The organism is Streptomyces sp. NPDC051217 (assembly GCF_044455465.1).
In the GTDB taxonomy this organism is placed as follows: Bacteria; Actinomycetota; Actinomycetes; order Streptomycetales; family Streptomycetaceae; genus Streptomyces.
The window spans coordinates 1-55,589 of record NZ_JBITEV010000006.1; the positions used below are offsets into that span (position 1 = coordinate 1).

Genomic DNA, 55,589 nt, shown 5'->3' on the forward strand with positions numbered 1-55,589 from the left:
TCCTCCACACCTACAACCACCACCGCTGCCACACCGCACTGGGCGGACACCCGCCCATCAGCCGTGTGAACAACCCTGCGAGTCAATACACCTAGTCGGTGATGAAGTTCCGCAGTCCGGGAACGGTGAGTGTGCCGCCGAACTGGCCCGCCTGAAGAACCTCGACGTCCGTGAAGAACGCGAACGGGACATTGAGCGGAGGCGGCGTGTCGGGGCTGAACACGATCGGGATCAGACCGAACAGGTTGCCCTTCAACTGCTCCGTGTACATGGTGACTTGACCGTCACGGATGGTCGACGTGGAACTCTCCCTGCTCGCCACGTGCGCCGTGCGGCCCTCCGGGTAGACGACCTTCTGGTGCAGGTCCTTGATGTCCACCTCCGAGGCGGTGAACTTCAGGGCCTTCTTGATCTTTCCGCTGCCCGTCTTCACCTCGACGATGCCGTGGTAGTCCAGACCCCGCAGCGTGAGCTTGGTGCTCTCCAGCTTCCACGGGTCGTCCGGCAACAGCGGAATGCCGGGCTCCAGTTCGGCGGCGGCCAGCGCCTCCGGGTCGGCCTCCGGGCAGGGGAAGCGCGGCTTGCCGTCGGCGCCCTCGGGGATGTCGTCGTCCTTGCGGGCTTCGAGCCCCTTCGCGGCGTCGTCCAGTTCCTCGACCTCCGCCCCGGCCTTGTCCGCGGCGTCCCTGATGGCGTCCTCGGTACGGTCGGCGGCGCTGTCGTCGCCTGCCTTGTCCGACTCCGCGTCCGGCGTGTCGCTGTCGGACTCGTCCGTCCCGGCGTCGGCGTCCGCGTCGGAGTCCGTCTCGGAGTCCGTCGGCTTCTCGGGCGACGGGTCGGCAGGCTTGTCCGTCTCCTCCTCCGGTACGCCGAGAAGGTCACCCAGCGCGTCCCCCAGACCCAGTGGGTCCAGCGGTTCCTTGGACTGGGACGCGCTCGGCTCCGGCGCGGGCTCCCTGGGCGTGGCGGGCTCGTCCGCGTCGGACGCGGGCGGCGTCTCGCCGGGCGAGGGCTCGGGACCGTCGTCGTCCCCGTCACCGCCCGCGGGCGGCTCCGGCCCGTCCGTGGAATCCCCTGACGGATCCCCGGACGCGTCGTCCGACGGCTTCCCGGACGGCTTCTCCGAGGGCGAAGCCGACTCCTCCGGCGGCTCGTCGGAGCGCGTGACGCACGGTCCCGGCGCGAACGGGATGTCCTTGTCGCCGTCGGCGAGCGCGAGCCGGGGCGTGAGCCCCATCCCGACGAACACCGCCGTCGGCATCGCGGCCAGGGCGAACGCCTTGCCGGCCGGGATCTGGAGCTTCGTCAGCAGCGACTTCCTGGGGGCGGCGTGGCGCGGGCCGCTTCTCTCGCGGGCCTGCCCGCCTCCGGCCGTCTCCGACCGCGTGTCCTCACCCCGCACTGTTCCTCCCGCCGTTGGCATGAGCAGTCGCATCCGTCAGATTCGGGCCCCCGTCATGCGGGCCGGGGAGAAAAGGGTCGTCCCCACCCCCGTCCGGGGCCCCCTGGTCGACGGGACCGCCCTCGGGCTTGAACGTCTGCCGCCGTACGGCCGCGTGCTTGGCCGGCCGGCCGTCGGCTTGATCGGCGGCGTGCTCCTCGTCCGGGTCCGCCGACCCGCCCGGCGCCCACGATATGGAGAGACCTCCGCCGATGAGGGCGAGCGTCGCGCCCATCATGAATCCGCCGATGTTGGACACGGGGATCGAGACGAGTCCCAGCAGGATCGTGGCCACGCCGGCGAAGACGCGCACGATGCTCTGGAACCACATCGTCAGACCCAGCGTGGCGAGCAGGACGCCGATGATCAGCGAGCCCGCGCCCGCCGTGGTGGCCATCGTCAGTGTGAGATGGCCCAACTTCAGTTCGGCGTAAGGGAAGTAGGCGATCGGCACTCCGCTGAGGAGTGTCAGAAGCCCCGCCCAGAAAGGCCGAGTACCCCGCCAGGCGCGGAAACGCAGCCGCCAGTACGTGAATCGGCCGCGGGGTTCCGAAGACTCGGCGCTCATGGAAAACAGCTCCCTGGTACCGGTGTTGCTGTGAGAGATTTGGGGAGTGGGCGGACGCGACCGCGTCAGACGGGGCGCGCCCGCCCGAGGGGCGGAGTGCTCAAGACCCGGTGAGGGTCTAGTAGCACTCCTTGACGCCCTTGTGCAGCTTCAGGCTCAGACCACTGAGCTCGAAGGTGCCGGCCGTGGTCGCCCACGCCGTCTGCTTCACATCCGTCAGCGTCGCCTCTTCCGCGCGCTGTGCGAAACCGAACCGGTTGACCTTCTTCTCGGTCCCCGGCTGGATCCTCGTGTCGCCGGCCGCCACACCGATGTCGATGTTCTTGAACTTGGCGTCGGCGTCGAGCTGGGCGACGTCCAGATACAGGTTGGTCGCCTTGACCGGCTTCGCGGACTCCCGGCCGGCGCGCAGCTCAAGGCTGACACTGCCGAAGATCGGGACGTCCGGAGTGACCACCGACTGGCACATGTTGCTGATCGTGGCCGAGCTGAAGCCGGAAACGGCCACCGGATGGGCGGTCTTGTTGCCCTTGAGATCGGTGCCGTCGGCGATGCTGCCGTACTGAACGAAGTCCTGGCCGACCAACTGGTCGGCCGAGACCTTGAAACTCTGCCCCGACACACTGAACGACGCGGCGAGCGCGCCCTGTGCGAGAGCGACACCTATCGCGGCCGTCGCGGCCACGCTCGGCACCATGACGACGGCGAACCGCTTCCATCTGGTCCCGCCACGTGCTTGGGACTCCATCACTTTCCTCCTTCTCGGACGTACATCTCCGGATCGGGCCTCGGCCCGTCCTGGGATGGGAGAAGTGCTACGTCCTCGGGAAGGAGAGCGTCCGTGCGTTCACGCGGACCGGGCCGCGTCAGAATCACCGACGATCACCCCCGAGCGACAACCACTGGACCACGCCTGGCGCGTGGCCGCCGGACAGGCCCCGCCGGTCGGCGGGAACCCCCCTGTCCGTGGGTCGGCGCCACTGCTCCGCCGGCCCGCCCGGTGGGGATCCAACATGCGGTGGCCACGGCCGGATCGCCGCGCCGGTGCGCTATTGGACCGAGCGTGGACGATCGTGGTGTATTCGCGCTCGGGACACAAGGGGGTTCGTTACTGGCTGGTAATGGGTGACTGTCCGAGGGGCAACGGGGTGCCGTCGAGCGGGCACGCAGGGTGCCTCGAACCGCCCCGACAGAACTCGCGAATACCGCCAATAACCGGACAGAACAAGCCGGTTGATTTACTCGCAGTAACAGCGACCCCGCTTTGCCAAGTTTTGGCAAAGCGGGGTCGTCGGTGCCGTCGGGTCGGCAAATCGTTATGAGTGGCCCCGGAACACCGTACGGAGCCGGTGGGACGTCAGAAAAGAACCCTGGCGAGTGCCGACCTGGCCGCGGTCACCCGGGGATCGTCCGAGCCGATCACTTCGAAGAGTTCGAGCAGCCGCAGCCGCGCCATGTCCCGGTCCTCCCCGGCCATGCGCCGTACGGCTTCGACCAACCGGCCGAAGGAGTCCTCCACATGACCGCCGACCAGGTCGAGGTCGGCGGCGGCGATCTGCGCGATGACGTCGTCGGGCCGCTCCGCCGCGTCCTTGCGCACCTGCTGGGGGTCCAACCCCCCGACCCGGGCGAGCAGTTCGGCCTGGGCGAGACCGAGCTTCGCCTCCGTGTTGCCGGGGTCGTCCGCGAGCACGTTGCGGTACGCCTGCGCGGCGCCGCCGAAGTCGTTGGCGTCCAGCGCGCGTACGGCGGCTTCGAGCAGTGCGTCGTACGGACCGACCTGCTCCACCGGCTCGGCCTCCTCGTCCGCCGCGCCGGCCTCCCCGTCGACGGTGAGGCCGGTGAGCCCGAAGCGCTGCTCGGCGACCTGGATCAGCTGGTCCAGCGTCTCGCGGATCTGGATCTCCGGGGCCGCGCCCTGGAAGAGGGGCAGTGCCTGACCGGCCACCACGGCGAAGACCGCCGGGATGCCCTGGATCTGGAACTGCTGCATCAACATCTGGTTCGCGTCGACGTCGACCTTGGCCAGAACGAACCGGCCGTTGTACTCACGGGCCAGCCGCTCCAGCACGGGGCTGAGCTGCTTGCACGGCTCGCACCACTCGGCCCAGAAGTCGATGACGACCGGGACCTCGGCGGAGCGCTGGAGGACATCGCGCTCGAAGCCCGCCTCGTCGACGTCGATCACAAGACTGGAGGGGGGTACGGCACCGGTGTCGCCCCGACGGGCCGCCTCGGCGCGGGCCTGCTCGGCCTTGGCCTTGGCCTCACCGGCCGCCTTCACCGCGGCGAGATCGACGACGCCGCTCATGGACATGTTCCTAGGCTGCATGAGTACATCCTCCCCTCTCCGCGCGCGCAAGTGAAAAGCAATCGGACAGTTTGTACCGCCCACACAGAACCGCGCCCGCCCCCGGACCCCCCGCGGGCTGCGGGGCGCACGGGCGGACACGGTGGTCATGCCTCGTCGGACCCCGCGCATGACCTGAACACGTACGGGGCAAGTCCCCCGTGGGGGACATGGGTTCGTACGGGGTCCCCACCCCGTACCAGTGGTCGTCGCTCAAGAACCGCCCTTGAAGAAACGGTCTTTCGCTACGGGTCGTAGCGTAACCGCAAGCTCCCCCGTCCGTGTGAGATTCATCCGGTGAACTGACTCACAGCGGATTCCCTACCGGCGGGTATGGTCGCGGGCATGCTGAGCCGCCGCCATGTGAATCCCACCCGCTCCGGCCGTCCCCGCAGCGCCGCGGCCGACACCGCGATCCTGCTGGCGACGCGGGCGGCGCTGGTGGAGCTGGGCTGGTCCAAGCTGTCGATGGGGGACGTCGCCGCGCGCGCCGGCGTCGCCAAGACCACGCTGTACCGGCGGTGGGCGAGCAAGAACGAGTTGGTGGTCGACGCGGTCGCCGTCATCTTCGACGAGATCGAGATCCACGACCGGGGCAGCCTCACGGCCGACATCGAGGGCGTCGTGCTCCAGTTCGCCGCTCTGCTGGAGCGGCCGGAGACCAAGACGGCGCTGATGGCGGTGGTCGCCGAGTCGACGCGGGACGACGCGCTGCGGGACCGGATCCGTACGGCGATCGTCGACCGGCAGAAGGGTCTTGTACTCAAGGGCCGTGAACGGGCGCAGGCACGGGGCGAGTTGGCGTACGAGAGCGACCCCGGGACGGCCGCCCGCAACGCCGACCTGATCTTCGACGTGATCGCGGGCGCGGTGGTGCACCGGACGCTGGTGAGCGCGGAGCCGGTGGACGAGGACTGGGCGCGGGGCTTCACGCTGCTGCTGGTGGGCGGGCTCGCCGCGATCCAGGGCTCATGAGTCCCTGAGCCACCGGGGGGCCTGATCCACCGGCCCCGAGCCCCTTGACCTCAAGTGGGCTTGGGATTCCAGCGTCGTGGCCGTACCGATCCCGAAGCTCCCGCGCCACGGAGGACGCCGCCATGACCGTATCGGAGTACACCCCCGAGGAACTGGCCACCCAGCCCATCGGCTACTGGAGCGGCGCGACGATGCGCCGTGTCGTCGGCAGCATCCGCGCGGAGCTGGCCACCGAGGACCTGACACAGCCGCACTGGTGGACGCTCAACCACGTCGCGGGCGCGCCCGGGGCCTGGGGCCTGGGGCCGGCTCACCGACCAGCTCGCGCCCTTCGACGACCAGGACAGCGACTTCGACGCCGTGTACGGCGATCTGATCGCCCGCGGCCGGCTGGCCGAGGAGTCGGGCACGTTCGTCCTCACCGAGGCGGGCGAGGCCGGCCGGCTCCGTGCCAAGGAGCGGCTGACGAAGGTCGACGAGCGGGTGCACCGGGGCATCACGCCGGAGGAGTACGCGGCGGCCCTGAACGTCCTGCGCCGCATGATCGACAACCTGGGCGGCGACAGCGACCTGCCGCGCACGAGCGCGCGGGCCGGCGGCTGAGACGTACGGCGTCCCCGGGGCCGCGGGGTCAGAAGCCGGGCGGCTCCGTGTACGTGCCCCACTCGTCCCGCAGCACGCCGCAGATCTCGCCCAGCGTCGCCTCCGCACGGACAGCCTGGAGCATGGGGCCGATCATGTTCGACCCGTCGCGCGCGGAGACCAGCATCGCGTCCAGCGCCGTACGGACACGGGCGTCGTCGCGGGCGGCCTTGCGGTCCGCCAGCTCCACCACCTGGTCGCGCTCGACCTCGTGGCTGACGCGCAGGATCTCCAGGTCGCCGGTGACCGAGCCGTGATGGACGTTGACGCCGACGACCCGCTTCTCGCCCTTCTCCAGGGCGCGCTGGTACTGGAAGGCGGACTCCGCGATCTCGCCGGTGAACCAGCCGTCCTCGATGCCGCGCAGAATGCCGGACGTCATGGGGCCGATGGGGTGCTGCCCGTCGGGGTGCGCCCGCAGGCCGCGCTCCTTGATCTGCTCGAAGATCTTCTCCGCGTCGGCCTCGATACGGTCGGTGAGCTGCTCGACGTACCAGGAACCGCCCAGCGGGTCGGCGACGTTGGCGACGCCGGTCTCCTCCATCAGCACCTGCTGGGTACGGAGCGCGATCTCGGCGGCCTGCTCGCTGGGCAGCGCCAGGGTCTCGTCCAGGGCGTTGGTGTGCAGCGAGTTCGTGCCGCCGAGGACCGCGGAGAGGGCCTCGACCGCGGTCCGTACGACGTTGTTGTACGGCTGCTGCGCGGTGAGCGAGACACCCGCCGTCTGGGTGTGGAAGCGCAGCCACTGGGCCTTGTCCGTCTTCGCGCCGTACATCTCCTTCATCCAGCGCGCCCAGATCCGGCGCGCGGCCCGGAACTTGGCGATCTCCTCGAAGAAGTCGAGATGCGCGTCGAAGAAGAAGGAGAGGCCGGGGGCGAACACGTCGACGTCCATGCCGCGCGAGAGGCCCAGTTCCACGTAGCCGAAGCCGTCGGCGAGGGTGTACGCGAGCTCCTGCGCGGCCGTGGCCCCGGCCTCGCGGATGTGGTAGCCGGAGACGGAGAGCGGCTTGTACGCGGGGATGGACGCCGCGCAGTGCTCCATCAGGTCGCCGATCAGCCGCAGATGGGGCTCGGGCTGGAAGAGCCACTCCTTCTGCGCGATGTACTCCTTGAAGATGTCGGTCTGGAGCGTGCCGTTCAGTACGGCGGGGTCGATGCCCTGACGCTCGGCGGCGACGAGATACATGCAGAAGACCGGGACGGCGGGGCCGCTGATGGTCATGGACGTCGTGACGTCGCCGAGCGGGAGGTCGCCGAAGAGGACCTCCATGTCGGCGGCGGAGTCGATCGCGACGCCGCAGTGGCCGACCTCGCCGAGGGCGCGCGGGTCGTCGGAGTCGCGGCCCATGAGGGTCGGCATGTCGAAGGCCACGGAGAGGCCGCCGCCGCCGTTGGCGAGGATGGTCTTGTAGCGCTCGTTCGTCTGGCGCGCGTTGCCGAAGCCCGCGAACTGGCGGATCGTCCACGTACGGCCCCGGTAGCCGGTCGCGTGCAGGCCGCGGGTGAAGGGGTACTCACCCGGCCAGCCGATCCGCTCGAAGCCCTCGTACGTGTCACCCGGACGCGGCCCGTAGACCGGCTCGACGGGGTCGCCGGAGAGCGTATGGAAGTCCGCGTCCCGCTTGCGGGCCTTGTCGTAACGGGCCTGCCAGCGCTGGCGGCCTTCCTCGATGGCTGCGGTGTCGGCGTGCGCGTGAGCGTCCATACCTTGAATTTACTAGGACGTCCTAGTAAATGTCGAACGCACACCGCCACGAGTTTTCCTCGCGGCGGTGGAGGAGCCGGGGCGCCCTAGGCTTCGACGGGGGCGGTCTCGTCGCGCGCGATCAGCGGCTGGACCTCTTTGGTGATCTTCGGTTCCACGAAGAAGGAGGCCACCGGGACGCAGCCGGCGGCCAGCACCCACAGGAGCTTGCCGAAGGGCCACTTCGCCTTGGAGCCCAGGTCGAAGGCGAAGACGACGTAGACGATGAAGAGCACACCGTGGATCTGGGAGATCACCATGGTGTCGCCGGTGTCGAAGCCGTATTTCATGACGATGGCGACGGTGAAGACCAGCAGCCAGACGGCGGTGATGTACGCCATGACCCGGTAGCGGGTCAGGATGCTCTGTTTCATGACCCCGAGCGTAACGACCCGAATAATCCCTTCCGACGGCGGGGCCCGGGGGCGTCGCAGGGCCGGTCCGGCGGGCGGACGGCTCAGCTCTCGTCGAAGTCCTGGGCGGAGACGCGCAGCGGGCGCAGCATCGCGAAGATCTCGGCGCACTCCTCCGCGTCGTACGCCCCGAGGCCGAAGTCCATCGCCATCAGATCGCGGGTCGCGGCCTCGACGACCTCGCGGCCCTTGTCGGTGATGGAGGCGAGGGTGCCGCGGCCGTCGTTGGGGTTGGGGCGCTTGTCGACCAGGCGGGACCTGACCAGACGGTCGATCGTGTTCGTGACGGACGTCGGGTGGACCATCAGCCGCTCGCCGATCTTTGACATGGTCAGCTCACCGGCCTTGGAGAAGGTGAGCAGCACCAGCGCCTCGTACCGGGCGAAGGTCAGTCCGTACGGCTTGACCACCGCGTCGACCTGAGCGAGCAGGATCTGGTGGGCCCGCATGATCGAGGTGATCGCGCCCATCGACGGCACGGGCCCCCAGCGCTGCTGCCAGAGCTCGTCGGCTCGGGCGATGGGATCGAAGGCGAGGCTGAGCGGCTTGGACACGCCGACGACCTTACCCAGTGGTCATATGGCGGTCTGCCCCTACTCCCGGATTGCCCGGGGTCGGTTCGGCGGAGCTCGCGGTGTCGTAGCGCCACAGAGCGTGACCGTTATGTCACGATTGCCCGGTCCTGTGCTTCTCCGGTCGTTCAAGGGGGCTGGATGTCCAGCCGCACCACGCGCCTCGTCTCCATCGCCACCGCCGCCACCGCCGTATTCGCACTCGCCGGCTGCTCCTCCGGCTCCGACGCCCCCGAGCGGGACAGGACGGGGGCCGCGGCCGTACGGGGCGAGGCCGCCCCGACCGCCGGTTCCCCGTTCTGGGTCGACCCGCGGAGCGACGCCGCGCGCCAGGTCGAACAGTGGCAGGCACAGGGCCGTACCGAGGACGCCAAGACCCTCAAGCGGATCTCCGAACGCCCCGTGGCCGACTGGCCCGCCGGTGACGACCCCGCGCCCGAGATCCGCAAGGCCGTGAAGGGCGCCGCCGGAAAGCGCACGGTGGTCCTCGTCGCGTACAACATCCCGCACCGCGACTGCGGCCTGTACTCCGCCGGCGGCGCCCGCGACAGCCAGGGCTACCTCGACTGGATCGACTCCTTCGCCGACGCCATCGGCGACGCGCGCGCCCTGGTGATCCTGGAGCCGGACGCCGTCTCCCACCTGGTGGACGGCTGCACCCCCGCCGAGCACCACGGGGAGCGCAACCAGCTTCTCTCGGAGGCGATCGACCGGCTGAAGCAGCAGCCGGCCACCAAGGTCTATCTGGACGCGGGCAACCCGGCCTGGATCAAGGAGCCGTCGAAGATCGCCGAGCCGCTGCGCACGGCCGGGGTCGCCAGGGCGGACGGCTTCTCGCTCAACGTCTCCAACTTCCAGACGGACGAGGCGGTCAAGGACTTCGGCACCAAGCTCTCCGGACTGCTCGACGGCGCCCACTTCACCGTCGACACCAGCCGCAACGGCGCCGGCCCCCTCACGGATGAGCGGGACGAGGCCTGGTGCAATCCGCCGGGCAGATCGCTCGGTACGCCGCCGACCACCGAGACCGGTGACGCCCTGGTCGACGCGTTTCTGTGGATCAAACGGCCCGGCGATTCGGACGGTCCCTGCCGGGGCGGCCCGGCGGCCGGCACCTGGTGGCCGGACTACGCACTCGGACTCGCCCGCCGCGCGCGTGGCTAGGGCGTGTTTCAGAAGTGGCGTCGTTGGCCCGAAGGGCGGGGCCCGCGGCGTCTGGTGCGTGCGATCGCATGGCGGAGGATCATCCTCGTACTGGACGTACGTGGATGACTGAGGACAACGCGGCGAGCGCGCGTGCCAGGCGTCGCGCCGCTACTCACCGGACACGCCCCAGGGACTCAGGAATCGCCTTTCACCTGGATCCACTTCGCCTCCGACGACACCCCCGCCGTGTCCGTGACGATCAGCATGTACCAGCCCGGCGGCACCAGCGTCGGGTCCGACGGCACGTCCACCGTCAGCGAGCCGCCCCGCTTGGTCATCCCGAGTTCGATGGAGCGCTGCTCCACGTCCGTGCTGTGCGTCACGGCGCTCGGCCGCATCAGCCGCGCCTTCGCGATCCGCTCCGGATGCTCCATACGGAAGGTGGCCCGCCCGTTCTGGTCGAGCTCCGCCGGTCCCTCCCCCAGCACCGGCCGCCGCTTCGCGCGCTCGCCTTCCAAGGAGGGCGGCGTGTAGATCTCCACCCGCTGCTCGAACGTGCCGAGTTTCGTGTTGTCCGCGTCGTCGAAGAGCGGGTCGGAGCCGAAGGTCGCCACCCGCCCGTCGGGCAGCAGCAGCGCCTCGGAGTGGTAGTTGCGGCCCACCGTCGGGTCGGCCGCCTTCGTGAAGGTGTTGGTCTTCGGGTCGTAGAACTGCGCCTTGAGGATGTCGCTTGCGCTCCGCCCCCGGTAGTCGGACGAGCCGCCGCTGGTGAAGACCGTGTCGTCCGGCATGATCACGCTGCTCAGGTAGCGCGTCCCCTGCGGCAGATCCGGCCCGGCCCGGAAGGCCGGACTGTCCTCGTCGAGGTCCACGATCGCCGTACGGCCCGTGGCCTTGGACGACTCGCCGACCCCGCCCCCACCGAGGACCATGACCTTCTGGTCCTGCGCGGGCGGCAGCACCAGTGAGGCCGAGGTCTCCGTCTGGTCCAGCTGGCTGAGCCCGTCGACCTTCGTGAAGATGTTCTTCCGCAGGTCCCACAGTCCGGGCTGACGGCCCGCCGTGGCGGGGCCGTACCCCGCGTTCGACCCCGAGTAGAAGATCTTGCCGCCCTTGGTGAGGAAGAGCGCGGGATAGGTCGGGAAGTAGCGCGTCGGGCCCTTGGACCACTTCTTGGACGTGGGGTCGTAGATCTCGTTGTCCCCCGTCAGTACGGCGCCGACGTCGTCCAGACCCGAGACGGCGAGCACCCGGCCGTCCTGGAGGGTGACCAGCGTCGGGTACCAGCGGGCCTCCTTCATCGGGTCCACCCGGATGTACTTCTCCGCCACCGGATCGAACTCGTACGCCGCCTTGATGCCCTGGAAATCCTGCTTCTCGGTGGTCAGCTTCTGCGCCAGGCCATAGTAGTTGCCCGCGTCCTTGCCCTTGAGGCCGACGATCTGGTACTGCGCGGCCTCCGTCGTCAGCGCCCGCGGCCCCTTGTCGACGGCTTCCACGAAGACCCGCGCCTCGCCCGCCGTGACCTTGGTCTTCCAGGGCAGCATCCGGCCGCCCTTGGCGTACGTGATCTTGAAGTCCCGCTTCGCCCTGGGCACGGTGACGTCGAACTTGCTCACGTACTCGACACCCGAAGGGGACCTGAAGCGGGTGCCCTTCCGGAAGGTCCGCTCCCTGTCCGGGCTCTCGTTCTTCACCCGCATCCCGCCGCCTGCCCGGTCGACCTCTCCGTCGAGGACCTCGTAGCGCGCGGTGCCACCCGCCACCAGCAGCCGCCCGTCGGCCAGTTGGGAGTGGCCCGAGCAGAAGAAGTCCTCGGGGGTGGGGATCTTCCGGTACGAGTTGTCCGCCGGGTCCCACAGGACGGTGTCGAAGGTGCCCGCGTCGAACTTCTGCTGGCTGTTGCCGGACCCGGCGATGAGCAGCACCTTGCCGGTGCGCAGCAGCGCGGCGTGGATGGCGTTGGTGCGGTACTCCTTCGGAACGTCGAGCACCTCCCAGGAGCCGTACCGCGCCTTGTACCCGGGCTGCGCGATCTTGTACGCGTGGTACTTGTCCTCCGCGAAGGAGATGGCCGCCGGCGCGTTGAGCGACATCAGCAGCACCACCGCTCCGCCGCCGAGCAGCGTCTTCTTGAACTTCCGCGAGGGCCGGTAGGCCATGGGTCAGTTCCCTCCTGTCGTCGTCGTGGCGAGAGCGGGCTCCGACTGCTCCGGCCCGTCGACGGCCGGCACCGGGACGCGCCCCGCGTCGCGGCGCCCGCGCAGGGTGGTCCAGCCCCAGACGGCGACCGGGGCGAGCGAGATGACCAGGGCCAGTACGGCCCAGGTGCGCATCGCGGCGTGCGTGTTGCCGAAGTACACGGACGCCGCGAGCGAACTCGTGAGCACCGCCGCCCAGAACAGATGCAGCCGGAAGGTCATGGGCCGGTCGGCGCTGGTCTCGTGGCCCTTCGGGGTGACCACGAACCGGCCCTGCGTGCGCAGCACCGCCGAGCCCAGCGACTTGAGATAGAGGGGCGCGCAGAGTGCCGACATGGCCATTCCGGCGATCCCGCCGGAGCCGCTGGGCTCGTGCGGCGAGACGTTGTGGCGCCTGTTCCAGAGGTAGAGCCCGATCTGGCAGGCGGCGGCGTCGCTGTAGAGCATCAGCCAGAGCGAGGACGACACCTGCGTGCCGGAGGCGCCGAGCCAGAGGAAGAGAACACAGCTGAGGATTCCGAGCAGCCAGTTGACGGCGGTCATCGGGTAGTAGACGAGCATCAGCGTGTAGCTGAGCAGCCGGCCGGGCGGCACCCGGAACACCGCCTTGCCGTACTGCCGGAGGATGGTCTCGTACGTCCCCCGCGACCAGCGCAGCTGCTGGGTGAAGAAGTCGGTCCAGGAGGCGGGGCCCTCGCCGACGGCGAGGACGTCGGGCGTGTAGACGGACCGCCAGAACCGTCCGGTCTGCGGGTTCCTCCTGCGGTGCAGTTCGAAGCCGGTGGCCATGTCCTCGGTGATGGAGTCGTAGAGGCCGCCGACCTGCTTGAGGGCGCTGACCCGTACGGCGTTGTTGGTGCCGACGAACATGGGCGCGTGGTAGCGGTTGCCGGCCCGCTGGATCAGCGCGTGGAAGAGGAACTGCTGGGACTCGGCCGCCTTGGTGACCGCCGCGTCGTAGTTGCCGTAGACCTGCGGTCCGACGACGAAGGCGACGTCCGGGTCACGGAAGAAGCCCAGCATCCTCTCCAGGAAGTTGGGCAGGGGGATGTGGTCGGTGTCGACGGAGGCGAAGAAGTCGTAGTCGTCGCCGTACATCGCGAGCCAGGCGTTGTAGTTGCCGTGTTTGGTACGGGCCTTGTGGACGCCTTTCTTCCTGTTCCACTCCGGTACGCCGAGGCGGCTGAAGTGACACACCCCCAGCTCCCGGCAGAGCAGCCGGGCGGACGGATCGTCGCCCTCGTCGAGGAGCCAGACGTCGAGGGGGCCGCGGTGGCGCAGCCGTACGGCTCCTTCGAGGGTGGCCCGCAGCATGGAGAGCGGTTCCTTGCCGGGGACGTACGTGGTGACGAAGGCGACCCGGGTGCCCACCTCGGCGACGACGGGGACGGGGTCCCTGGCGACGAGCGTCGCGTGTGCGATGGAGGCGACGTTGACCAGCATGAAGAGGGCGATGAGCCCGATCGACACGAGCATCACGGTGTCGAAGGCGACGAGCCAGCGGGCGGCGCCCTCGCGTTCGGTCCAGTGGGTGGGCCAGACGAGATAGACCAGCAGCACTCCGGAGAGGAGCGGGGCCATGATCATCAACAGGACCGCGCGCACCCGGTGAGGTTCCCGCGCGAGAAGACTCCGGTACTGCACCTGGTAGGCGGCCGTCCGGTCCGGCTCGGTCAGGGGGCCGGCGAGACGGCTGTAGGTGTCGTAGTCGTAGCCCTCCGGCCGCACGGTGCCTCCAGTCAACTCCAGCGTGTGAGCGAGGTCGATATCCTCAGAAAAGTGGATATACCTCGGCGTGTCGACTGGGGTCGTCCGTGCGAGTGGCAGTAAGGGGCGCCGAAGCGGCGGTGGAAATCGCGGATCTGACGACGGATCCGGCGGCCGGGGGCGTGCCCCTGACCGCCGGATCCGGTGGTGCCTGACCCGGTGGGGTGAGGTGACGTGAGAAGCGCGGCCGGCGGGCGCCGTCAGCCGGCGAGGTGCCGTTCCAGCGACTCGACCTTCGAGTTGAGGGCGTCGGTGACCCCGGGCCGCACGTCGGCCTTCAGGACGAGGGACACCCGCGGGGCCCGCGCCTCGACGGCCGCGACCGCCCGCTTGACCACGTCCATCACCTCGTCCCACTCGCCCTCGACGGAGGTGAACATGGCATCGGTGTGGTTCGGCAGCCCGGACTCGCGTACGACGCGGACGGCGTCCGCGACGTACTCGGCGACGTCCTCGCCCACGCCGAGCGGTGTGATGGAAAAGGCGACGATCATGCGCTGACCGTACCCTCGCGGCGGGCGCGGGACGCGATGACCTCGTCCTCGGCCTCACGCTTGAGCTTGCGCTCCGCGAAGAAGCCGCCGGTCGGCAGGACCGACAGCACGAAGTAGAGGGCGGCGGTCCCCAGCGGCCAGCGGACGCGCTTCCAGGCGTCCAGCCAGAAGATCACGTAGAGGACGAAGAGCAGCCCGTGGATCGCGCCCATCACCGGGACGGCGTTGAAGTCCGTCGTGCGCTTGAGCACGGAGCAGACGAGCAGCAGCAGGAACGACACGGCCTCCGGCGCCGATACCAGGCGGAGACGGTGGAGGGATGAGGCGGTCTTGATGTCCACGGGGCAGGCACCTTCGTCGTCGGTCGTCGGGGGGGCGTCGCGATCGTCGCCGGGTGCTCCGCCGTGATCGCCGCGCGGGATCGCCGCGGATCACCCGCGCGCATGATCATCTTGTGAACGCGCGCACAAGCGACGTCCCATTGTGACACCGGGCTTTGCCCGCTTTTTATCCGGGCCCGGATACCGTCGACCCGTGGCTCAGTTCCGACTCCAAGGCAGCAAGGTGCTCGCCGTCGACATGACGGGCGACTCCGTGCGGGCGAAGAACGGCTCGATGGTCGCCTACGACGGCCGGATGGCGTTCAAGAAGTTGTCCGGCGGCGGTGAGGGCATACGGGGCATGGTGACCCGGCGCCTCACCGGCGAACAGATGGTCATGATGGAGGTGAAGGGCGAGGGCACCTGCTTCTTCGCGGACCGGGCGAGCCAGATCAGTCTCGTCTCGCTGCACGGCGACAAGCTGTACGTGGAGGCGAGCAACCTCCTGTGCACGGACGGCGGACTGCGCACCGGCACCAGCTTCACCGGCCTGCGCGGCGGCGCGAGCGGCAACGGCCTCTTCACGACGACCGTCGAGGGCACCGGCCAGGCGGCGATCATGTCGGACGGCGCGGCGGTGGTGCTGCGCGTGACACCGCAGTACCCGCTCTCCGTCGACCCGGGCGCGTACGTGGCGCACCAGGGCAACCTCCAGCAGAATCTCCAGTCCGGTGTGAACTTCCGGACCATCATGGGCGAGGGCGGCGGCGAGGCATTCCAGATGCGCTTCGAGGGCGACGGGCTCGTGTACGTACAGCCGAGCGAGCGCAACACCGTCGGGGGCGATGTCTGATGCCGTTCCGGGAGATCAACTCGAAGATGGTCGAGGCGACGGTGGCGCCCGGCCAGAGGATGTTCAGCCAGCGCGGCGCGATGCTCGCCTACCGGGGCGATGTCACCTTCACGCCGAACACGGCGGGCGGCCAGGGCGGGCTGATGTCGATGATCGGCCGGCGCGTGGCGGGCGAGGCGACCCCGCTGATGACGGTCGAGGTTCCCCTCGGGCCCGGCGGCCCTGGGGAGACCCCATGCGGCACGGTGATGTTCGGCCACGGCGGCCATCACATCCAGGTGATCGAGCTGACCGGCGACACCCTGTACGTGGAGGCCGACCGGCTGCTCGCCTTCGACGGGACGCTGGAGCAGGGCACGATGTTCATGGGCGCGCAGGGCGGCGTCATGGGCATGGTGCGCGGCCAGGTGACGGGCCAGGGCCTGTTCACCACGACGCTCAAGGGCCATGGCTCGGTCGCCGTGATGGCGCACGGCGGGATCATCGAGCTGCCGATCGGCCAGGGCCGTACGGTCCATGTCGACCCGCAGGCCTATGTCGCCCACCACGGTGATGTCCGCAACAAGCTCTCGACCGCCGTCGGCTGGCGCGACATGGTGGGCCGGGGCTCGGGCGAGGCCTTCCAGCTGGAGCTGAGCGGCAACGGTGCGGTGTACGTCCAGGCGTCGGAGGAGAAGCTGTGAGCACGCCCGAGTGGGGTATCCCCAGGGCCTCTGGGCCCGAGGGGACCCATGACCCGACGACGCTGCCGAGCGACGACAACGTCAACGCGTACACCTTCTGCGTGGAGCTCAAAGGGAGCCAGTGGTTCCTCCAGAAGGGCAAGATGATCGCCTATTACGGGCGGATCGACTTCAACGGGATCGGACACGGCCGGCTCGACCGCCTGGTGCGCAGCAGCTTCCACTCGCCGCTGCACGCGAGCGACTGGGTGGTGGCGGAGGGCAGCGGCAAGATGCTGCTGGCCGACCGCGCCTTCGACGTCAACTCCTTCGACCTGGAGAACGGCAATCTGACCGTCCGGTCCGGGAATCTGCTGGCGTACGAGCCGTCGCTGGCGCTCAAACAGTCGATCGTGCCGGGCTTCCTGACCCTCATCGGTACGGGGAAGTTCGTGGCCGCCTCGAACGGCCCGGTGGTCTTCATGGAGCCGCCGATCCGGGTGGACCCGCAGGCGCTGGTGGGCTGGGCCGACTGCCCCTCGCCGTGCCACCACTACGACCACGCCTATATGACCGGGCTGATGGGCGGGCTGCGCGCGATGAGCGGGCTCGGCGGGTCGTCGGGCGAGGAGCATCAGTTCGAGTTCGTCGGGGCGGGCACCGTACTGCTCCAGTCGAGCGAAGCCCTGATGGCCGAGACGGCGCGCGGTGTGGTGCCGAACGAGCCCGGGGTACCGGGCGGCGGCGGTGGCGGACAGCCCGCAGGACAGCCGGGCGGTACGCCGCGGATGCCCGGACAGCTGGGAGACCTCCAGCGACGCTTCGGACTGTGAGCGGTAGTCTGCGGAGTGTGACCTCGAACGTGTGCGCCTTTTCTGTGCTCGGGGTCACAGTCGCCGACTTCGTCCAATTTTCAACATCTTAGGTAGAATTCATATATGGAGACCGAGACGGCCACCCGCTGGCTGAATGACGCGGAGCAGTGCACCTGGCGCACCCATCTGGATGTCAGCAGGCTGCTGATGCACCAGCTGGAGAAGGACCTCCAACCGTTCGGACTGACGAACAACGACTACGAGATCCTGGTCAACCTCTCCGAGGCCGAGGAGAGACGGCTGCGGATGAGCGACCTCGCCGCCGCCACCCTCCAGTCCAAGAGCCGTCTCTCGCACCAGATCACCCGGCTGGAGACCGCGGGCCTGGTGCGCCGCGAGAACTGCGAGTCCGACCGCCGCGGCCTCTTCGCCGTCCTCACCGACAAGGGCATGGAGACCATGCAGGAGGTCGCCCCGCACCATGTCGCCTCCGTACGGGAGCACTTCATCGACCTGCTGCCGCCCGAGGCGCTCGACGCGCTGAGCACGTCACTCACGCCGGTCGCCGAGCACCTGCGCGGGCGCCGCGCCAAGAGCTGACGCGGGGGCGGGTACCGCCCTGGCCGGTTCCCGGCCGGCGGCGGGCAGGCGCAGTTCGAACCGGGCGCCGCCCGCCTCGGCACGTCCGACGTCCAGCGTGCCGCCGTGCCGGTGTGCCACGTCGCGGGCGATCGCGAGGCCGAGCCCCGCGCCGCCGTCGTCCCTGCTGCGGGCGTCGTCGAGCCGTACGAACCGCTCGAAGATCCGCTCCCGCTCCGCCTCCGGCACCCCGGCCCCGTCGTCGGAGACGGCGAGCACCACCTGGCCGCCCTCCCGGCGCACCGTCGCCCGCACCTCACCCGCCGCGTGGCGCTGCGCGTTGTCCAGCAGATTGCCCAGCACCCGCGCCAACTGGCCGCGGGAGCCCGCCACTTCGGCGCTGTCCCGGACGTCCGGCGTCACCGGGATCCGGTCGGTCGAGCGCTGCGAGACCTCCTCACGTACCAGCGCGGCCAGATCCAGCCGCGTACTCCCGGCGTGCTCCCCCGCGTCCAGACGGGCGAGCAGCAGCAGGTCGGCGGCGAGTTGCTGGAGCCGTACGGTGTCGGCGACCGCGCCCGGCACATCCAGCAACTCCGGGTGCGCCTCCCCCACTTCGAGCTGTGTACGGAGCGAGGCGATCGGACTGCGCAACTCGTGCGAGGCGTCCGCGACGAAGCGCCGCTGACGGTCGACGGAGGCTTCGAGCGCGGTGAGCGTCTCGTTGGTCGTACGGGCCAGCTTGGCGACCTCGTCGTGGGTCGCCGGCTCCGGCACCCGCCTCGTCAGATCCTCGGAGGCGGTGATCGCGGCCATCTCGCGCCGGATGCCCTCCACGGGCCTCAGCGCGCGCCGCGTGACCAGCCAGGTCACCCCGCCGACGACGACCAGCAGAGCGGGCACGCCGACGACCATCGCGATGGTGGTCGCGCGGACGGCGGTCTGCTGCGGGCCGAGCGAGGAGCCCGTGAGGACGGTGTACGGGCCGCCCGCGAGGCCCCTGACCCGGCGCTCGGAGAATATGTAGTCCGCGGACCTGCCGTCGACGGTCGCACTTCCGGTGGGGTGCGTCTCGGGCCGGTCGACCTTTCCGTCGGCCGGGGTCTCGGGGGCCGGGTTGTCGTCGTCCTGGTCGTCCCCGCTGTCGTCGTCACCGCCGCTGTCGTCGTCACCGCCGCTGTCGTCGTCATCGTCATCGTCGTCGCCGGTCGGCGTGGGCGAGGGGGTGGGGGTCGGCGGCGCGGTGGCCGGGGGCGACGCGGGGCTCACGGCGGGCACCCCGGTACCGGTGATCTTCTCCAGGTCCTCACTCGCGACGACCAGCCGGCCCTTCGCGTCGATCACCTGGGTCGGGTGGTCCTGGTTCCCCGGCAGATCCAGGTCGCCGAGAAGCACCCGGTTCGCGATCTGCTGGGCGACCTCCAGCGAGTACTGGTCGGCCTCCCGTGCCGCCTGGTTGGTCAGGTTGGAGCGCAGCGCGAACAGCAGGGCGAACGCGGCGGCCACCAGCGCCACCGCCACCACGGCGGTCGCGGCGAGCGCGGCCCGGGACCGTACGGAGGAGAACGGGCGCCTCATACGGCCACCAGCCGGTAGCCGGCGCCGCGCACCGTCTGGATCGTCGTGGCGCCCAGCTTGCGGCGCAGGGCGCTGATGTAGACCTCGATGATGTTGGGATCGCCGTCGTACGCGAAGTCCCAGACGTGCTCCAGGATCTCGGGCTTGCCCACGATCTGCCCCGCCCGCACAGCGAGCTGTTCGAGAACCGCGAACTCCTTGGCGGTCAGGGCGACTTCGGTGTCCCCCCGGTGGACGCGGCGGGTCGCGGTGTCCACCGTGAGGGTGCCGATACGCAGCAGGGGCGAGGCACCGGCCGAACCCCTGCGGCGCAGCAGCGCCTTGACCCGGGCGACGAGCACGACGTACGAGAACGGCTTGGTCAGATAGTCGTCTGCGCCGGTGTCCAGGCCCTCGGCCTCGTCGTACTCGCCGTCCTTGGCCGTCAGCATCAGGATCGGTACGTCGTTGCCGGCGGCGCGCAGGGCCGCGCAGACGCGATAGCCGTTCATACCGGGCAGCATGATGTCGAGCACTACCAGGTCGTACGCGCCCTCACCGGCCAGATGCAGCCCTTCCAGGCCGTCGTGCACGACGTCCACGGCGAAGCCCTCGGCCCGCAGGCCCTTGGCCAGCGACACCGCGAGCCGCTTCTCGTCCTCGACAATCAACAGGCGCATGCGCACAGCCTCCCAAAACGAACCTGAAGAAACCTTCAGGTGGCTTCAGGCTGCCTTCAGCTTCCCTCAGCCAGATTGAGGTCGAGCGAAACGGCCCGACGGGGAGGAACCCTCATGAAGCGCAATCTTGTCATCGCCAGCATCGCGACCGCGGCCCTGATCGGCGGCGGTACGTACACCGCGGTCGCCGGGGGCGCCACCGGCTCCGGCGGCGGCGCCGTGCCGGAGTCGGTCTCCTCGGCGTCACTGGTGAACGGCGCGGGCGGCGGTGACGACGGCAGGGACGACGACGGGAACGACGACGGCACGGACAACGGCGGCAACGGCAAGGACGACACCTCGGCGACGACGTCGAGCCTCACCGCGCGGCAGGCGGCCGCGGCGGCGCTGAAGCAGCACCCCGGCAAGGTGGAGTCGATCGACCTGGACGACGACGATGACGACGACGGCTCGTCCCGAGGCCGGAACTGGGAGGTCGACATCATCGGCCAGGACGGCAAGTGGTACGACCTGCGGGTCGACGCCGCGACCGGCTCGGTCCGCGCGGACAACGACGACGATGACGACAGCGACGACGACCGCCACGAGCGCGCCGCGGTGAAAGGCGCCGGGGTGGACGCCTCGGGAGCGGCGGCGGCCGCGCTCAAGAAGCACCCCGGCGCCGTCACATCGGTCGACGCGGACGACGACGACCGCAAGGCCGGCCACTGGGAGGTGACGGTGCGCGGTGACGACGGCCGTACGCACGCGGTGACGGTCGACATGTCGTCCGGCGCCGTGGCGGCGGGCCGGGGCGACGACGGGGACGACGACGGCCGGGACGACCGTGCGGACGACAAGGACGACAAGGACGACAACGGCCGGGACGACCGCGCGGACGACAAGGACGACGAGGGTGACGACCGCGCGGACGACAAAGACGACGACCGGGGTGACGACCACGGCGACGACGACGGCCGGGACGACGACGGTCACGACGACGACCGCGGTGGTGACGACGACGGCGATGACGGCGACGACGACTGACGTCTCGCGCACCTGACGCCTGAACGTACGGCCGGTCGGCCGACCGAAGCAGCCGGTGGCAGAGGACAAACCCCCTCCTCCGCCACCGGCACTTTCGCGTTCGGCCCGCCGCCCGGACAGGCCATGAGGGCTGTCCCGTAACCCCCGGCGGGCGCACGACGACGGCTACGGCCTCTCGCTTCGCTGTCGGAACGCCCGAATACGCCCAGTATGCGGATGCCCCTCCGTCTTGCGACGCACCGCATCCGACGCCGCGCGCTGATCCACCAGGAATTACGGGACAGCCCTCAGCCGCCCGTCAGCCCCGCCACCAGTTCGTCCGCCGCCGCGTACGGGTCCAGTTCGCCCGCGACGATCCGCCGTGCCAGCGCTCCCAGGCGACGGTCGCCGCGCAGGTCGCCGATGCGTTCGCGGAGCGCCGTGACCGCGATGGTCTCCACCTCGCGGGCCGCGCGCCGCGCGCGCCGTTCGGTCAGGACGTCGTTCTTCTCCAGCCACGTGCGGTGCTTGTCCAGCGCCTCGACGACCTCGTCGATGCCCTCGCTCCGCGCGGCGACGGTCTTCACGATGGGCGGGCGCCAGTCGCCGGGGGCGCGGGCCGCACCGAGGCCGAGCATGTGGTTCAGCTCGCGGACGGTCGCGTCGGCGCCGTCCCGGTCCGCCTTGTTGACGACGTAGATGTCACCGATCTCCAGGATCCCGGCCTTGGCCGCCTGGATGCCGTCCCCCATGCCGGGCGCGAGCAGCACCACCGAGGTGTCGGCCTGGGAGGCGATCTCCACCTCCGACTGCCCGACCCCCACGGTCTCCACCAGGATCACGTCGCAGCCTGCCGCGTCGAGCACCCGGATCGCCTGCGGCGCCGACCAGGCGAGCCCGCCGAGATGGCCGCGGGTCGCCATGGAGCGGATGTAGACGCCGGGGTCCGACGCGTGGTCGGACATCCGGACCCGGTCCCCGAGCAGCGCTCCCCCGGAGAAGGGGGACGACGGGTCGACGGCCAGGACGGCGACGCGCTTGCCCGCTTTCCGGTACGCGGTCACCAGCGCGGACGTCGATGTCGACTTGCCGACACCGGGCGACCCGGTGAGGCCCACGACGTACGCGCCGCCCGCGAGCGGGGCCAGGGCCGCCATCACCTCGCGCAGTTGCGGCGACGCCCCTTCGACCAGTGAGATCAGCCGGGCCACCGCCCTGGGCCGGCCCTCCCGCGCCTGGGCCACCAGCTGGGGGACGTCCACCGTCATCCGTACCGCGCTCCGTTCCTGCTCGCTGAAGGGTCCGTGCCTGCCGACGCCGGGGCGCCCGCGCGTACGCCTACGCCTTCGGCACGCGCACGATCAGCGCGTCGCCCTGACCGCCGCCGCCGCACAGCGCCGCCGCGCCCACGCCGCCGCCGCGCCGCTTCAGTTCGAGCGCCAGGTGCAGCACCAGCCGGGCGCCGGACATGCCGATCGGGTGGCCGAGCGCGATGGCTCCGCCGTTCACGTTCACCTTTTCGGGGGACACTCCCAGCTCCTTGGTCGACTGGACGGCGACCGCGGCGAAGGCCTCGTTCATCTCGATGAGGTCCAGGTCCTCCACGGCGATGCCCTCCTTCTTCAGGGCGTGCCTGATCGCGTTCGCGGGCTGCGACTGGAGCGAGTTGTCGGGTCCCGCCACATTCCCGTGCGCGCCGATCTCCGCGAGCCACTCCAGGCCCAGCTCGACCGCCTTGGCCTTGCTCATGACCACGACGGCGGCCGCGCCGTCGGAGATCTGCGAGGAGGAGCCGGCCGTGATCGTGCCGTCCTTGGAGAAGGCGGGCCGCAGCTTGCCCAGGGACTCGGCGGTCGTGTCCGGGCGGATGCCCTCGTCCCGGTCGAAGACGACCGGGTCGCCCTTGCGCTGCGGGATCTCGACGGGGGTGATCTCGGCCTCGAAGACGCCGTTCTTCTGCGCCGCGGCGGCCCGCTGGTGGGAGGCCGCCGCGATCTCGTCCTGTTCGGGCCTGGCGATGGCGAGCCGGGTGTTGTGCTTCTCCGTGGAGGCGCCCATGGCGATGGACTCGAACGGGTCGGTCAGCCCGTCGTGGGCCATCGCGTCCAGCATCTCGATCGCGCCGTACTTGTAGCCCTCGCGGGACTTCGGCAGCAGGTGCGGCGCGTTGGTCATGGACTCCTGCCCGCCCGCGACCACGATGTCGAACTCGCCCGCGCGGATCAGCTGGTCCGCCAGGGCGATCGCGTCGAGGCCGGAGAGACAGACCTTGTTGACCGTGAGCGCGGGGACGCTCATGGGGATGCCGGCCTTGACCGCCGCCTGCCGCGCCGGGATCTGCCCCGCCCCGGCCTGGAGCACCTGCCCCATGATCACGTACTGCACCTGCTCGCCGGTGACCCCGGCCCGCTCCAGCGCGGCCTTGATGGCGAAGGCGCCGAGATCGGCGCCGGAGAAGGACTTCAGCGACCCCAGCAGCCTGCCCATGGGCGTACGCGCACCGGCGACGATGACAGAAGTGGTGGTGTTCGGATCCGGCATGAGATGCGACCCCTTTGCCTGACGATTGAGGGTTAACGAGGGTTCACCAAATGTACTGAGCGCACAGGTCCCGGGTCACCCGGCCGCGAGTGTGACAGCGCGCACGTTGCGTAACCGCCCGGTTGGCGCTGCACTGTGCGCATGCTGACGCGTATCGACCACATCGGAATCGCCTGCCACGACCTCGACGCGACCGTCGAGTTCTACCGGGCCACCTACGGCTTCGAGGTCTTCCACACCGAGATCAACGAGGAGCAGGGCGTGCGAGAGGCCATGCTCAAGATCAACGAGACGTCGGACGGCGGCGCCTCGTACCTCCAACTGCTCGAACCGGTCCGCGAGGACTCGGCCGTGGGCAAATGGCTGGCCAAGAACGGCGAGGGCGTCCACCACATCGCCTTCGGCACCGCCGACGTCGACGGTGACTCGGAAGCCGTCCGGGAGAAGGGTGTGCGGGTTCTGTACGAGGAGCCGCGCAAGGGATCGATGGGCTCCCGCATCACGTTTCTGCACCCCAAGGACTGTCACGGCGTCCTGACCGAACTGGTCACCTCGGCCGCGAAGCCCCAAGAGCACTGACCCGAACGATTCCCGGCCCGGTAGAGTGGGCCGCTCCGGGCCGGGGCCGGGTCGGGGCGGCGCCTCGGCCGATGATCTGTCACCATTCCCCGGGGGGCCGTTCGCCCGTCGGGCGGTACCGATTGCAGAGTTGCGACCAGGGGACGGATGGGACCGCGCAGTGCGGGGCTACGAACGCCAGGAGAGCCACCGAGCTGACGACGACCACCTTTCGCGGTTCGAAGCCGAGATGGATCGGCTGAAGACCGCGCGGGAGAAGGCCGTCCAGCACGCCGAGGACCTCGGTTACCAGGTCGAAGTACTGCGCGCGAAACTGCACGAGGCGCGCCGCAACCTGGCGTCCCGGCCCTCCTACGACAACGCCGACATCGGCTACCAGGCCGAGCAGATGCTCCGCAACGCGCAGATCCAGGCCGACCAGCTGCGCACCGACGCCGAACGCGAGCTGCGCGACGCCCGCGCCCAGACGCAGCGCATCCTCCAGGAGCACGCCGAACACCAGGCCAGGCTCCAGGCCGAGCTGCACGCCGAGGCCGTACAGCGCCGCCAGCGGCTGGACCAGGAACTGGCCGAGCGCCGCCAGACCGTCGAGTCGCACGTCAACGAGAACGTCGCCTGGGCCGAGCAGCTGCGCGGCCGTACGGAGACACAGGCCCGCAGGCTGCTGGACGAGTCGCGCGCCGAGGCCGAGAAGTCCCTGGCCGCCGCCCGCGCCGAGGCCACCCGGGTCGCCGAGGAGGCCCGCCGCAGGCTCGGCTCCGAGGCGGAGACGGCCCGTGCCGAGGCCGAAGCGATTCTGCAGCGGGCCCGCAAGGACGCCGAGCGGCTGCTCAACGCCGCGTCCACGCAGGCGCAGGAGGCCACCAGCCACGCCGAGCAGCTGCGTTCGGCGACGACGGCCGAGTCCGACCAGGCGCGCCAGCAGGCCGGCGAGCTGAGCCGGTCCGCCGAAGCGCGGATACAGGAGGCGGACGAGCGGCTCCGGGAGGCCCGCGCCGAGGCGGAGAAGCTCGTCACCGAGGCCAAGGAGACCGCGGTCAAGCGGCTGGCCGGCGCCGAGACCCAGTACGAGCAGCGCACCCGTACCGCCAAGTCCGAGATCGCCCGGCTCGTCGGCGAGGCGACGAAGGAGTCCGAGGCGCTGAAGGCGGAGGCCGAGCAGGCGCTCGCCGACGCCCGCGCCGACGCCGAGAAGATGGTCACCGAGGCCGCCGAGAAGGCCCGTACGGCCGCCTCCGAGGACTCCGCGGCCCAGCTCGCCAAGGCGGCCCGTACAGCCGAGGAAGTCCTCACCAAGGCGTCCGAGGACGCCAGGGCCACCACCCGCGCGGCGAGCGAGGAGGCCGACCGGATCCGCCGCGAGGCCGAGGCCGAGGCGGACCGGCTGCGCGGCGAGGCCGCCGAGCAGGCCGACCAGCTCAAGGGCGCGGCCAAGGACGACACCAAGGAGTACCGCGCCAAGACGGTCGAGCTCCAGGAGGAGGCGCGCCGGCTGCGCGGCGAGGCCGAGACGCTGCGCTCGGAGGCGGTCGCCGAGGGCGAGCGCATCCGGAGCGAGGCGCGCCGTGAGGCCGTCCAGCAGATCGAGGAGGCGGCCAGCACCGCCGAGGAGTTGCTGACCAAGGCCCGCGCCGACGCCGACGAGATGCGCGCCACCGCGTCGACGGACAGCGAGCGGGTCCGTACGGAAGCCATCGAGCGCGCCACGACGCTGCGCAAGCAGGCCGAGGAGACCCTGGAGCGCACCCGGGCCGAGGCGGACCGGCTGCGCGCCGAGGGCGAGGAGCAGGCCGAGGCGGTCAAGACCGCCGCCGAGCGGGCCGCGGTCGAGCTGCGCGAGGAGACCGAGCGCGGTGTCCAGGCCCGCAAGTCCGAGGCCGCCGGCGAGCTGACCCGGCTGCACACCGAGGCCGAACAGCGCCTGACCGGCGCCGAGTCGGCCCTGACCGACGCCCGCGCCGAGAGCGAGCGGATCCGCCGCGAGGCGGCCGAGGAGACGGAGCGGCTGCGCGCGGAGTCCGCCGAACGGCTGCGGACGCTCCAGGCCCAGGCCGAGCAGGAGGCCGAGCGGCTTCGCAGGGAGGCGGCGGAGGACGCCGGCCGCTCCCGCGCGGAGGGCGAGTCGACCGCCGTACGGCTGCGGGACGAGGCCACCCAGGAGGCCGAGCGGATCAAGTCCGAGGCCCAGGACAGCGCGGACCGGCTGCGCGCCGAGGCCGCCGCCGCGGCCGAGCGGGTGGGCGCCGAGGCGGCCGAGGCACTCGACGCCGCGCAGGAGGAGGCGACGCGCCGCCGCCGCGAGGCCGAGGAGCTGCTGAACGCCGCCCGTACGGAGGCGGACCAGGAGCGCGAGCGGGCCCGCGAGCAGAGCGAGGAGCTGCTGGCCTCCGCGCGTAAGCGGGTCGACGAGGCACAGACCGAGGCCGCGCGGCTGGTCGAGGAGGCCGACTTCCGCGCCACCGAGATGGTGTCGGCCGCCGAGCAGACCGCGCAGCAGGTCCGGGACGCGGTCTCCGGGCTGCACGACCAGGCCGAGCAGGAGATCGCCGGACTGCGTTCCGCCGCCGAACACGCGGCGGAGCGGACGAAGTCGGAGGCGCAGGAGGAGGCGGACCGGGTCCGCGCCGACGCGTACGCGGAGCGCGAGCGTGCCTCGGAGGACGCGGCACGGCTGCGTACCCGCGCCCAGGAGGAGACGGGCGCCGCCCAGGCGCTCGCCGAGCGCACCGTCGGCGAGGCGGTCGCCGAGGCCGAGCGGCTGCGCGCGGAGAGCGCCGAGTACGCGCAGCGGGTACGGACCGAGGCGTCGGACTCCTTGGCCGCCGCCGAGCAGGACGCGTCCCGCGCCCGCCAGGAGGCGCGCGACGACGCCAACCGCATCCGGGGCGACGCGGCGGAGCAGGCGGACCGGCTCATCGGCGAGGCGACCAGCGAGTCGGAGCGGATGCGCGCCGAGGCCGCCGAGACCGTCAACTCGGCCCAGCGGGCGGCCGAACGGCTCCGTGCGGAGGCCGCGCAGATCAGGTCGGAGGCCGAGGCATCGGCCGAACGGACCGTCAGCGAGGCGATCACGGAGTCGGACCGGCTGCTCGACGACGCGCGGGCGAACGCGTCCAAGCGCCGGGGCGACGCGGCCGAGCAGGCCGACCAGCTCATCAACAAGGCCCAGGAGGAGGCGCTGCGCGCCGCCACCGAGGCCGAGGCGCAGGCCGACATGATGGTGGGCGCCGCGCGCTCCGAGGCGGCGCGGCTCAAGGCGGACGCGACGGTCGAGGGCAACTCCCTGGTGGAGAAGGCCCGTACGGACGCCGACGAACTGCTCGTCGGGGCACGCCGGGACGCCACCGCCATCCGCGAGCGCACCGAGGAGTTGCGGGCGCGGGTCGAGGGCGAGATCGACCAACTCCATGAGCGGGCGCGCAAGGAGACGGCCGAGCAGATGAAGAACGCCGGCGAACGCGTCGACAAGCTGGTCAAGGCCGCCACCGAACAGCAGGAGGAGGCCGAGCGGAAGGCCAAGGCCCTGGTGGCGGAGGCCGGTTCGGAGGCAAGCAAGGTCCGGATCGCGGCGGTGAAGAGGGCCGAGGCGCTGCTGAAGGAAGCGGAGCAGAAGAAGGCCGAACTGACCCGCGAGGGCGAGAAGTTCCGCGCCGACGCCGAGGCGGAGGCCGGCCGGATGGTCGACGAGGGCAGACGCGAACTCGACGTACTGGTGCGCAGGCGCGAGGACATCCAGGCCGAGATCTCCCGTGTCCAGGACGTACTGGAAGCGCTGGAGTCCTTCGAGACCCCGGGCGCGACGGGCAAGTCGGGGTCCGGTGGCGGGTCCGGCGGGAGTAGCGTCAAGGCGGGTGCGGCAGCGGGTGTAACCCGTTCGGGTGGCAAGCCATCGGACAGTTAGCCACCCGAAAGGCTGGACATTCTCCAGATCAAACCGGCATCCGCTCGATGACACGCCGCTTTGGCCCCTAGGATTCCCCCTATCACCTCACCGGTCTCATTCGACAGGAACCCCATGAGCGACACTTCCTCCCCATTCGGCTTCGAGCTCGTGCGGCGTGGTTACGACCGCGGTCAGGTGGATGACCGCATTACCAAACTCGTCGCCGACCGTGACAGCGCTCTCGCACGGATCACTGCACTGGAAAAGCGCATCGAGGAGCTCCACCTCGAAACGCAGAACGCTCAGGCCCAGGTCACCGACGCGGAGCCGTCGTACGCCGGCCTGGGAGCGCGCGTTGAGAAGATCCTCCGCCTCGCCGAGGAGGAGGCGAAGGACCTGCGCGAAGAGGCCCGTCGCGCGGCCGAACAGCACCGTGAGCTCGCCGAGTCGGCGGCCCAGCAGGTTCGGAACGACGCCGAGGCGTTCTCCTCCGAGCGCAAGGCGAAGGCCGAGGACGAGGGCGTCCGCATCGTCGAGAAGGCGAAGGGCGAGGCCCAGACCCTGCGCTCCGAGGCGCAGAAGGACGCGCAGCAGAAGCGCGAGGAGGCCGACGCGCTCTTCGAGGAGACCCGCGCCAAGGCCGCCCAGGCCGCCGCGGACTTCGAGACGAACCTCGCCAAGCGGCGTGAGCAGTCCGAGCGTGACCTGGCCTCGCGTCAGGCGAAGGCCGAGAAGCGCCTGGCGGAGATCGAGCACCGCGCCGAGCAGTTGCGTCTGGAGGCGGAGAAGCTCCGTACGGACGCGGAGCGCCGCGCCCGTCAGACGGTGGAGACCGCGCAGCGTCAGGCGGAGGACATCGTGGCCGACGCGAACGCCAAGGCCGACCGGATCCGCAGCGAATCGGAGCGCGAGCTGGCGGCGCTCACCAACCGCCGCGACTCGATCAACGCCCAGCTGACCAACGTCCGCGAGATGCTGGCCACGCTGACCGGTGCGGCCGTCGCCGCGGCGGGTACGCCGGCCGAGGACGAGCCGATCTCGCGCGGGGTCCCGGCGCAGCAGTCGCGCTAGTCCGTACCGGTGACCGCCCAGGGCGGTCGCCGAGCGCGGTCCGGGGTCGTCGTGGACGGCCGGTGTACGGCTGATAGACGGCTTCGTTCCGTAAGTAACGATCGTGCAAGCCCCCCGCCAGTGGAGTGGCGGGGGGCTTTGCGCACCCTTAGGTTGTCCGCATGATCGAGGTCGAAGGGCTCACCAAACGGTTCGGGAAAAAAGTCGCGGTCGATCACCTCTCCTTCCAGGTCAGGCCCGGAGTGGTGACGGGATTTCTGGGACCCAACGGAGCCGGTAAGTCGACCACCATGCGGATGATGCTCGACCTGGACATTCCGACGGGCGGCTCGGTCCGGATCGACGGGAAGCACTACCGCGAACTCGAAGAGCCCGTGAAGTACATCGGCGCCCTCCTCGACGCGAAGGCCATGCACGGCGGGCGCAGCGCGTACAACAACCTCCTCTGTCTCGCCCAGAGCAACCGCATCCCGGTGAGCCGGGTCAACGAGGTCCTCGACACCGTGGGTCTGACGGCCGTCGCCAAGCAGAAGTCGAAAGGCTTCTCCCTCGGTATGGGACAACGGCTGGGCATCGCGGCGGCGCTGCTCGGTGATCCCGAGATCCTGATGTTCGACGAGCCGGTGAATGGTCTGGACCCCGAGGGCATTCACTGGATTCGCAATCTGATGAAAGCCCTCGCGGGCCAAGGCCGGACGATCTTCGTCTCCAGCCATCTCATGAGTGAAATGGCGCTGACCGCCGAGCACCTGATCGTGATCGGCCAGGGAAAGCTCCTCGCGAACACCTCGATGGCCGACTTCATCCACGAGAACTCGCGCAGCTTCGTACGGCTCCGCTCTCCGCAGCGGGAGCAGATGCTCGACGCGCTGTCCGAGGGCGGTTTCACCGTCGTCGAGGCCGACGACGGCACGCTGGAGATCGACGGCTCCAGCTCCGAGGAGATCGGTGAGCTGGCCGCGCGCCACAGTGTCGTCCTGCACGAGCTGAGCTCCCAACGCGCCTCTCTGGAGGACGCGTTCATGCAGATGACGGCCGAGTCGGTCGAGTACCACGCACATTCGGGTGGCGGCGACACAGCCCCGACGGGCGGCCCCGCTGCCCCGGGTCCCCGGTGGGGCCGGCACGGCAACCAGGGCAAGGGAGCCTGACCCATGGCATCGGTACCAGCGGTCCTCCAGTCCGAGTGGACCAAGATCCGTACGGTCTCCTCCACGATCTGGACCCTCGCCATCGCGTTCCTCGTGACCGTGGCCATGGGCTTCGCCCTGTCCCTGCTGTTCAGCACCACGTTCGACGATCTGTCGGAGGCCGAGCGCACCACCTTCGACCCGACCTTCGTGAGCTTCTCCGGGATGATCCTCGGCCAGCTGGCGATGGTGGTCTTCGGTGTCCTGGTCGTCGGCTCGGAGTACAGCTCGGGCATGATCCGCACCTCGCTCGCCGCCGTACCGCAGCGGGGCACCTTCATCTTCAGCAAGATCTTCGTCGCCGGGATGCTGGCCCTGATCGTCGGGCTCATCACGGGCTTCGTCTCGTTCTTCCTCGGCCAGGCGGCGCTCGGCGACCACGGAACGACCATCGGTGAGCCGCACGTACTGCGCGCCGTCATCGGCAGCGGTCTCTACATGGGGCTGATCGCGCTCTTCTCGATGGGCGTCGCGACGATGCTGCGCAGTTCGATGCTGTCGCTCGGCATCCTGATGCCGTTCTTCTTCCTGGTCTCGCAGATCCTCGCCTCCGTACCGAAGGCGAAGAACGTCGCGCAGTACTTCCCCGACCAGGCGGGCGCCAAGATCATGCAGGTGATTCCCGACGCGCTGAACTCGGACAAGGCCCCGTACAGCCCGTGGGAAGGCATGGGGATCATGGCGCTGTGGGTCATCGCGGCGCTGATCGGCGGCTACCTCGTCCTGAAGAAGCGCGACGCGTAGCTTTTCCGGACGCGTAGCTTTTCCTCGCGACAGGCCCCGATCCCAACGACTTGGCCGGAACCGTCAAGGCCCGGATATCCTCCTAACTCTTACGGGGGCCTTCGGTCCGAAGCGGCCACTGCCCCGACCACCAGACAGAACTGTCGATGGGGCTGGAGAATGATCGAGGCAGTCGGCCTGACGAAGCGCTACGGCGCCAAGACGGCCGTGTACAACCTTTCCTTCCAGGTGAGGCCCGGTACCGTCACCGGGTTCCTGGGCCCCAACGGCTCCGGCAAGTCCACGACGATGCGGATGATCCTCGGCCTCGACCAGCCGACCGCCGGCCGTGTGACGGTCGGCGGCCACCCCTTCCGGGAGCTTCCCAACGCACCCCGTCAGGTCGGCGCGCTGCTCGACGCCAAGGCGGTGCACGGGGGGCGCAGCGCGCGCAATCATCTGCTCTCGCTCGCGCAGCTCTCCGGCATCCCGGCGGCCCGGGTGGACGAGGTACTGGGCGTGGTGGGCCTTCAGGAAGTGGCACGGCGCCGCTCCAGCGGCTTCTCGCTCGGTATGGGCCAGCGGCTCGGCATCGCCGCCGCGCTGCTCGGTGACCCGCAGGTGCTGCTGTTCGACGAGCCGGTGAACGGCCTCGACCCCGAGGGCATCCTCTGGGTCCGCAATCTGATGAAGCAGCTCGCGTCCGAGGGCCGTACGGTCTTCGTCTCCTCGCACCTGATGAGCGAGATGGCCGTGACCGCCGAGCATCTGATCGTGATCGGGCGCGGTCAGCTCCTCTCCGACATGAGCGTCAGGGACTTCATCTCGCACAACTCGGCGGACTTCGCCCGCGTCCGCCCCGCGGGGACGGATCCCGAGGCCCGCGAGAAGCTGGTCGCCGCGCTCGGCGAGGCGGGCGGGCAGGTGCTGTCGGAGCGGGACGGCGCGCTGCGGGTCACCGGGCTGCCGCTTCCCCGCATCAGCGATCTGGCGCACGAGTCGGACGTACGGCTCTGGGAACTCTCCCCGCACCAGGCCTCGCTGGAGGAGGCGTACATGCGGCTGACGCAGAACGCCGTGGACTACCGGTCGACGGCCGACCAGCTCGCCGGTTTCGCGCCGCCGCCGCAGCCGGGCTACGGGGGGCAGCTGTACGAGCCTCCGGTCGTGCCCGAGGTGCCCACGCGGGGCTGGTACCCGCCGCCGCCGCCCGGGGAGAACCCGTACGCGAAGGCGCCCGCACCGGCGCCCGCACAGGCGCCTGTGGCCGCGCCGGCTGACGCGTCCGTGCCCGCCGCGAAGGGCCCGGCCGCCGCACCGGCGCCCGTGACCGCCGGGCCCGCGCCCGCGAGCGCCGCGGATCTCGTCAAGCACGTGAGCGACGAGAAGACGGACACGACCGGCAAGCCGGACGAGACCGACGCGAAGACCGAGACCACCGAGGACGCCCGATGACAGCCCCGTACGAGCAGCAGGCCCCCATCTGGCAGGGCGGGCAGCCCCTGGGGTCGTACGTCTCGCCGATCCCGGTCCGCCGGGCCACCCTCGGTGACGCGGTGGCCTCGGAGTGGACCAAGATCCGGTCCGTCCGCTCGACCATGTGGACACTCGGCGTCATGATCGTCCTCATGGTGGGCATCGGCGTGCTCGTGGCCTGGGGCGTCTCCCTGTCGGAGGCCACCCTCGGCGGGGACTCGGCGCTGCCGCTGGGCTTCTTCGGTGTGCTGCTGGGGTCGATCTGTGTGATCACCCTCGGCGTGCTGACGATCGCGTCCGAGTACGGCACGGGCATGATCCGCACCACCCTGACCGCCTGCCCCAGCCGGGGCCGGGTACTGGCGGCGAAGTCGATCGTCTTCTTCCTGCTCGTCCTGACGATCACGACGGTGACGGCGGCCCTGGTGGGCGCCATCCACGTCGCCATGCTCGACGGCCGCACGCCCACCGGCCAGGAGTGGTTGCGGGCCACCCTCGGTGTGGGCCTGTTCATGGCGCTGCTGGGCCTGCTCTCGCTGGCCGTCGGCGCGGTCATCCGGCACTCGGCGGGCGCGATCACCCTCATGATCGGGGTGGTGCTGCTGCCGCTGGTGATGGCGATGTTCATGTTCTCGTCGTCGCTGGTCGACGTGCAGGAAGCCCTGTTCGAGTACTCGATCCCGAGCCAGATCTCTGCGCTCTACGACGTCTCGGTGACCGGGTCGGGGCCGAACGGCTGGGACCCGGTGTTCATCGCGGCTGCCGCCACGGCCGCGGTGATGGGCTTCGCCTTCTTCGCGCTCAACCGCCGCGACGTCTAGGACAGTTGCCGGGCCTGTCGTCGGGCCCGTGGGCGGGTCCGCCGTCGGGCCCGTCGTGGGCCCGGCTCAGAACTTCGGCGCGTTACGGGACCGCTGCACCCGCGAGGTGCGGCGGTCCTTCGCGTTCCAGCACGCCTTGTGCCAGTGCCGCCGGTCGTCCACGCCGCCGTACTCCGGCCAGGCCACCACGTGCGGCACACTGGAGGGGATCTCCTGGTCGCAGCCGGGGCACCGGTACCGCTTACCGGCGGTGCGCGCGCCGGCGACCTGCCGGACCGCCCACTCCTCACCCTGCCAGGACTCGGTCCGCTGAAAGCCGCCGTACCGGTCCGACGCCTCACCGGCGTGGTCGGTCGGGGGCTCGCCGCCTCTGGGGCGGTTGCGGCGCGGGGACACATGAAACCTCACGGGGCAGACAGCACGGTTCCCCACCAGCGTACGGGCCGCCCACCGGAGCCACGGCGGGGCGGCGTGAGACGGTGGCACCCGCACGGGGCAGTTAGCGGACTATCGCAACAACTTCAGCGGCGCCCGTGCCCATGGCACGTGTCAGACGTTAATGCCAGGAGGGGGAGCCGCGTCAGCCGCAAGGAGGCAGAAGGCGATGCGAGTTGGAGCTTTTGTACTGGCAGCCCAGTTCCCGGGCCAGGGCCAGGGGGAAGCACTGCACCGAGCGGTGCGCACGGCGGAGGTCGGCGAGGAGTCCGGCCTGGACTCGGTCTGGCTGGCCGAGCACCACTTCGTGCCGTACGGCACCTGCCCATCGGCCGTGACTATGGCCGGCCTGCTCCTGGGACGTACCCGGCGCATACGGGTGGGTACGGCGGTCAGCGTGTTGCCGAACACGCATCCGGTGGCCCTGGGCGAGCAGGCGGCGCTGCTGCACCTGCTCTCCGGCGGACGCTTCTCGCTCGGCGTGGGCCGGGGCGGGCCATGGGTCGACCTGGAGGTCTTCGGATCGGGTCTCCAGGCGTACGAACGGGACTTCCCCGAGTCGCTCGATCTGCTGCTGCGGTGGCTGCGCGAGCCGCGGGTGTCGGCGGACGGCGAGCGCTACCGGTTCCGTGAAGTCCCCGTCGTACCAAGGACGGACGAACTGATCGAGGGCTCCGGCGGACCCGAGGTGGTCGTGGCGTGCACGTCCGCGAAGAGCGTGCGGCTGGCGGCCGAGCGCGGACTGCCGATGCTGCTGGGCATGCACTGCGGGGACGAGGAGAAGGCCGAGATGGTGGCTCTGTGGCGTACGTACGCCACCGCCGCCGGCCACACTCCCGAGGAGGTGGCCGGCGCCCCGCACGTGTCCGCGGGGGTGGCGCAGATCGCCGACAGCACCGCGGAGGCGACCGAGACGCTGGTGAAGGCCATGCCCGGCTGGCTCAGGCAGGGGCTCGACGCCCATGTGACGGTGGACGGCAGGCACAGGTCCATGCGCGATCCCGTCGCGTATACGGAACTGCTGTGCGGACTGCATCCGGTGGGGCCTCCCCGGCTCGCCGCCGACCGCCTCGCGGCCACGGCGGAACGAACCGGAATCACGCGCTTCGCACTGCTCGTCGAGGGCTCCGGGGACCTGGTGGCCACGGAGGAGAACGTACGGAGGATGGGGGCCGAGGTGCTGCCCCGGCTCCGCTGACGCGGCGCGGGCCGAACTCACGCCGGTCGTCCGGCGGATCCCTGTGTCGGCCCAGGAATCCGCCGCCAGACCGGAGCCGTCAGCAGTCCCGCAGCGTCGGGGACTGGTTGAGCAACTGACCCCTGATGGAAGTGAAGCGGGCGAGCCTCTCGTCGACCGAGGGGTCCAGGGGGAACACCGCGACCCGGTGACAGTTCTGGAATGCCAGCCGTACCCCGAAGTGGCGCTGAAGCGCACCGCGGATGGCGTCACTGGCGAGCGCGCGCAGCAGCTGACCGCGTGCCTGCTCGTCCGGCGGCGGCGTCTGGTTGTCGGCGAACTCTCCGCCGTCCACCTTCAGCTGGGCCACCAAGGAGCTGATCATCTCCCACGCGAAGGGCAGGGAGGTCCGGACGCAGTCGACGAATTCGGCTTCGTCGACCTCGCCTCGCTCGGCCTGCTCCAACAGTGCCGGTGAGACGTCGAGCGACATGGGTTCTCCTCTCGCGACCCCACCAAAGCGGGGCCTTACGGGCAGGGAAGGGGGAGACGACGACGCAGCGTGCACGACCGGCGACCTCCTGCATCCACGTTATGCGCGCTGTCCGGACCGCACCAGGCGAATGGGAACACAACCGGCCACAAACGAAAGGGGCTTGGGGGCGAATCGCGATGGACGGCGCCAGTCGAGTAGCGTTGCGGACCATGCGTCTCGTCATCGCCCGCTGCTCCGTCGACTACGCGGGCCGGCTCACCGCCCACCTGCCCATCGCTCCCCGTCTGATCCTGGTCAAAGCTGACGGGAGCGTGTCGATCCACGCGGACGACAGGGCGTACAAACCGCTCAACTGGATGTCCCCGCCGTGCACTCTCAAAGAGGGCAACGGCGACGATGTCGGGGTATGGACGGTCGTGAACAAAGCGGGCGAGAAACTGATCATCACGATGGAGGAAATCCTCCATGACTCGTCACACGAACTCGGTGTCGATCCAGGTCTGATCAAGGATGGCGTGGAAGCACACCTCCAGGAGCTTCTCGCCGACCGCATCGAGACACTCGGCGACGGCTACAGCCTGATCCGCCGCGAATACCCCACCGCCATCGGCCCGGTGGACATCCTGTGCCGCGACGCGGACGGCGCGACGGTCGCGATCGAGATCAAACGGCGCGGCGACATCGACGGCGTGGAGCAACTGACGCGCTACCTCGACCTGTTGAACCGCGACCCCCATCTCTCCCCGGTCCGCGGCCTGTTCGCGGCCCAGGAGATCAAGCCCCAGGCCCGCGTGCTGGCGACGGACCGGGGCATCGGGTGCGTGGTGCTGGACTACAACGCGCTGCGGGGCATCGAGGACGACAAACTGCGGCTGTTCTGAGGATGGTTGCCGGGCGGCGGGCGTCGGCGCCCAGCCGCCCTACCGCCCGTCACGTCGCTGCGCGAGCACCGGAATGGCGGCGATCTTCTCCTCGGTGAGGTCGTCCCATACGAGGCCGCGGGGCCGGCGCGGATTGGGACAGGCGATTACTTCGTCAGGTGTGACGATGTAATCCACGCTGAAATCGTGCTCGGTTTCGGGAATGTCCTCTTCCACCACTTGGAGGGGGTGCACCGTCGCGACGATCACTGTCCGATCGGTCACGAGGCCCGCCTCGATGAGCAATGCGACCTCAAGGTCGGAGTACCCGGCACCTTTGCCGATACGCGCGCCCGACCGGTTGACGGCGACGCTGCCGCACACAACCAGATCGACGGGCCGCATACCGTCCACGCCGACACGGCGGGCGACCTCGGCGGCGCCTTTCTTGCCGGCGGCCTCCTCGGCCGGGATCGCGACGGCATCGGGATCCTCCGGCGCACCGAAACCGTCGATGAGCCGACGCCAAGCCCTGTCCCGCACGGCATGCTTGGCCCGGTCGATGTCTCCCAGGCGTTCCGCCCGTTCTACGTCGCTGCCATGAGGGCGAGCAGACAGCGGCTCGATCGACGCCTTCAACGACCTGGTCGAGACGATCCGCTCTACCGGCGCGCGCGACGTGTTCATGCCGTCCCTGAGCCACCTTGCCGAGAACGGCCCGCTTCAACGCGCCCTCCTCGACCGGTTGGAGTACGGCTTCTCGACCACCGTGCACGCGCTGGATGAAGCCCCGCGCCGCCGGGCCGGCGAAGCGACGGCAAGCAGCGTCGTCCGACAGGGCGTCACCGTCTCGTCAGCCAGTCGGGAGTAACGCCGTGACGCTCCTTCGCGCGAGGGATCGCCTGGCTCTCACCGCCGTCCCCTCGGCAGTGTGCTGCGCGCGGGCTTTCGCCACGCACACGCTCCGGCGGTGGGGCGCGACCCACGTCATGGGTGACGCCTTGCTGGTCGTCTCCGAACTGGTCACCAACGCCGTCACGGCCACCGGCCCGAACATGACGACGCCCACATGGACGGACGTCAAAGCGGATCACATCCTCGGCGTGCAGCTCCGCGTGGTGGCCATGCATCTGTACGTCGAGGCGTGGGACAGGAGCGATGAAGCTCCCCGTACCAAGAGTCCCCCCGCGGACGCCGAAGATGGGCGGGGCATTCTGCTCGTCGAAGCGCTCACGAAAAGATGGGGCACCTACCGTCCTCCGGCCGGGGGCAAGGTCGTGTGGGCGGAGTTGCCACTCATCAACGCACCCACGCTTACGCAAGAAGTACCGACGCTCCCTCACCGCGTCCCGAGCGACGTCCGGGTGCCGAACGGCAGGGTCAGGGAACAGGTTGAGACCGCACTCATGGAGCGGGGGTTGGAAGGGGTGCGCAGGAGGTGACGGAACACCGTCACCACCCGTGGAAGTCACGGGAGCGCGCGGCCCCATAGAACCCGAGAACGAAGAACACCCACCGTCTACAACGGACGCGGGGGGCCTTCGTTGTGGAGGGGGGTGAGGGGGCGGAGGATGGAAAGTACTACCGGCCCAGCTTGGCACTGATCTCTCGAAGAACTGGTGCTTGCTCCTCGATGGCTCCGTTCACTGGGCTGAGCCCGCGGCAGTTCGGCAAGCTGGTCACTGCCATGCGGCGCGAAGGTACGGACCAGGTGCGCAAGGGACCACCGTGGAGCCTGAGTCTGGAGGACCGGATCCTACTGGTAGGGGCTTACTGGCGTACGAACTTGACGCTGCGGCGGCTCGCCCCGCTGTTCGGGGTGTCGAAGTCGGCCGCTAACCGCATCCTCGGCCACCTCGGATCGTCGCTTACGCTTCAGCCCCGTCAGAGGTTCCGTAAAGACGCCGTGCTGATCGTCGACGGCACCCTAGTGCCCACGCGGGATCATACGGTTGCCGAGCAGTCGAAGAACTACCGGTACTCGACCAACCACCAGGTCGTCATCGACGCCGACTCCCGAACTCGTCGTCGCCGTCGGCCGACCGGTCACGGGCAACCGCAACGATTGCAAGGCATGGGAACTTTCCGGTGCGAAGGCCGCCGTCGGCCGGGCCACGGTCATCGCGGACGGCGGCTATTGGGGCACCGGCCCGCTCATTCCGCACCGCCGTGAACGCGGCCAGACCGAACTGCCAGCTTGGAAAGGGGAGCACAACACCTCCCACCGCAAGGTCCGGGCCCGCGTCGAGCACGTCTTCGCGCGGATGAAGGCATGGAAGATCCTTCGTGACTGCCGTCTGAAAGGCGACGGCGTTCACACTGCCATGCTCGGCATCGCCCGGCTGCACAACCTCACCCTCGCGGGGTAACTCCAGCCCCATACGAGACCGGAGAGGCCCAAGAGAGGTGGCTCCCCACCTCCCTTGGCTCGGAGAATGTTCAGTCGATACAGAACTCGTTGCCCTCGATGTCCAGCATCGGGATGCACGACTCGTTTTCCTCATCGGCGTACAGCGTTTGCACGTGGGTCGCACCGAGCGCGACCAGTCGTGCGCACTCGGCTTCCAGCGTGGCGAGGCGCTCGTCCCCCACGAGCCCGGTGCCGGCCCGGACGTCGAGATGCACCCGATTCTTAACGATCTTGCCCTCGGGGACGCGCTGGAAGTACAGGCGCGGGCCCACGCCTGAGGGATCACTGCAGGCGAACCATGATCCCCGCTTCTCAGGAGGCAGGGTGCGGTTGAAATCGTCCCAGGTGGTGAACCCCTCCGGTGGCGGCGGCATGACGTACCCCAACACTTCACACCAGAAGCGAGCAAGGCGCTCAGGTTCTGCGCAGTCAAAGGTGACTTGGAACTTCTTGATCGCCGACATCGGCGCACCGTACCGCGTACCAAGGGGACCCTGCCGCTCATTTCCCCAGGCGGATCCGCCCGTCACCGGTCGCATCCTGGGCCGCCTTGGACACCAAGTGATCAAACCGGATAATTCAGGAGAACGACGCGAGCGTGGCGGCGGAGCGCCCCAATGGTCCCCAGGATCCAGTCCCGACCAACCGCCTTCAGGCCAAGATCAGTTGCGGGACACCCCTTGGCCAAGAGGCGCTTACCGGTGGGCCGCGATGGCTGGTTGGTGCGGCGCCCATCGTCGCTGAGGTCGAAGCGAGTGAAGCGGGCATCATTCACCGGCTCCGCGTCCACCACGGTGGGGCTTAGGTCGAGCGTTTCTCGACGCGGGGTTGGTATCCAGAACGCTGACGCTTTTGCCGCGAGCCTGCACACTTCTACGCAGGCGCTCGGCAGCAGCGGAGCTGTGCGCTTGCGATGGACGCTCTCACCAACGTGCGGGAGCGGCCACCGCACGCGGATGAGCGAGCAAAGCCCATCGAACCCAGCTTTCTCGGCGTGCTCCGCCTGGCGGTGCAGAGTGCGGCCGGCCGCGGTCGAAGACGCGCCGAACCACGGCCGTGATCTCTGCCGCTTGGCGGTTGTGGCACCGACACGGGCAGTGCGACTTGAGTCAGCTTCGTCTCCGAACGCTCTCCTCACCTTCATCTACCGCCGTATGCGCCCCGGCTGAGGTCGGGTCGGGCGTTTCTCAAACCCTTCATGGTACGCCGATGGTCGCGGCCTCCAACGCGCGGGCAGACGCGGACTGGTTGCCGGTGATCCAGTGCCGGTGCCGACTGCGGACGCGAAGGACACAATCAAGGCAACGAGCCGGAGGCTCGTTAGCGGGGCATCGAGGACGACGAACTGCGGCTGTTCTCAGGGGCATCGGCGTGCGGGCCGCCGCGTAGGGTCCCGGTATGGGAAGCCGGAATCGTGATCGTGTCGAGGACGTCCGGGGTGTCGTGGCCGCCGGCATGCCCGGCTATCGGGTCGACAGCGTGGTCTTCCTCGGTGAGGGGGAGGACAACAGCGTCCACGAGGTCAACGGCGAGCTCATCGTGCGGTTCAGCAAGGAGCCCGATCCGCGGAGCCGGGCCGCGAAGGTGAGCGGTGAGGCCCGGCTGCTCGCCGCCGTGGCCGGTGTCTCGCCGGTGCCCGTACCCGAGCCCGCGTTCACCGTTGCCGAGCAGGGGTGTCTGGGCTACTTCAAACTTCCCGGTCTGGCGCTGATCGACGTGCCTCTGCCGCACCGATCGGCCCAGGGCACCTCGGTCGCCGCTGTGCTCGGCGAGTTGCTCGGCGGGCTCCACGGCGTACCGGTCGACTCGGTGGCCGAGTTGGTGACGCCCGACGACCAGCCGAAGGCGCTGTGGCTGGACGAGGCGAGGGAGACCTACGCCGCCGTCGCCGAGAGAGTGCCGGAGGCGCATCGCGCGGCGCTGCGGGCGTTCCTGGACGCGCCGCCGCCGGCTGACGGACATCCGCTGGTGTTCTCCCACAACGACCTGGGGATCGAACACGTTCTCATCGACCCGGACACCTGGGAAGTGACCGGTGTCATCGACTGGAGTGACGCCGCGATCGTCGATCCGGCGTACGACTTCGGGCTCATCCTCCGGGATCTCGGCCCCGACGCCCTTCACCGGGCCCTGCGCGGCTACCCGGCCGGCGCCCACGAGGTCGAGGCGATCGGCGAGCGTGCGGCCTTCTATGCCAGGTGCGCCGTCCTGGAGGACATGGCCTACGGCATCGAGACCGGTCGTCACATCTACCTCGACAAAAGCCTCGCCGCGTTGCGATGGCTCTGCCCGACGCGATGAGCGCGCGTGGGGCGGACGGCGCGTTCGGTGTGCGCGCCGCGAGGGAGACGGACGCGGAGGCGTTGACCGAGGTCGACGTGGTCGCGCGCGGAGGGGACGAGGGGCGGCGGGCGAGTATCCGCCGATGGTGCCGGGAAGGGGTGGCGATCGTCGCCGACGACGCTTCCGGGCTGCTCGGCTACTGCGTCGTTGAATACACGTTCTTCGAGCAGGGCTTCGTGACCATGCTGATGGTGGCACCGGCCGCCCGGGGCAAGGGTGTTGGGCGTCGGTTGCTCGACCACGCGGCCGCCTCGTGTGCGAGCCCGAAGCTGTTCACCTCGACCAATGTCTCCAACCAGCCCATGCAGCGGCTGCTCCAACGGGCGGGATGGAGCCCGGTCGGCCTTGTCCACGGTCTCGACGAGGGCGACCCCGAGCTGTTCTACCTCTGCCCATGAGCTCGGGGCCCGCCCCGTCAGATCACCGACGGTGTGGTGTCCGGGGTGTCCGACGGGGACACGGATGCCGGTTCGGCCGGGATGCCCACCGTCGCCGACTCAGGGGGCTCCGGGGTCTCCGCCGGGGTCGATGACGGCGGGGGCGATGTCGGGGTGGACGGCGAGGGCGATGTCGGGGAAGAGGGCGGAGGCGAGGTCGGCTTCGTCGGGGACGGGCTGGTTCTCGTCGGGTCCGGGTCCGAGGGGCCCGGGTCGTCGTCCGGCCTGGAGGGGCCGTCCGACGGGGTGTTGCCCGGGTCGGTGGACTCGGAGCCGCCGCTGGTGCCGGGCGTCGGCGCGTCCGACCCATTGTTGACGGGGACCCCGCCCGGCTTGGCCGGCTTCTTCGTGCTCGCGTCGGTCGGCGTCTCGCTGTCGTATCCGGCGGTGCCGTCGCCGTCGTCCGTCGAGTGGTCCGTCTGGACCCGGTCCGTGGGCGAGGTGTCGTTGCCCGACGCCCCGAGTGTCACGACCGTGCCCAGTACGGCGGCGAGCACAGCGCCCGCGCCCGCGGCGACCAGGTTGCGGCGCGCGCCGCCCAGCACCGGACGGCGCCGGCGCGCGGACGACGCGACCGTGGGGGACCCCGCCGCCGGAGTGTCGTCGCGACGGGTCACCAGCGTCATCCGGTCGTCCGGCGACGGCGCGTTGGCCACGGGCACGACCATCGACACCCCGCGCGGCGGCGACACCGGCAGTTCGTCGTCGGCCCGGTGGTAGGGGACGACCGCCGTGTTCCCGTTCTCGCGGTCGCTGACCAGGGCCAGCGCCCTGCGGCCGGACACCGTGCCCCGCTTGTCCGCCACCGCCCCGCGCATGCCGATCGAGGTCTCCAGCTCGGCGCGGGCCCGGTCCAGGCTGCCGACGCAGAGCGCGAGAATCCCCAACTCGTGGTGGAAGTAAGCCTCTTCGGCGACCTCTCCGGCGATTCTCGCCGCCTCCTGGCCGATCCGCAGCGCGCGCTCCCAGGCGCCCCAGTGCAGTCCCGCCATGAACGCGGGCGCCGCTCCCCTGGCCAGCAGGACGGCGGCGCTCGCGTGCCCCGCCTCGCCGCTGGACACCAGCGGCGTCATCGCCGCGAGCAGCGCGTCCGCCTCGGCCGAGGCCCGGCGCGGGGTGACCGACGGATGGCCGGCCCACCAGGTGAAGTGCTGGACGGCGACGTGCGCGCGGGACGTGGCCTCGTCGCCGTACCCCTGCGCCTGAAGTTGGGTGAGCGCTCCGGCGGCGAGCCGGTAGCGCGTGCCGACGGGTGAGAGCAGACCGGCGCTCATCAGTTCGCCGATGGCGGCGTCGGCGTGGGTGTCGCCCACCAGGGCCGGCAGATGGGCCTGGTGCGGGACCTCGCCGCCGAGCGCGACGGCGAACCGCAACGTCTCACGCGCCGTCTCGGAGAGCCGGGAAGCGAGCAGCACGGCCGGTGCGGCCCCCTCGCCCAGGGTCGGCAGCGGTATGTCGTACCCGTCGGCGGTGAGCCCGCCGTCCGCGAACAGGTCGTCCTGGCCCTGCCCTTGGCCGTACGGGGAGTCCGCCAGCTCATGGACGAACACCCCGTCCGCCTCGTACGCCTCGGAGTCTGCGCGCAGCCTGTCGCGTCCGCGCAGCAGCGCGGCGGCCTGGACGAAGCGCTGCGGCAGTCCCTCGGACTCGAACCAGAGGTCGCCGGCCCAGTTCGCCTCCTCGTCGGTCAGCGGGCGCCCGGTGGCGCGCTCCAGCAGATCGAGCGAGGCGCCGCGGCCGAGGCCGCCGAGCAGAACCTCTTCGAGGCGCGAGCGTGGGATGGGGGCGTCCACGTCCGGCGTGACCGCGAGGAGGAAGGCGCATTCGGGTGCGGCTTCCAGGAGTTCGTCCAGCGGCTCACCGCCGAATTCGAGGTCGTCGACGACGACGATCGCGCCGATGCCGCGGACCAGGCCCAACAGGCCCGCGCGGTCCGGGCGGTGCAGCACGGACCGGTAGACCGCCGCGTACAGCTCGTACAGCAGCTCGGTGATGGTGCGGTGGTGGCCGGAGAGCCGTACGACCCCGTCCGGCGCGAGGTCCTCGCAGTCGGCGGCGACGGCTTCGACGAGTGCGGTGCGGCCGGAGCCGGCCGACCCGGTGAGCCGTACGGAGTGGCCGCGTCCGAGCAGCGCCACGAGTTGTTCGCGGTCCTCCTGACGCTCCAGCAGCGGGAGCGGGGGCGCGCCGGGGCCGGGCGGTATCGGCGGACGCCCCGCGCGGCGCTGCTCGGCGCGCTCGTCGGCGTCGAGCCTGACGGGGGCGGGCGGCTGCGATCCCGGCGGGCACGGCTCGATCTCGCTGCCGTCGACCGGGTTGACGGTGATCAGGAAGTCGCCCGAGATCAGCTCGACGGTGCGCGCGGGCGTCGGGTGCGTCAGCCACGGGCTCGGCCGGTCGGCGGCTTCGGCGGACCTGTCCTCGGCGCGCCCGGCGCCGGTGGGGCCAGTACCGCCGGGACCGGTGCCCGTGGGATCTGCACCCGCGGGACCTGGGTCCGTCGGGTGGGTCGGGTCGGTCGGGTTCATCGTCAAAGCCCCCCAGATCGTGGCGTGCGGTTGCCCTCCCGGCCTCACACACCCCGTTGTCACTTCTGGTCCGGTGCCCGCCGTGTGGGTCGGCCGACGGCCGAAACCCTAAACCTCCGCACAGTATCCAGGAACAGCCGGGGTGCCGCCTCGTCCGAGACGTCACGGTCTCGTGAGGATTGTGCGTGGCTCCGCGGACGGTGCGTGGTACGGCGGACGGTGCGCGGCTCCGCGGACGGTGCCGGAGGGTCGGTCGGTTCGGAACGGTCAGACGCGCGGAAGCGATTCTGCTGCGATGCCGCCCTCGATGGCGAGGATGCGGTGCAGCCGGGTGGCCACCAGCAGGCGCTGCATCTGGGCGGGCACACCGCGCAGTACGAGTCGGCGACCGCAGCGGCCGGCCCGCCGGTGCGCGCCCATGATGACGCCGAGGCCCGTGGCGTCCCAGGAATCGAGTCCGGTCAGATCGAGCACCAGGTCGCCGGCTCCGTCGTCGACGGCCGTGTGCAGGACCGTACGGGCGTCCGCCGCGCTGCGGACGTCGAGGCGGCCCTCGACGACCAGCTCGGCGTGGTCGCCCCTGATGTACATATGCGCTCCCCGAATGCTTATGTGCTCCGCGTCGGTCTTCTCTGTGTTCGTGCAATGTCTTTGTGCAACAACTGACAGCCGCGCGGCCGAGGAAGTTGCCGTCCGTGAGCGAACTGATACCGAATTCACCCGGTGGAGTGAGGGCGGAACGGTCGATGTGGCCCAGCGCCCACCGAACGCGGTCAGTGCTTGTAGAAGCCCTGCCCGCTCTTGCGCCCTATGTCACCCGCGTCCACCATCCGGCGCATCAGCTCGGGCGCCGCGAACTTCTCGTCCTGCGACTCGGTGTAGATGTTGTCCGCGGCGTGCAGCAGGATGTCGATGCCCGTGAGGTCGGCGGTGGCGAGCGGCCCCATGGCGTGGCCGAAGCCGAGCTTGCACGCGATGTCGATGTCCTCGGCCGTCGCGACGCCCGACTCCTGGAGCTTGACGGCCTCGACGACGAGGGCGGTGATCAGACGGGTGGTGACGAAGCCCGCGACGTCACGGTTGACGACGATGCAGGTCTTGCCGACCGATTCGGCGAACTCCCGTGTGGTGGCGAGGGTTTCGTCGCTGGTCTTGTAGCCGCGTACCAGCTCGCAGAGATTCATCATCGGTACGGGCGAGAAGAAGTGCGCGCCCACGACCCGTTCGGGGCGCCGCGTCGCCGCGGCGATCCTGGTGATCGGGATGGCCGAGGTGTTGGAGGCGAGGACGGTGTCGTCACGTACGAGCTTGTCGAGCGTCCGGAAGATCTCGTGCTTGATGTCGAGCTTCTCGAAGACGGCCTCGACGACGATGTCGGCGTCGCCCGCGGCGTCCAGGTCGGTGGTCGTGGTGATCCGGGCGAGCGCGGCGTCCGCGTCCGCCTCCTCAAGCTTGCCTTTGGTGACGAACTTGGCGTACGAGGCGCGGATCGCGTCCTTGCCACGGGTCAGGGCCTCGTCGGTCACATCTCGCAGCACGACGTCCCAGCCGGCCTGGGCCGAGACCTGCGCGATTCCGGACCCCATGAGTCCGGCACCGATGACGGCGAGCTTCCTGGCCACGACGTACCCCTTGATTTCCGCTGCGGACCCACGCGCGGCTTAACACGCGCTTTACATTTCTCTCTGCCGGAGGTTATCGGTCGTGAGCTGCGCTGTGGTGATGAAGAGATGCGCGTCACGTCTCACATGACGGACATCACATCCGCGGGCGTGGTGGCAGGGCTCATCACCCTTGCCGTACCGCGTACTTGAGCACCTTTTCGCCCAGCACTTCCTCGATGTCGTCGAGCAGTGCGAGGGCTTCGCGCGAGGTCTCCTCAAGGTTCCGGCCTTCGAGCATCCTGCGGGCGACGAACGCCATGAGCGTGCCGTGCGCCCAGGCGAGCTGACCGGCCACCAGGGTGGGCAGGGTGTCGGCGGCGGCGGCGCCGGTCTCCTCGCGGAGCGTCTTCTCCAGGTTGTCCAGAACCTCCTGCTGGATGGAGAGAAGCCGGGACTGGAGTGAGGGCGATTCCCGGACGACCTTCATGAAACGGTCGTAGCCGCTGTCCAGTCCGATGGTGGGTGAGACGGTCTCGGTCAGTTCCCGCAGCTCGCGCAGGACGGCGTCGGCCGCCGACTCGCCGGCGTCACGCGCGCGTACGAACCGGGAGAGGCGGTCGACGATGCCACGGCTGCGGTCGAGGAAGAGGTCTTCCTTCGTCGAGAAGTAGTTGTAGACCGTGTTGACGGAGACGTCCGAGGCCTCGGCGACCTGGGCGACGGTCACCGCGTCGAAGCCGCGCTCGACGAACAGATGCGTGGCGACGTCGGAGATGTACTGCCTGGTCTGGCGCTTCTTGCGCTCCCTGAGCCCTTCGGACATGCCACTCACTGTAGAACGCGGCGCACACCCGTCCGCCGCCCCGTCGGGGCCCTCGCAGGAGCCTGCATTTTTGGAGTCGTTGCAAAATTTAAGTGACTCTGTTTTTCTGGGGCCATGGCAATCATCAGTACGGCCGGGCTCGCCCGGTCCTTCTCCACGAGGCAGGGCACCGTCGAGGCGGTGCGCGGCATCGACCTGACCGTGCGGGCCGGAGAGATCCTCGGCTTCCTCGGTCCCAACGGGGCGGGCAAGACCACCACACTGCGGATGCTCACGACACTGCTGGCGCCCACCGGCGGCGCGGCGACGGTCGCCGGGTTCGACCTCGCCCGGGAGCCCGCGCGGGTGCGGCGCAGGATCGGTTACGTGGCGCAGGCCGGCGGCGTCGACCCGCACATCTCCGTACGCGAGGAACTGGTCACCCAGGCGCGGCTGTACCGGCTGACGAAGGCCGAAGCCGTCCTCCGCGCCGAGGAGTTGGCGCACGACCTGGACCTGTCCGAGCTGCTCGACCGCAAGTGCGCGGCGCTCTCCGGCGGCCAGCGCCGGCGCCTGGACATCGCGATGGGGCTGACCCACCGCCCCGAGGTGCTGTTCCTGGACGAGCCGACCACCGGCCTCGATCCGGGCAGCAGGGCCGGTCTGTGGGACCTGGTCCGCCGGATCCGCGAGGAGCACGGCACGACCGTCCTCCTCACCACCCACTACCTGGACGAGGCCGACGAACTCTCCGACCGGCTGGTCGTCGTCGACCGGGGCGTGGTGGCGGCCGAGGGCACACCCGTCGAGCTGAAGAGGAAGTACGGCGGCTCCCCCGACGCCTCGCTCCAGGACACCTTCCTCGCGATCACCGGGCGCGTTCCCGCGCCGGACGACGCCATTCCCGTAGCCGTCTAGGAGGCTCCCGTCGTGTCCCCTCTCTCCTCTTCCCTGGTCTCGGACACCGCGCTGGTCTTCGGGCGGTACGCCCGTCAGACCCTGCGCTCCAAGTTCCAGATCCTCTTCGGCGTCCTGATGCCGCTGCTGTTCCTGTTCTTCTTCGGACCCCTGCTGACCGATCTCCCCCTCGGCGGGAAGACGGACTCCTGGCAGATCCTGGTCCCCGGGCTGCTGCTCCAACTCGCCCTGCTCGGCGCCTCGTTCGCGGGCTTCGCGATCCTCGTCGAGAAGCAGACCGGGGTCCTCGAACGGATGCGGGTGACGCCGGTGAGCCGGCTGGCCCTGCTCCTGGGGAGGGTGCTGCGCGACGCGGCGCTCTTCGTCTTCCAGTCCGTGCTGCTGGTCCTCGCCGCGGTGGCGATGGGGCTGCGGGCGCCGCTGGGCGGGATCCTCATCGGGTTCGTCTTCGTCGCCGTCCTGGCAGCGGCGCTGGCCTCGCTCTCCTACGCGCTGGCGATGAACGTCCCGACGCCGCAGGAGTTCGGTCCCGTCATCAACGCGCTGACGATGCCGGTGATGCTGCTGTCCGGACTGGTGCTGCCGATGACGCTGGCCCCGGGCTGGCTGGACGTGCTGTCGCACATCGTGCCGCTGCGGTATCTGGTGGACGCGGTACGGGCGGGTTACGTGGGCGACTACGCGAGCACCGCGATGCTGTACGGCGTCCTGGTGGCGGCGGCCCTCGCACTGGTGTCGACGACGGTCGGCACCCGGGTGTTCCGCAGGGCCGGCGCCTGACCGCGCCGCCCACCAGGGACCCGCGCGGCGCCTAGGCTGGGGCCATGGTCAATCTGACGCGTATCTACACCCGTACCGGCGACAAGGGGACCACGGCGCTCGGCGACATGAGCCGTACCGCCAAGACCGATCCGCGGATCGCCGCCTACGCCGACGCCAACGAGGCGAACGCCGTCATCGGTACGGCGATCGCGCTGGGGCAGCTCAGGGACGACGTCGTGAAGGTCCTCGTCCGGGTCCAGAACGACCTCTTCGACGTCGGCGCCGACCTCTCCACGCCGGTCGTGGAGGCACCCGAGTACCCGCCGCTGCGGGTCGAGCAGTCGTACATCGACAAGCTGGAGTCGGACTGCGACCTCTTCCTGGAGGAGGTCGAGAAGCTGCGGAGCTTCATCCTGCCGGGCGGTACGGCGGGGGCGGCGCTGCTGCACCAGGCGTGCACCGTCGTACGGCGCGCGGAGCGCTCGACGTGGGCGGCGTTCGAGACGCACGGGGAGATCATGAACCCGCTGACGGCGACGTATCTCAACCGGCTCTCCGACCTCCTGTTCATCCTGGCCAGGGTGGCCAACAAGGAGGTCGGAGACGTGCTGTGGGTGCCGGGCGGCGAGCGCTAGCGCCCGGTGTCGCTGGAGGACCTCAGCGGCTCCACCGGGGTGGCGGCACCCGGGCCCTTCTTCGGGAAGAGCGTGTAGCTGGTGGCCCACACCAGATTGACGCCGATCAGGAAGAGCATCTTCTGCTGCCACATCCGGAGCGAGCCGATCTCCCCGTCCGAGCCGACGTACCAGACCGCGGCCTGGAGCAGGACGACGGCGACGGCCGACGCCACGACCCAGCGGGCCGCGGTCTTCCACTCGTGGACCGCGCGGGCCTTGCCGTACTTCGGCGGCCGCACCGGCGGCGGGCCGCCCGCGAAGCGGTGGTACGGGCGGAACTGCCCGTCGACGAGAGGGGCAGCACTTCATGACCATCCGGGTTCTGGTGGCCGAGGACCAGTCCGCGGTACGCGCGGGGCTCGTGCTGATCCTGCGCAGCTCGCCGGAGATCGAGGTCGTCGGCGAGGCGGGGGACGGCGAGGAGGCCGTCCGGCTGGCCCGTGAACTCCGCCCGGACCTGGTGCTGATGGATGTGCAGATGCCCCGGCTGGACGGGGTGTCGGCGACCCGGCAGGTGGTCGGCGAGAAGCTGGCCGACGTGCTCGTACTGACGACGTTCGACCTCGACGAGTACGTCTTCGGCGCGCCGCGCGCCGGGGCGTCCGGGTTTCTGCTGAAGAACACCGAGGCGAACGCCCTGATCGACGCGGTGCGGACGGTGGCGGGCGGCGAGGGGCTGATCGCGCCCGCCGTGACGCGCCGGCTGATCGCGGAGTTCGCCTCGCCCAGGGCCGTACCGTCGCCGGACGCGCCGGATCCGTCGGTGCTGGACGTGCTCACCCGGCGCGAGCGCGAGGTGCTGTCGAGTCTGGGCGGCGGGCTGTCGAACGCGGAGATCGCGGTACGGCTCTCCATGGCGGAGACGACGGTCAAGACGCATGTGAGCAGGCTGCTGGGCAAGTTGGAGCTGCGCAGCCGGGTGCAAGCGGCCGTGCTGGCACAAGAGTTGGGGATCTGAACAGACCCCGGGCGGGGGACGTATCAGGCGGCATACCGACCAGTCACATCTTTGGTCTGGACCTATTGACGATTGGTCCAGACCTCCTTACTCTCACGCCACTGACTAGTGCGCGAACCGTCGCAGAAGTCGGGTCTCACGGACCACCCGGACCATCCCCGAACTGCTCTGAACTCACTCGAGGAGTACCCCTTGAGCACGAAGACGTCCGTCCGAAGAACCAGATTCAGATCCAGATCCGTCGCGGCGCTGACCGCACTGCTCCTCCCCCTCGCCGCCATGGTCGGCCTGGCCTCCCCCGCCGAGGCCGCCACATCGGCCACCGCCACGTACACCAAGAAGTCCGACTGGGGCACCGGCTTCGAAGGCTCGTGGACGGTGAAGAACACCGGCACCACGACCCTCACCTCCTGGACCGTCGAGTGGGACTTCCCCGCCGGCACCGGCGTCGGCACCGCCTGGGACGCCACGGTCACCAAGAGCGGCACCAACCACTGGACGGCCAAGAACGTCGGCTGGAACGGCACCCTCAACCCGGGCGCCTCCGTCACCTTCGGCTTCAACGGCACCGGCTCGGGCTCCGGCTCCCCGGCCAACTGCAAGCTCAACGGCCTGTCCTGCGACGGCGGCAGCGTCCCCGGCGACGCGGCCCCCACCGCCCCGGGCACGCCCACCGCGAGCGAGATCACGAACACGTCGGCGAAGCTCAGCTGGAGCGCCGCCACCGACGACAAGGGCGTCAAGAACTACGACGTCCTGCGGGACGGAACGAAGATCGCCACGGTCACCGGTACGACCTACACGAACACCGGCCTGACCGCGGGCACCAGCTACTCGTACAGCGTCCAGGCCCGTGACACGGCCGACCAGACCGGACCGGTCAGCGCCCCGGTCGCCGTCAGGACCACCGGCGGCGGCACGGACCCGGGCACCCCGCCCGGCGACCAGGTCAAGCTCGGCTACTTCACCGAGTGGGGCGTCTACGACCGCAACTACCACGTCAAGAACGTGGTGACGTCCGGCAGCGCCTCGAAGATCACCCACATCAACTACTCGTTCGGCAACGTCCAGGGCGGCAAGTGCACCATCGGTGACAGCTACGCCGCCTACGACAAGGCGTACACCGCCGACCAGTCCGTCGACGGCGTCGCCGACACGTGGGACCAGCCGCTGCGCGGCAACTTCAACCAGCTGCGCAAGCTCAAGGCCGCCAACCCGAACATCAAGGTCCTCTGGTCCTTCGGCGGCTGGACCTGGTCCGGCGGCTTCGGTGACGCGGTGAAGAACCCGGCCGCCTTCGCGCAGTCCTGCTACGACCTGGTCGAGGACCCGCGCTGGGCCGATGTCTTCGACGGCATCGACCTGGACTGGGAGTACCCGAACGCCTGCGGTCTGAGCTGTGACACCAGCGGCCCCGCGGCGATGAAGAACATGATGCAGGCCATGCGTGCCAAGTTCGGTGCCGGCTACCTGGTCACCGCGGCCGTCACCGCCGACGCCTCCAGCGGCGGCAAGATCGACGCCACCGACTACGCCGGCGCCTCGCAGTACATGAACTGGCTCAACGTCATGACGTACGACTTCTTCGGCGCCTTCGCCGCGCAGGGCCCCACGGCCCCGCACTCCCCGCTCACCTCGTACCCGGGCATCCCGCAGGCCGGCTTCAACTCGGCCGACGCGATCGCCAAGTACAAGGCGCAGGGCGTCCCGGCCAAGAAGCTGCTCCTCGGCATCGGCTTCTACGGGCGCGGCTGGACCGGCGTCACGCAGGCCGCTCCGGGCGGTACGGCGACGGGCGCCGCGCCCGGCACGTACGAGGCGGGCATCGAGGACTACAAGGTCCTCAAGAACACCTGCCCGGCCACCGGCACCGTGGGCGGCACCGCGTACGCGAAGTGCGGCAGCAACTGGTGGAGCTACGACACCCCGGCGACGATCGCCTCGAAGATGACCTGGGCGAAGAACCAGGGCCTCGGCGGAGCGTTCTTCTGGGACTTCACCGGTGACACCGCGAACGGCGAACTGATCACCGCGATCAGCAACGGTCTGAAGTAACACTCCGCTCGCACGGCGAGGGGGACGGTGCCCACCGGCACCGTCCCCCTCGTCGTTGTCCGTCCCCGCCCGAAGGCTCGGGACGGCTCAGGGTCTCGAAAGCTCAGGCCACGTTCACCCGCTGGCCGGGCGGCGCCGCCTCCAGCCAGGCGAGGAAGCCGGTCAGCGCGTCCTCGCTCATCGCCAGCTCCAGGCGAGTCCCGTTGTGGACACAGCCGAGCACGACGGAGTCGGAGAGCAGCGCCAGCTCCTCCTCGCCCTCGGGAGCACGCCGGGCGCGCACCTCGATGGCCGAGCGCTCAAGGCTGCGACGGGGCCTGGGCGCGTACGAGAAGACGCGGAACCAGTTGATCCGGTCGCCGCTGTAGCGGGCGACGCCGTACACCCAGCCCTTGCCGGTCGTGTCGGGCTCCTCCGCCACGTTCCAGCGCAGCGAACAGTCGAAGGTCCCGCCGGACCGCTGGATCAGCCGTCGGCGCAGCCCGAAGACGAAGAGCCCCACCGCAACCAGCACGACGACCAGTCCGCAGACAAGCAGAGCGAGGACCATCTGTACCGACCTCCTCGCCTATCGAGTAACCCGCACGAACGAACAGAAACAGCTTCCGCATCGCCTCAGCCGCGACACGGTCTGGATGACTCCAGAACGGGCCGCGGCTGAGGGTAATTCCAGAAGCGGTGCGTCAACGCACCGCCACAGCGCGAAGCCGGACATCGGCGCGCCGCTCGGCGGCGTCGTCGTCGTCGGACTTCGCACGCTCCAGCGCGCGCTCGGCACGCTGGGCGTCGATCTCGTCCGCCAGCTCGGCGATCTCCGCGAGCAGCGAAAGCTTGTTGTCGGCGAACGAGAGGAAGCCGCCGTGCACAGCGGCGACGACCGTTCCGCCGTCGGTCGTACGGATGGTCACGGGGCCCGACTCCAGCACACCGAGCAGCGGCTGGTGACCGGGCATGACGCCGATGTCGCCGGAGGTGGTGCGCGCGACGACCAGGGTGGCCTCGCCGGACCAGACACTGCGGTCCGCGGCGACCAGCTCGACGTGCAGCTCAGCAGCCAAGGGTGGCTCCTCGGGTCACCACCCGGCTTGGTCGCCGGGTGTCGGTCTAGATTCTATGGGGTTCACTATCGGCGGTTCGGCGGGGGGCGGTACGAGACCGTCCCCCGCCGTCGAGTCCGAGGGGGACTCAGGAGACGCCGAGCTCCTTGGCCTTCGCCTTCAGGTCGTCGATACCACCGCACATGAAGAACGCCTGCTCGGGGAAGTGGTCGTAATCCCCGTCGCAGATCGCGTTGAACGCGGAGACCGACTCGTCGAGCGGTACGTCGGATCCGTCCAGGCCGGTGAACTGCTTGGCGGCGTGGGTGTTCTGCGACAGGAACCGCTCGACGCGACGGGCACGGTGGACAACGAGCTTGTCCTCCTCGCCCAGTTCGTCGATACCGAGGATCGCGATGATGTCCTGGAGGTCCTTGTTCTTCTGCAGGATTCCCTTGACGCGGCTGGCCGTGTCGTAGTGGTCCTGCGAGACGTAACGCGGGTCCAGGATGCGGGACGTCGAGTCCAGCGGGTCGATCGCCGGGTAGATGCCCTTCTCCGAGATCGGACGCGACAGCACGGTCGTCGCGTCGAGGTGCGCGAAGGTCGTCGCCGGGGCCGGGTCGGTCAGGTCGTCCGCCGGCACGTAGATCGCCTGCATCGAGGTGATCGAGTGACCGCGGGTCGAGGTGATGCGCTCCTGGAGCACACCCATCTCGTCCGCCAGGGTCGGCTGGTAACCCACCGCGGACGGCATACGGCCGAGCAGCGTGGAGACCTCGGAACCGGCCTGGGTGAAGCGGAAGATGTTGTCGATGAAGAGCAGCACGTCCTGCTTCTGCACATCGCGGAAGTACTCCGCCATGGTCAGGGCGGACAGCGCGACCCGCAGACGGGTGCCCGGCGGCTCGTCCATCTGGCCGAAGACCAGCGCGGTCTTGTCCAGGACGCCCGACACGGTCATCTCGTCGATGAGGTCGTTGCCCTCACGGGTGCGCTCACCGACACCGGCGAACACGGAAACACCCTCGTGCAGCTTGGCCACACGCATGATCATTTCCTGAATGAGGACCGTCTTGCCGACGCCCGCACCACCGAACAGACCGATCTTGCCGCCCTTGACGTACGGGGTCAGCAGGTCGACACACTTCAGGCCGGTCTCGAACATCTCGGTCTTGGACTCGAGCTGGTCGAAGGCCGGGGCCTTGCGGTGGATCGGCCAGCGCTCGGTGATCTGAGCCTCGCCGTCCGGGTCGTTCAGGATCTGGCCGAGGGTGTTGAACACCTTGCCCTTGGTCACGTCACCGACGGGCACCGAGATGCCGGAGCCGGTGTCCGTCACCACGGCCTGGCGGACCAGACCGTCGGTCGGCTGCATCGAGATGGCGCGTACGACTCCGTCACCCAGGTGCTGGGCGACTTCGAGCGTCAGCGTCTTCTTCTTGCCGTCCTCGGCCGGGTCGGCCACCTCGACGTGCAGTGCGTTGTAGATCTCCGGCATCGCGTCGACGGGGAACTCCACGTCGACGACCGGGCCGATGACCCGGGATACGCGGCCCGTGGCCGTGCTTCCCGGGGTGGCCGCCTCAACTGTGGTCGTCATTACTTTTCACTCCCCGCGGTCGCGTCGGCCAGGGCACTGGAGCCACCGACGATCTCGCTGATTTCCTGGGTGATTTCGGCCTGGCGGGCCGCGTTGGCAAGCCGGGAGAGACTCTTGATGAGGTCCCCGGCGTTGTCGGTCGCCGACTTCATCGCGCGGCGGGTGGCCGCGTGCTTGGAGGCGGCGGCCTGGAGCAGCGCGTTGTAGATACGGCTTTCGACGTAGCGCGGCAGCAGGGCGTCGAGGACGTCCTCCGCCGACGGCTCGAAGTCGAACAGCGGAAGGATCTCGTCCTTCTTCGCCGAGTCTGCCTTGTCGTCGTCCCCGCCCGCCGTGTCGGCGAGGGAGAGGGGCAGCAGCCGGTTCTCCACCGGTGTCTGCGTCAGCATCGAGATGAACTCGGTGAAGACGATGTGGAGTTCGTCCACGCCGCCGTCCGCCGTGTCCTGCTGGACCGCCTCGATCAGCGGTCCGGCGACCTTCTTCGCGTCCGCGTAGGTCGGACTGTCGGTGAAGCCGGTCCACGAGTCCGTGATCGTGCGCTCACGGAAGCCGTAGTAGGCGACACCCTTACGGCCGACGATGTACGTGTCGACCTCCTTGCCCTCGCTCCTGAGCCGCTCGGTGAGCCGCTCCGCCGCCTTGATGGCGTTGGAGGAGTAGCCGCCCGCCAGTCCGCGGTCGCTCGTGATGAGCAGGACCGCGGCCCGTACGGGCGCCTCGACCTCCGTGGTCAGAGGGTGCTTGGTGTTGGATCCGGTCGCCACCGCCGTGACCGCGCGGGTGAGCTCGGTCGCGTACGGTGTCGAGGCCGTCACCCGGCGCTGCGCCTTGACGATCCGCGAGGCGGCGATCATCTCCATCGCTTTGGTGATCTTCTTGGTCGCGGTGACGGATTTGATGCGACGCTTGTAGACCCGGAGCTGGGCTCCCATGAGTCAGGTCCCTTCCGTCGTCACTTGGAGACGTTGACGCCGGCCGGGGCCTCGTCGCCCAGAAGCTTGCCGTCCGAGGTCTCGAACTGCTTCTTGAAGGCGGCGATGGCGTCACCGATGGACTCGACCGTGTCGTCCGACATCTTGCCGCCCTCGGCGATGCTGGTCAGCAGCTCCTTGCGCTCGCGGCGCAGGTGCTCCAGCAGCTCGCTCTCGAAGCGGCTGATGTCCTCGACCGGGACGTCGTCCATCCGTCCGGTGGTGCCGGCGTAGATGGAGACGACCTGCTCCTCGACCGGGTACGGCGCGTACTGCGGCTGCTTCAGCAGCTCGACGATGCGCTGACCACGCTGGAGCGACGCCTTCGACGCGGCGTCCAGGTCGGAACCGAAGGCGGCGAACGCCTCCAGCTCGCGGTACTGGGCGAGGTCCACGCGGAGACGGCCGGACACCTGGCGCATGGCCCGGTGCTGGGCGGAGC

53 protein-coding genes and 2 pseudogenes (1 of these 55 running past the window's edge) are annotated in these 55,589 nt (G+C 69.9%); 26 read left to right on the plus strand and 29 right to left on the minus strand.

The genetic code is table 11. The annotated features are described in order from the left end of the window. Nucleotides 1-91: 91 nt before the first annotated feature. The 4 genes from ACIBBB_RS15555 to ACIBBB_RS15570 form a co-directional block, all read right to left on the minus strand. Entirely contained in the window at nt 92-1,402 is a 1,311-nt protein-coding gene (locus tag ACIBBB_RS15555) for a hypothetical protein (protein WP_398982094.1), read from the minus strand. After that, nucleotides 1,392-2,009, minus strand: coding sequence for a DUF6114 domain-containing protein (locus ACIBBB_RS15560; protein ID WP_398982096.1), 618 nt, complete (start codon nt 2,007-2,009; stop codon nt 1,392-1,394). Before ACIBBB_RS15560 ends, ACIBBB_RS15555 begins: the two co-directional genes overlap by 11 nt. A 118-nt stretch (nt 2,010-2,127) precedes the next feature. Further along, entirely contained in the window at nt 2,128-2,757 is a 630-nt protein-coding gene (locus tag ACIBBB_RS15565) for a DUF6230 family protein (RefSeq protein ID WP_398982098.1), read from the minus strand. A 609-nt stretch (nt 2,758-3,366) separates the two neighbouring features. Beyond that, nucleotides 3,367-4,341: a tetratricopeptide repeat protein gene (locus ACIBBB_RS15570; protein WP_398982100.1), complete on the minus strand. Its 975-nt coding sequence runs from the start codon at nt 4,339-4,341 to the stop codon at nt 3,367-3,369. 363 nt (nt 4,342-4,704) lie between these two features. On the opposite strand from ACIBBB_RS15570, the gene ACIBBB_RS15575 reads away from it, so the two are divergent. Both ACIBBB_RS15575 and ACIBBB_RS15580 read left to right on the plus strand, forming a co-directional pair. Then, nucleotides 4,705-5,334: a TetR/AcrR family transcriptional regulator gene (locus ACIBBB_RS15575; RefSeq protein WP_398982102.1), complete on the plus strand. Its 630-nt coding sequence runs from the start codon at nt 4,705-4,707 to the stop codon at nt 5,332-5,334. A 360-nt stretch (nt 5,335-5,694) separates the two neighbouring features. Continuing rightward, nucleotides 5,695-5,937 carry a hypothetical protein gene (locus ACIBBB_RS15580; protein ID WP_398982104.1) on the plus strand — a complete coding sequence of 81 codons (243 nt, stop codon included), beginning with the start codon at nt 5,695-5,697 and terminating at the stop codon, nt 5,935-5,937. 28 nt (nt 5,938-5,965) lie between these two features. On the opposite strand, the gene ACIBBB_RS15585 is transcribed toward ACIBBB_RS15580, so the two are convergent. The 3 genes from ACIBBB_RS15585 to ACIBBB_RS15595 form a co-directional block, all read right to left on the minus strand. Next, the gene (locus ACIBBB_RS15585) at nt 5,966-7,684 is read right to left on the minus strand and encodes a methylmalonyl-CoA mutase (RefSeq protein ID WP_398982106.1); all 1,719 of its coding nucleotides are present in this window, start codon (nt 7,682-7,684) and stop codon (nt 5,966-5,968) included. 86 nt (nt 7,685-7,770) lie between these two features. Next, nucleotides 7,771-8,097 carry a DUF3817 domain-containing protein gene (locus tag ACIBBB_RS15590; protein WP_398982108.1) on the minus strand — a complete coding sequence of 109 codons (327 nt, stop codon included), beginning with the start codon at nt 8,095-8,097 and terminating at the stop codon, nt 7,771-7,773. An 83-nt stretch (nt 8,098-8,180) separates the two neighbouring features. After that, nucleotides 8,181-8,690, minus strand: a complete 510-nt coding sequence (locus ACIBBB_RS15595) for a MarR family winged helix-turn-helix transcriptional regulator (RefSeq protein WP_398982110.1) — start codon at nt 8,688-8,690, stop codon at nt 8,181-8,183. A 159-nt stretch (nt 8,691-8,849) separates the two neighbouring features. Here ACIBBB_RS15595 and ACIBBB_RS15600 point away from each other — a divergent pair, with 159 nt between their 5' ends. Further along, nucleotides 8,850-9,872: a glycoside hydrolase family 6 protein gene (locus ACIBBB_RS15600; protein WP_398982112.1), complete on the plus strand. Its 1,023-nt coding sequence runs from the start codon at nt 8,850-8,852 to the stop codon at nt 9,870-9,872. Nucleotides 9,873-10,048: 176 nt separating this feature from the next. Here ACIBBB_RS15600 and ACIBBB_RS15605 read toward each other — a convergent pair whose 3' ends face one another. The 4 genes from ACIBBB_RS15605 to ACIBBB_RS15620 form a co-directional block, all read right to left on the minus strand. Next, complete coding sequence (locus ACIBBB_RS15605; RefSeq protein ID WP_398982114.1) at nt 10,049-12,016, minus strand: galactose oxidase-like domain-containing protein; 1,968 nt, start codon at nt 12,014-12,016, stop codon at nt 10,049-10,051. A gap of 3 nt (nt 12,017-12,019) precedes the next feature. Beyond that, nucleotides 12,020-13,783, minus strand: a complete 1,764-nt coding sequence (locus tag ACIBBB_RS15610; RefSeq protein ID WP_398982760.1) for a glycosyltransferase family 2 protein — start codon at nt 13,781-13,783, stop codon at nt 12,020-12,022. Between the two features lie 239 nt (nt 13,784-14,022). Beyond that, nucleotides 14,023-14,316, minus strand: coding sequence for an MTH1187 family thiamine-binding protein (locus tag ACIBBB_RS15615; RefSeq protein WP_384197839.1), 294 nt, complete (start codon nt 14,314-14,316; stop codon nt 14,023-14,025). Further along, on the minus strand, nt 14,313-14,657 hold the full coding sequence (locus tag ACIBBB_RS15620) for a DUF3817 domain-containing protein (protein ID WP_398982116.1): 345 nt from the start codon (nt 14,655-14,657) through the stop codon (nt 14,313-14,315). Before ACIBBB_RS15620 ends, ACIBBB_RS15615 begins: the two co-directional genes overlap by 4 nt. Before the next feature lie 193 nt (nt 14,658-14,850). Here ACIBBB_RS15620 and ACIBBB_RS15625 point away from each other — a divergent pair, with 193 nt between their 5' ends. From ACIBBB_RS15625 to ACIBBB_RS15640, 4 genes are all read left to right on the plus strand, one after another. After that, complete coding sequence (locus ACIBBB_RS15625) at nt 14,851-15,489, plus strand: AIM24 family protein (protein ID WP_398982118.1); 639 nt, start codon at nt 14,851-14,853, stop codon at nt 15,487-15,489. Then, a complete protein-coding gene (locus ACIBBB_RS15630) occupies nt 15,489-16,172 on the plus strand; it encodes an AIM24 family protein (RefSeq protein WP_398982120.1) in 684 nt (227 codons plus the stop codon). The genes ACIBBB_RS15625 and ACIBBB_RS15630 overlap by 1 nt, the downstream gene beginning before the upstream one ends. Continuing rightward, on the plus strand, nt 16,169-16,984 hold the full coding sequence (locus ACIBBB_RS15635) for an AIM24 family protein (protein WP_398982122.1): 816 nt from the start codon (nt 16,169-16,171) through the stop codon (nt 16,982-16,984). Before ACIBBB_RS15630 ends, ACIBBB_RS15635 begins: the two co-directional genes overlap by 4 nt. Nucleotides 16,985-17,089: 105 nt before the next feature. After that, on the plus strand, nt 17,090-17,566 hold the full coding sequence (locus ACIBBB_RS15640; protein WP_398982124.1) for a MarR family winged helix-turn-helix transcriptional regulator: 477 nt from the start codon (nt 17,090-17,092) through the stop codon (nt 17,564-17,566). On the opposite strand, the gene ACIBBB_RS15645 is transcribed toward ACIBBB_RS15640, so the two are convergent. Both ACIBBB_RS15645 and ACIBBB_RS15650 read right to left on the minus strand, forming a co-directional pair. After that, the gene (locus ACIBBB_RS15645) at nt 17,516-19,123 is read right to left on the minus strand and encodes a sensor histidine kinase (RefSeq protein WP_398982126.1); all 1,608 of its coding nucleotides are present in this window, start codon (nt 19,121-19,123) and stop codon (nt 17,516-17,518) included. The two genes, ACIBBB_RS15640 and ACIBBB_RS15645, sit on opposite strands and share 51 nt — an antisense overlap. Next, complete coding sequence (locus ACIBBB_RS15650; protein WP_398982128.1) at nt 19,120-19,782, minus strand: response regulator transcription factor; 663 nt, start codon at nt 19,780-19,782, stop codon at nt 19,120-19,122. The genes ACIBBB_RS15645 and ACIBBB_RS15650 overlap by 4 nt, the downstream gene beginning before the upstream one ends. A gap of 114 nt (nt 19,783-19,896) precedes the next feature. Here ACIBBB_RS15650 and ACIBBB_RS15655 point away from each other — a divergent pair, with 114 nt between their 5' ends. Beyond that, nucleotides 19,897-20,808: a PepSY domain-containing protein gene (locus tag ACIBBB_RS15655; protein WP_398982130.1), complete on the plus strand. Its 912-nt coding sequence runs from the start codon at nt 19,897-19,899 to the stop codon at nt 20,806-20,808. Between the two features lie 287 nt (nt 20,809-21,095). Here ACIBBB_RS15655 and meaB read toward each other — a convergent pair whose 3' ends face one another. Next, on the minus strand, nt 21,096-22,055 hold the full coding sequence (gene meaB / locus ACIBBB_RS15660) for a methylmalonyl Co-A mutase-associated GTPase MeaB (RefSeq protein ID WP_398982132.1): 960 nt from the start codon (nt 22,053-22,055) through the stop codon (nt 21,096-21,098). A 70-nt stretch (nt 22,056-22,125) separates the two neighbouring features. After that, nucleotides 22,126-23,328, minus strand: coding sequence for an acetyl-CoA C-acetyltransferase (locus ACIBBB_RS15665; RefSeq protein ID WP_398982134.1), 1,203 nt, complete (start codon nt 23,326-23,328; stop codon nt 22,126-22,128). A 141-nt stretch (nt 23,329-23,469) separates the two neighbouring features. Here ACIBBB_RS15665 and mce point away from each other — a divergent pair, with 141 nt between their 5' ends. The 7 genes from mce (at nt 23,470) to ACIBBB_RS15700 (ending at nt 33,071) form a co-directional block, all read left to right on the plus strand. Continuing rightward, on the plus strand, nt 23,470-23,907 hold the full coding sequence (gene mce, locus ACIBBB_RS15670; RefSeq protein WP_398982136.1) for a methylmalonyl-CoA epimerase: 438 nt from the start codon (nt 23,470-23,472) through the stop codon (nt 23,905-23,907). A gap of 160 nt (nt 23,908-24,067) precedes the next feature. After that, nucleotides 24,068-27,808, plus strand: coding sequence for a polarized growth protein Scy (gene scy / locus ACIBBB_RS15675; RefSeq protein WP_398982138.1), 3,741 nt, complete (start codon nt 24,068-24,070; stop codon nt 27,806-27,808). Nucleotides 27,809-27,922: 114 nt separating this feature from the next. After that, complete coding sequence (locus ACIBBB_RS15680) at nt 27,923-28,861, plus strand: cellulose-binding protein (protein WP_398982140.1); 939 nt, start codon at nt 27,923-27,925, stop codon at nt 28,859-28,861. 161 nt (nt 28,862-29,022) lie between these two features. Continuing rightward, nucleotides 29,023-30,012 carry an ATP-binding cassette domain-containing protein gene (locus ACIBBB_RS15685; protein WP_398982142.1) on the plus strand — a complete coding sequence of 330 codons (990 nt, stop codon included), beginning with the start codon at nt 29,023-29,025 and terminating at the stop codon, nt 30,010-30,012. 3 nt (nt 30,013-30,015) lie between these two features. After that, nucleotides 30,016-30,795 (plus strand): ABC transporter permease subunit, encoded by a 780-nt coding sequence (locus ACIBBB_RS15690; protein ID WP_398982144.1) that lies wholly within the window; start codon nt 30,016-30,018, stop codon nt 30,793-30,795. 159 nt (nt 30,796-30,954) lie between these two features. Continuing rightward, a complete protein-coding gene (locus ACIBBB_RS15695; protein ID WP_398982146.1) occupies nt 30,955-32,229 on the plus strand; it encodes an ABC transporter ATP-binding protein in 1,275 nt (424 codons plus the stop codon). Further along, nucleotides 32,226-33,071 (plus strand): ABC transporter permease subunit, encoded by an 846-nt coding sequence (locus tag ACIBBB_RS15700; RefSeq protein WP_398982148.1) that lies wholly within the window; start codon nt 32,226-32,228, stop codon nt 33,069-33,071. Before ACIBBB_RS15695 ends, ACIBBB_RS15700 begins: the two co-directional genes overlap by 4 nt. A gap of 66 nt (nt 33,072-33,137) precedes the next feature. Here ACIBBB_RS15700 and ACIBBB_RS15705 read toward each other — a convergent pair whose 3' ends face one another. After that, the gene (locus tag ACIBBB_RS15705; protein ID WP_398982762.1) at nt 33,138-33,467 is read right to left on the minus strand and encodes an ATP/GTP-binding protein; all 330 of its coding nucleotides are present in this window, start codon (nt 33,465-33,467) and stop codon (nt 33,138-33,140) included. 208 nt (nt 33,468-33,675) lie between these two features. On the opposite strand from ACIBBB_RS15705, the gene ACIBBB_RS15710 reads away from it, so the two are divergent. Next, a complete protein-coding gene (locus ACIBBB_RS15710; protein WP_398982150.1) occupies nt 33,676-34,704 on the plus strand; it encodes an LLM class flavin-dependent oxidoreductase in 1,029 nt (342 codons plus the stop codon). Between the two features lie 79 nt (nt 34,705-34,783). Here the strand turns inward: ACIBBB_RS15710 and ACIBBB_RS15715 are convergent, their stop codons facing one another. Continuing rightward, the gene (locus ACIBBB_RS15715) at nt 34,784-35,176 is read right to left on the minus strand and encodes an SCO5389 family protein (RefSeq protein WP_384320826.1); all 393 of its coding nucleotides are present in this window, start codon (nt 35,174-35,176) and stop codon (nt 34,784-34,786) included. 212 nt (nt 35,177-35,388) lie between these two features. On the opposite strand from ACIBBB_RS15715, the gene nucS reads away from it, so the two are divergent. Further along, complete coding sequence (nucS, locus tag ACIBBB_RS15720) at nt 35,389-36,060, plus strand: endonuclease NucS (RefSeq protein WP_398982152.1); 672 nt, start codon at nt 35,389-35,391, stop codon at nt 36,058-36,060. 39 nt (nt 36,061-36,099) lie between these two features. On the opposite strand, the gene ACIBBB_RS15725 is transcribed toward nucS, so the two are convergent. Beyond that, a complete protein-coding gene (locus tag ACIBBB_RS15725; RefSeq protein ID WP_398982154.1) occupies nt 36,100-36,726 on the minus strand; it encodes a 5-formyltetrahydrofolate cyclo-ligase in 627 nt (208 codons plus the stop codon). Nucleotides 36,727-37,028: 302 nt separating this feature from the next. Here ACIBBB_RS15725 and ACIBBB_RS15730 point away from each other — a divergent pair, with 302 nt between their 5' ends. Both ACIBBB_RS15730 and ACIBBB_RS15735 read left to right on the plus strand, forming a co-directional pair. Beyond that, nucleotides 37,029-37,481, plus strand: a complete 453-nt coding sequence (locus tag ACIBBB_RS15730) for an ATP-binding protein (RefSeq protein ID WP_398982156.1) — start codon at nt 37,029-37,031, stop codon at nt 37,479-37,481. A gap of 191 nt (nt 37,482-37,672) precedes the next feature. After that, nucleotides 37,673-38,408: pseudogene (locus ACIBBB_RS15735) on the plus strand (transposase). 70 nt (nt 38,409-38,478) lie between these two features. Here the strand turns inward: ACIBBB_RS15735 and ACIBBB_RS15740 are convergent. Continuing rightward, nucleotides 38,479-38,913 carry a VOC family protein gene (locus tag ACIBBB_RS15740; protein WP_398982158.1) on the minus strand — a complete coding sequence of 145 codons (435 nt, stop codon included), beginning with the start codon at nt 38,911-38,913 and terminating at the stop codon, nt 38,479-38,481. Between the two features lie 934 nt (nt 38,914-39,847). Between ACIBBB_RS15740 and ACIBBB_RS15745 the strand changes: the two genes are divergently transcribed. Both ACIBBB_RS15745 and ACIBBB_RS15750 read left to right on the plus strand, forming a co-directional pair. Further along, nucleotides 39,848-40,750 (plus strand): phosphotransferase family protein, encoded by a 903-nt coding sequence (locus ACIBBB_RS15745; RefSeq protein ID WP_398982160.1) that lies wholly within the window; start codon nt 39,848-39,850, stop codon nt 40,748-40,750. After that, nucleotides 40,729-41,190, plus strand: coding sequence for a GNAT family N-acetyltransferase (locus tag ACIBBB_RS15750; protein ID WP_398982162.1), 462 nt, complete (start codon nt 40,729-40,731; stop codon nt 41,188-41,190). Before ACIBBB_RS15745 ends, ACIBBB_RS15750 begins: the two co-directional genes overlap by 22 nt. 17 nt (nt 41,191-41,207) lie before the next feature. Here the strand turns inward: ACIBBB_RS15750 and ACIBBB_RS15755 are convergent, their stop codons facing one another. The 4 genes from ACIBBB_RS15755 to ACIBBB_RS15770 form a co-directional block, all read right to left on the minus strand. Next, a complete protein-coding gene (locus ACIBBB_RS15755; RefSeq protein WP_398982164.1) occupies nt 41,208-43,757 on the minus strand; it encodes an ATP-binding protein in 2,550 nt (849 codons plus the stop codon). Nucleotides 43,758-44,024: 267 nt separating this feature from the next. Beyond that, nucleotides 44,025-44,348 (minus strand): STAS domain-containing protein, encoded by a 324-nt coding sequence (locus ACIBBB_RS15760; RefSeq protein WP_189105430.1) that lies wholly within the window; start codon nt 44,346-44,348, stop codon nt 44,025-44,027. A gap of 182 nt (nt 44,349-44,530) precedes the next feature. Beyond that, nucleotides 44,531-45,379 (minus strand): 3-hydroxyacyl-CoA dehydrogenase family protein, encoded by an 849-nt coding sequence (locus tag ACIBBB_RS15765; RefSeq protein WP_398982166.1) that lies wholly within the window; start codon nt 45,377-45,379, stop codon nt 44,531-44,533. Nucleotides 45,380-45,545: 166 nt separating this feature from the next. After that, nucleotides 45,546-46,184, minus strand: coding sequence for a TetR/AcrR family transcriptional regulator (locus ACIBBB_RS15770; protein ID WP_398982168.1), 639 nt, complete (start codon nt 46,182-46,184; stop codon nt 45,546-45,548). A 114-nt stretch (nt 46,185-46,298) separates the two neighbouring features. On the opposite strand from ACIBBB_RS15770, the gene ACIBBB_RS15775 reads away from it, so the two are divergent. Genes ACIBBB_RS15775 through ACIBBB_RS15785 form a run of 3 tightly spaced genes read left to right on the plus strand, consistent with a single transcriptional unit; the run spans nt 46,299 to nt 48,478 of the window. After that, nucleotides 46,299-47,081 carry an ABC transporter ATP-binding protein gene (locus ACIBBB_RS15775; protein WP_398982170.1) on the plus strand — a complete coding sequence of 261 codons (783 nt, stop codon included), beginning with the start codon at nt 46,299-46,301 and terminating at the stop codon, nt 47,079-47,081. A gap of 12 nt (nt 47,082-47,093) precedes the next feature. Then, nucleotides 47,094-47,861, plus strand: a complete 768-nt coding sequence (locus ACIBBB_RS15780; protein ID WP_398982172.1) for an ABC transporter permease — start codon at nt 47,094-47,096, stop codon at nt 47,859-47,861. Between the two features lie 44 nt (nt 47,862-47,905). Next, nucleotides 47,906-48,478, plus strand: a complete 573-nt coding sequence (locus ACIBBB_RS15785) for a cob(I)yrinic acid a,c-diamide adenosyltransferase (protein WP_398982174.1) — start codon at nt 47,906-47,908, stop codon at nt 48,476-48,478. Here the strand turns inward: ACIBBB_RS15785 and ACIBBB_RS15790 are convergent. Continuing rightward, a pseudogene (locus ACIBBB_RS15790) lies at nt 48,475-48,795 on the minus strand (hypothetical protein); the annotation flags it as partial. The gene ACIBBB_RS15785 and the pseudogene ACIBBB_RS15790 sit on opposite strands and share 4 nt — an antisense overlap. Before the next feature lie 32 nt (nt 48,796-48,827). On the opposite strand from ACIBBB_RS15790, the gene ACIBBB_RS15795 reads away from it, so the two are divergent. Both ACIBBB_RS15795 and ACIBBB_RS15800 read left to right on the plus strand, forming a co-directional pair. Next, nucleotides 48,828-49,478, plus strand: coding sequence for a response regulator (locus ACIBBB_RS15795; protein WP_398982176.1), 651 nt, complete (start codon nt 48,828-48,830; stop codon nt 49,476-49,478). Nucleotides 49,479-49,670: 192 nt separating this feature from the next. Further along, a complete protein-coding gene (locus tag ACIBBB_RS15800) occupies nt 49,671-51,533 on the plus strand; it encodes a glycosyl hydrolase family 18 protein (protein ID WP_398982178.1) in 1,863 nt (620 codons plus the stop codon). A gap of 103 nt (nt 51,534-51,636) precedes the next feature. Here ACIBBB_RS15800 and ACIBBB_RS15805 read toward each other — a convergent pair whose 3' ends face one another. The 5 genes from ACIBBB_RS15805 to atpA all read right to left on the minus strand — a co-directional run. After that, nucleotides 51,637-52,083 carry a DUF2550 domain-containing protein gene (locus ACIBBB_RS15805; RefSeq protein WP_189105438.1) on the minus strand — a complete coding sequence of 149 codons (447 nt, stop codon included), beginning with the start codon at nt 52,081-52,083 and terminating at the stop codon, nt 51,637-51,639. A 133-nt stretch (nt 52,084-52,216) separates the two neighbouring features. Then, entirely contained in the window at nt 52,217-52,591 is a 375-nt protein-coding gene (locus tag ACIBBB_RS15810; protein WP_189105439.1) for a F0F1 ATP synthase subunit epsilon, read from the minus strand. A 127-nt stretch (nt 52,592-52,718) separates the two neighbouring features. Further along, nucleotides 52,719-54,173: a F0F1 ATP synthase subunit beta gene (gene atpD / locus ACIBBB_RS15815; RefSeq protein WP_398982181.1), complete on the minus strand. Its 1,455-nt coding sequence runs from the start codon at nt 54,171-54,173 to the stop codon at nt 52,719-52,721. After that, nucleotides 54,173-55,108, minus strand: a complete 936-nt coding sequence (locus tag ACIBBB_RS15820; protein WP_398982183.1) for a F0F1 ATP synthase subunit gamma — start codon at nt 55,106-55,108, stop codon at nt 54,173-54,175. Before ACIBBB_RS15820 ends, atpD begins: the two co-directional genes overlap by 1 nt. 20 nt (nt 55,109-55,128) lie before the next feature. Further along, nucleotides 55,129-55,589, minus strand: partial view of a F0F1 ATP synthase subunit alpha gene (gene atpA / locus ACIBBB_RS15825; RefSeq protein ID WP_398982185.1) — the 3' portion only. 1,138 nt of this gene lie beyond the right edge of the window; only the last 461 of its 1,599 coding nucleotides appear in the window; the start codon falls outside the window, past its right edge — the gene reads right to left on this strand; its stop codon occupies nt 55,129-55,131.

Bases quoted from the DNA above. Each gene is read 5' to 3' on its own strand.
- ACIBBB_RS15655 (WP_398982130.1), top strand. From the start codon at position 19,897: ATGAAGCGCAATCTTGTCATCGCCAGCATCGCGACCGCGGCCCTGATC.
- ACIBBB_RS15725 (WP_398982154.1), bottom strand. From the start codon at position 36,726: ATGAACACGTCGCGCGCGCCGGTAGAGCGGATCGTCTCGACCAGGTCG.
- meaB (WP_398982132.1), bottom strand. From the start codon at position 22,055: ATGACGGTGGACGTCCCCCAGCTGGTGGCCCAGGCGCGGGAGGGCCGG.
- ACIBBB_RS15710 (WP_398982150.1), top strand. From the start codon at position 33,676: ATGCGAGTTGGAGCTTTTGTACTGGCAGCCCAGTTCCCGGGCCAGGGC.
- ACIBBB_RS15685 (WP_398982142.1), top strand. From the start codon at position 29,023: ATGATCGAGGTCGAAGGGCTCACCAAACGGTTCGGGAAAAAAGTCGCG.
- ACIBBB_RS15560 (WP_398982096.1), bottom strand. From the start codon at position 2,009: ATGAGCGCCGAGTCTTCGGAACCCCGCGGCCGATTCACGTACTGGCGG.
- ACIBBB_RS15615 (WP_384197839.1), bottom strand. From the start codon at position 14,316: ATGATCGTCGCCTTTTCCATCACACCGCTCGGCGTGGGCGAGGACGTC.
- ACIBBB_RS15575 (WP_398982102.1), top strand. From the start codon at position 4,705: ATGCTGAGCCGCCGCCATGTGAATCCCACCCGCTCCGGCCGTCCCCGC.
- ACIBBB_RS15730 (WP_398982156.1), top strand. From the start codon at position 37,029: ATGGGTGACGCCTTGCTGGTCGTCTCCGAACTGGTCACCAACGCCGTC.
- ACIBBB_RS15760 (WP_189105430.1), bottom strand. From the start codon at position 44,348: ATGTACATCAGGGGCGACCACGCCGAGCTGGTCGTCGAGGGCCGCCTC.
- ACIBBB_RS15565 (WP_398982098.1), bottom strand. From the start codon at position 2,757: ATGGAGTCCCAAGCACGTGGCGGGACCAGATGGAAGCGGTTCGCCGTC.
- ACIBBB_RS15755 (WP_398982164.1), bottom strand. From the start codon at position 43,757: ATGAACCCGACCGACCCGACCCACCCGACGGACCCAGGTCCCGCGGGT.
- ACIBBB_RS15775 (WP_398982170.1), top strand. From the start codon at position 46,299: ATGGCAATCATCAGTACGGCCGGGCTCGCCCGGTCCTTCTCCACGAGG.
- ACIBBB_RS15715 (WP_384320826.1), bottom strand. From the start codon at position 35,176: ATGTCGCTCGACGTCTCACCGGCACTGTTGGAGCAGGCCGAGCGAGGC.
- ACIBBB_RS15665 (WP_398982134.1), bottom strand. From the start codon at position 23,328: ATGCCGGATCCGAACACCACCACTTCTGTCATCGTCGCCGGTGCGCGT.
- ACIBBB_RS15640 (WP_398982124.1), top strand. From the start codon at position 17,090: ATGGAGACCGAGACGGCCACCCGCTGGCTGAATGACGCGGAGCAGTGC.
- ACIBBB_RS15605 (WP_398982114.1), bottom strand. From the start codon at position 12,016: ATGGCCTACCGGCCCTCGCGGAAGTTCAAGAAGACGCTGCTCGGCGGC.
- ACIBBB_RS15805 (WP_189105438.1), bottom strand. From the start codon at position 52,083: ATGGTCCTCGCTCTGCTTGTCTGCGGACTGGTCGTCGTGCTGGTTGCG.
- ACIBBB_RS15600 (WP_398982112.1), top strand. From the start codon at position 8,850: ATGTCCAGCCGCACCACGCGCCTCGTCTCCATCGCCACCGCCGCCACC.
- ACIBBB_RS15630 (WP_398982120.1), top strand. From the start codon at position 15,489: ATGCCGTTCCGGGAGATCAACTCGAAGATGGTCGAGGCGACGGTGGCG.
- ACIBBB_RS15785 (WP_398982174.1), top strand. From the start codon at position 47,906: ATGGTCAATCTGACGCGTATCTACACCCGTACCGGCGACAAGGGGACC.
- ACIBBB_RS15795 (WP_398982176.1), top strand. From the start codon at position 48,828: ATGACCATCCGGGTTCTGGTGGCCGAGGACCAGTCCGCGGTACGCGCG.
- atpD (WP_398982181.1), bottom strand. From the start codon at position 54,173: ATGACGACCACAGTTGAGGCGGCCACCCCGGGAAGCACGGCCACGGGC.
- ACIBBB_RS15680 (WP_398982140.1), top strand. From the start codon at position 27,923: ATGAGCGACACTTCCTCCCCATTCGGCTTCGAGCTCGTGCGGCGTGGT.
- ACIBBB_RS15740 (WP_398982158.1), bottom strand. From the start codon at position 38,913: ATGTCGGCGATCAAGAAGTTCCAAGTCACCTTTGACTGCGCAGAACCT.
- ACIBBB_RS15695 (WP_398982146.1), top strand. From the start codon at position 30,955: ATGATCGAGGCAGTCGGCCTGACGAAGCGCTACGGCGCCAAGACGGCC.
- ACIBBB_RS15745 (WP_398982160.1), top strand. From the start codon at position 39,848: ATGGGAAGCCGGAATCGTGATCGTGTCGAGGACGTCCGGGGTGTCGTG.
- ACIBBB_RS15770 (WP_398982168.1), bottom strand. From the start codon at position 46,184: ATGTCCGAAGGGCTCAGGGAGCGCAAGAAGCGCCAGACCAGGCAGTAC.
- ACIBBB_RS15750 (WP_398982162.1), top strand. From the start codon at position 40,729: ATGGCTCTGCCCGACGCGATGAGCGCGCGTGGGGCGGACGGCGCGTTC.
- ACIBBB_RS15650 (WP_398982128.1), bottom strand. From the start codon at position 19,782: ATGCGCCTGTTGATTGTCGAGGACGAGAAGCGGCTCGCGGTGTCGCTG.
- ACIBBB_RS15690 (WP_398982144.1), top strand. From the start codon at position 30,016: ATGGCATCGGTACCAGCGGTCCTCCAGTCCGAGTGGACCAAGATCCGT.
- mce (WP_398982136.1), top strand. From the start codon at position 23,470: ATGCTGACGCGTATCGACCACATCGGAATCGCCTGCCACGACCTCGAC.
- ACIBBB_RS15700 (WP_398982148.1), top strand. From the start codon at position 32,226: ATGACAGCCCCGTACGAGCAGCAGGCCCCCATCTGGCAGGGCGGGCAG.
- ACIBBB_RS15645 (WP_398982126.1), bottom strand. From the start codon at position 19,123: ATGAGGCGCCCGTTCTCCTCCGTACGGTCCCGGGCCGCGCTCGCCGCG.
- ACIBBB_RS15590 (WP_398982108.1), bottom strand. From the start codon at position 8,097: ATGAAACAGAGCATCCTGACCCGCTACCGGGTCATGGCGTACATCACC.
- ACIBBB_RS15820 (WP_398982183.1), bottom strand. From the start codon at position 55,108: ATGGGAGCCCAGCTCCGGGTCTACAAGCGTCGCATCAAATCCGTCACC.
- nucS (WP_398982152.1), top strand. From the start codon at position 35,389: ATGCGTCTCGTCATCGCCCGCTGCTCCGTCGACTACGCGGGCCGGCTC.
- ACIBBB_RS15570 (WP_398982100.1), bottom strand. From the start codon at position 4,341: ATGCAGCCTAGGAACATGTCCATGAGCGGCGTCGTCGATCTCGCCGCG.
- ACIBBB_RS15585 (WP_398982106.1), bottom strand. From the start codon at position 7,684: ATGGACGCTCACGCGCACGCCGACACCGCAGCCATCGAGGAAGGCCGC.